At 46.9% G+C, this 56,154-nt stretch carries 65 protein-coding genes, 5 tRNA genes and 3 pseudogenes (2 of these 73 running past the window's edge); 14 read left to right on the top strand and 59 right to left on the bottom strand.

Annotated features, from left to right (window positions below; all coding sequences use genetic code 11):
• From DBY95_RS09925 to DBY95_RS09945, 5 genes are all read right to left on the bottom strand, one after another.
• A protein-coding gene (locus DBY95_RS09925; protein ID WP_107724213.1) for a valine--tRNA ligase crosses the window boundary here: on the bottom strand, positions 1-367 show its 5' end (the start). 2,465 nt of this gene lie to the left of the window's left edge; the window shows 367 of its 2,832 coding nt (coding positions 1-367); its start codon is at positions 365-367; the stop codon falls past the left edge of the window.
• 96 nt (positions 368-463) lie between these two features.
• Positions 464-1,273: a zinc transporter ZupT gene (zupT, locus tag DBY95_RS09930; RefSeq protein ID WP_107724214.1), complete on the bottom strand. Its 810-nt coding sequence runs from the start codon at positions 1,271-1,273 to the stop codon at positions 464-466.
• Positions 1,274-1,453: 180 nt separating this feature from the next.
• Complete coding sequence (locus tag DBY95_RS09935; RefSeq protein ID WP_107724215.1) at positions 1,454-2,710, bottom strand: D-amino acid dehydrogenase; 1,257 nt, start codon at positions 2,708-2,710, stop codon at positions 1,454-1,456.
• Positions 2,711-2,792: 82 nt separating this feature from the next.
• A complete protein-coding gene (locus tag DBY95_RS09940) occupies positions 2,793-4,184 on the bottom strand; it encodes an alanine/glycine:cation symporter family protein (protein ID WP_107724216.1) in 1,392 nt (463 codons plus the stop codon).
• Positions 4,185-4,553: 369 nt separating this feature from the next.
• The gene (locus tag DBY95_RS09945) at positions 4,554-5,411 is read right to left on the bottom strand and encodes an ATP-grasp domain-containing protein (RefSeq protein ID WP_107724217.1); all 858 of its coding nucleotides are present in this window, start codon (positions 5,409-5,411) and stop codon (positions 4,554-4,556) included.
• Positions 5,412-5,536: 125 nt separating this feature from the next.
• Between DBY95_RS09945 and DBY95_RS09950 the strand changes: the two genes are divergently transcribed.
• The 5 genes from DBY95_RS09950 to DBY95_RS09970 all read left to right on the top strand — a co-directional run bounded on the left by DBY95_RS09950 (position 5,537) and on the right by DBY95_RS09970 (position 9,672).
• Complete coding sequence (locus DBY95_RS09950; protein ID WP_234394616.1) at positions 5,537-6,772, top strand: FAD-binding domain-containing protein; 1,236 nt, start codon at positions 5,537-5,539, stop codon at positions 6,770-6,772.
• Positions 6,773-6,919: 147 nt separating this feature from the next.
• A complete protein-coding gene (gene minC, locus DBY95_RS09955; protein WP_004520214.1) occupies positions 6,920-7,639 on the top strand; it encodes a septum site-determining protein MinC in 720 nt (239 codons plus the stop codon).
• Between the two features lie 26 nt (positions 7,640-7,665).
• Positions 7,666-8,481 carry a septum site-determining protein MinD gene (minD, locus tag DBY95_RS09960; protein WP_107724219.1) on the top strand — a complete coding sequence of 272 codons (816 nt, stop codon included), beginning with the start codon at positions 7,666-7,668 and terminating at the stop codon, positions 8,479-8,481.
• A gap of 3 nt (positions 8,482-8,484) precedes the next feature.
• Entirely contained in the window at positions 8,485-8,748 is a 264-nt protein-coding gene (gene minE / locus DBY95_RS09965) for a cell division topological specificity factor MinE (RefSeq protein WP_003680625.1), read from the top strand.
• A 3-nt stretch (positions 8,749-8,751) separates the two neighbouring features.
• Positions 8,752-9,672 (top strand): hydrogen peroxide-inducible genes activator, encoded by a 921-nt coding sequence (locus tag DBY95_RS09970; protein WP_003749313.1) that lies wholly within the window; start codon positions 8,752-8,754, stop codon positions 9,670-9,672.
• 63 nt (positions 9,673-9,735) lie between these two features.
• Here the strand turns inward: DBY95_RS09970 and DBY95_RS09975 are convergent, their stop codons facing one another.
• Complete coding sequence (locus DBY95_RS09975) at positions 9,736-9,948, bottom strand: glycine zipper 2TM domain-containing protein (protein WP_003684747.1); 213 nt, start codon at positions 9,946-9,948, stop codon at positions 9,736-9,738.
• A 254-nt stretch (positions 9,949-10,202) separates the two neighbouring features.
• Here DBY95_RS09975 and DBY95_RS09980 point away from each other — a divergent pair, with 254 nt between their 5' ends.
• A complete protein-coding gene (locus DBY95_RS09980; RefSeq protein WP_070624655.1) occupies positions 10,203-10,652 on the top strand; it encodes a CopD family copper resistance protein in 450 nt (149 codons plus the stop codon).
• Positions 10,653-10,685: 33 nt separating this feature from the next.
• Complete coding sequence (locus tag DBY95_RS09985) at positions 10,686-11,660, top strand: TerC family protein (RefSeq protein ID WP_070645670.1); 975 nt, start codon at positions 10,686-10,688, stop codon at positions 11,658-11,660.
• Between the two features lie 63 nt (positions 11,661-11,723).
• Here the strand turns inward: DBY95_RS09985 and DBY95_RS09990 are convergent, their stop codons facing one another.
• Positions 11,724-12,122, bottom strand: a complete 399-nt coding sequence (locus tag DBY95_RS09990) for an Ag473 family lipoprotein (protein WP_070765189.1) — start codon at positions 12,120-12,122, stop codon at positions 11,724-11,726.
• 182 nt (positions 12,123-12,304) lie between these two features.
• Here DBY95_RS09990 and DBY95_RS09995 point away from each other — a divergent pair.
• The 7 genes and pseudogenes from DBY95_RS09995 to DBY95_RS10025 all read left to right on the top strand — a co-directional run.
• A tRNA-Lys gene (locus DBY95_RS09995) sits at positions 12,305-12,380 on the top strand.
• 301 nt (positions 12,381-12,681) lie between these two features.
• Positions 12,682-14,124, top strand: coding sequence for an aldehyde dehydrogenase (gene aldA, locus DBY95_RS10000; protein WP_107724220.1), 1,443 nt, complete (start codon positions 12,682-12,684; stop codon positions 14,122-14,124).
• 138 nt (positions 14,125-14,262) lie between these two features.
• Complete coding sequence (locus DBY95_RS10005) at positions 14,263-14,838, top strand: hypothetical protein (protein WP_107724221.1); 576 nt, start codon at positions 14,263-14,265, stop codon at positions 14,836-14,838.
• Between the two features lie 72 nt (positions 14,839-14,910).
• On the top strand, positions 14,911-15,042 hold the full coding sequence (locus tag DBY95_RS10765; protein WP_283120566.1) for a hypothetical protein: 132 nt from the start codon (positions 14,911-14,913) through the stop codon (positions 15,040-15,042).
• Between the two features lie 197 nt (positions 15,043-15,239).
• Positions 15,240-16,751, top strand: a complete 1,512-nt coding sequence (gene lysS, locus DBY95_RS10015) for a lysine--tRNA ligase (RefSeq protein ID WP_107724222.1) — start codon at positions 15,240-15,242, stop codon at positions 16,749-16,751.
• A gap of 262 nt (positions 16,752-17,013) precedes the next feature.
• Positions 17,014-18,438 (top strand): alanine/glycine:cation symporter family protein, encoded by a 1,425-nt coding sequence (locus DBY95_RS10020; protein ID WP_101756299.1) that lies wholly within the window; start codon positions 17,014-17,016, stop codon positions 18,436-18,438.
• A 69-nt stretch (positions 18,439-18,507) separates the two neighbouring features.
• A pseudogene (locus DBY95_RS10025) lies at positions 18,508-18,771 on the top strand (type II CRISPR RNA-guided endonuclease Cas9); the annotation flags it as partial.
• Between the two features lie 109 nt (positions 18,772-18,880).
• Here the strand turns inward: DBY95_RS10025 and rplQ are convergent.
• The 52 genes and pseudogenes from rplQ to dprA all read right to left on the bottom strand — a co-directional run.
• A complete protein-coding gene (gene rplQ, locus DBY95_RS10030; RefSeq protein WP_003684792.1) occupies positions 18,881-19,255 on the bottom strand; it encodes a 50S ribosomal protein L17 in 375 nt (124 codons plus the stop codon).
• 24 nt (positions 19,256-19,279) lie between these two features.
• Positions 19,280-20,266 (bottom strand): DNA-directed RNA polymerase subunit alpha, encoded by a 987-nt coding sequence (locus DBY95_RS10035; RefSeq protein WP_003684706.1) that lies wholly within the window; start codon positions 20,264-20,266, stop codon positions 19,280-19,282.
• A 25-nt stretch (positions 20,267-20,291) separates the two neighbouring features.
• Positions 20,292-20,912 carry a 30S ribosomal protein S4 gene (rpsD, locus tag DBY95_RS10040; protein ID WP_039863983.1) on the bottom strand — a complete coding sequence of 207 codons (621 nt, stop codon included), beginning with the start codon at positions 20,910-20,912 and terminating at the stop codon, positions 20,292-20,294.
• Between the two features lie 19 nt (positions 20,913-20,931).
• Entirely contained in the window at positions 20,932-21,327 is a 396-nt protein-coding gene (gene rpsK / locus DBY95_RS10045; protein ID WP_002216249.1) for a 30S ribosomal protein S11, read from the bottom strand.
• 19 nt (positions 21,328-21,346) lie between these two features.
• Positions 21,347-21,709 (bottom strand): 30S ribosomal protein S13, encoded by a 363-nt coding sequence (gene rpsM, locus DBY95_RS10050; protein WP_003749295.1) that lies wholly within the window; start codon positions 21,707-21,709, stop codon positions 21,347-21,349.
• Between the two features lie 67 nt (positions 21,710-21,776).
• Positions 21,777-21,890, bottom strand: coding sequence for a 50S ribosomal protein L36 (gene rpmJ, locus DBY95_RS10055; RefSeq protein WP_003697674.1), 114 nt, complete (start codon positions 21,888-21,890; stop codon positions 21,777-21,779).
• 18 nt (positions 21,891-21,908) lie between these two features.
• The gene (gene infA / locus DBY95_RS10060) at positions 21,909-22,127 is read right to left on the bottom strand and encodes a translation initiation factor IF-1 (RefSeq protein WP_003684714.1); all 219 of its coding nucleotides are present in this window, start codon (positions 22,125-22,127) and stop codon (positions 21,909-21,911) included.
• Between the two features lie 4 nt (positions 22,128-22,131).
• On the bottom strand, positions 22,132-23,445 hold the full coding sequence (secY, locus tag DBY95_RS10065) for a preprotein translocase subunit SecY (RefSeq protein WP_101756298.1): 1,314 nt from the start codon (positions 23,443-23,445) through the stop codon (positions 22,132-22,134).
• 13 nt (positions 23,446-23,458) lie between these two features.
• On the bottom strand, positions 23,459-23,893 hold the full coding sequence (rplO, locus tag DBY95_RS10070) for a 50S ribosomal protein L15 (RefSeq protein WP_004520192.1): 435 nt from the start codon (positions 23,891-23,893) through the stop codon (positions 23,459-23,461).
• A 1-nt stretch (position 23,894) separates the two neighbouring features.
• Positions 23,895-24,080, bottom strand: coding sequence for a 50S ribosomal protein L30 (gene rpmD, locus DBY95_RS10075; protein ID WP_003684808.1), 186 nt, complete (start codon positions 24,078-24,080; stop codon positions 23,895-23,897).
• On the bottom strand, positions 24,073-24,591 hold the full coding sequence (gene rpsE / locus DBY95_RS10080) for a 30S ribosomal protein S5 (protein WP_003684704.1): 519 nt from the start codon (positions 24,589-24,591) through the stop codon (positions 24,073-24,075). Before rpsE ends, rpmD begins: the two co-directional genes overlap by 8 nt.
• Before the next feature lie 17 nt (positions 24,592-24,608).
• Positions 24,609-24,962, bottom strand: a complete 354-nt coding sequence (rplR, locus tag DBY95_RS10085) for a 50S ribosomal protein L18 (RefSeq protein WP_003749287.1) — start codon at positions 24,960-24,962, stop codon at positions 24,609-24,611.
• Positions 24,963-24,975: 13 nt separating this feature from the next.
• Positions 24,976-25,509, bottom strand: coding sequence for a 50S ribosomal protein L6 (gene rplF / locus DBY95_RS10090; protein ID WP_004464590.1), 534 nt, complete (start codon positions 25,507-25,509; stop codon positions 24,976-24,978).
• 13 nt (positions 25,510-25,522) lie between these two features.
• Positions 25,523-25,915, bottom strand: a complete 393-nt coding sequence (gene rpsH, locus DBY95_RS10095) for a 30S ribosomal protein S8 (RefSeq protein ID WP_003684738.1) — start codon at positions 25,913-25,915, stop codon at positions 25,523-25,525.
• Between the two features lie 14 nt (positions 25,916-25,929).
• Positions 25,930-26,235, bottom strand: coding sequence for a 30S ribosomal protein S14 (gene rpsN / locus DBY95_RS10100; RefSeq protein ID WP_003684736.1), 306 nt, complete (start codon positions 26,233-26,235; stop codon positions 25,930-25,932).
• Positions 26,236-26,237: 2 nt separating this feature from the next.
• Positions 26,238-26,777: a 50S ribosomal protein L5 gene (rplE, locus tag DBY95_RS10105; protein ID WP_003684750.1), complete on the bottom strand. Its 540-nt coding sequence runs from the start codon at positions 26,775-26,777 to the stop codon at positions 26,238-26,240.
• Between the two features lie 9 nt (positions 26,778-26,786).
• A complete protein-coding gene (gene rplX / locus DBY95_RS10110; protein ID WP_036493506.1) occupies positions 26,787-27,110 on the bottom strand; it encodes a 50S ribosomal protein L24 in 324 nt (107 codons plus the stop codon).
• Positions 27,111-27,121: 11 nt separating this feature from the next.
• Positions 27,122-27,490: a 50S ribosomal protein L14 gene (gene rplN / locus DBY95_RS10115; protein ID WP_002215434.1), complete on the bottom strand. Its 369-nt coding sequence runs from the start codon at positions 27,488-27,490 to the stop codon at positions 27,122-27,124.
• A 227-nt stretch (positions 27,491-27,717) separates the two neighbouring features.
• Positions 27,718-27,981 carry a 30S ribosomal protein S17 gene (gene rpsQ, locus DBY95_RS10120; RefSeq protein WP_003684766.1) on the bottom strand — a complete coding sequence of 88 codons (264 nt, stop codon included), beginning with the start codon at positions 27,979-27,981 and terminating at the stop codon, positions 27,718-27,720.
• Complete coding sequence (gene rpmC, locus DBY95_RS10125; RefSeq protein ID WP_003684705.1) at positions 27,981-28,172, bottom strand: 50S ribosomal protein L29; 192 nt, start codon at positions 28,170-28,172, stop codon at positions 27,981-27,983. Before rpmC ends, rpsQ begins: the two co-directional genes overlap by 1 nt.
• The gene (gene rplP / locus DBY95_RS10130; RefSeq protein ID WP_003684741.1) at positions 28,172-28,588 is read right to left on the bottom strand and encodes a 50S ribosomal protein L16; all 417 of its coding nucleotides are present in this window, start codon (positions 28,586-28,588) and stop codon (positions 28,172-28,174) included. The genes rpmC and rplP overlap by 1 nt, the downstream gene beginning before the upstream one ends.
• On the bottom strand, positions 28,572-29,264 hold the full coding sequence (rpsC, locus tag DBY95_RS10135) for a 30S ribosomal protein S3 (RefSeq protein ID WP_003684753.1): 693 nt from the start codon (positions 29,262-29,264) through the stop codon (positions 28,572-28,574). The genes rplP and rpsC overlap by 17 nt, the downstream gene beginning before the upstream one ends.
• 9 nt (positions 29,265-29,273) lie before the next feature.
• Positions 29,274-29,603, bottom strand: coding sequence for a 50S ribosomal protein L22 (gene rplV / locus DBY95_RS10140; protein WP_003749277.1), 330 nt, complete (start codon positions 29,601-29,603; stop codon positions 29,274-29,276).
• A gap of 8 nt (positions 29,604-29,611) precedes the next feature.
• On the bottom strand, positions 29,612-29,890 hold the full coding sequence (rpsS, locus tag DBY95_RS10145; RefSeq protein ID WP_002215422.1) for a 30S ribosomal protein S19: 279 nt from the start codon (positions 29,888-29,890) through the stop codon (positions 29,612-29,614).
• A gap of 5 nt (positions 29,891-29,895) precedes the next feature.
• On the bottom strand, positions 29,896-30,729 hold the full coding sequence (gene rplB, locus DBY95_RS10150) for a 50S ribosomal protein L2 (protein WP_003684813.1): 834 nt from the start codon (positions 30,727-30,729) through the stop codon (positions 29,896-29,898).
• Positions 30,730-30,734: 5 nt separating this feature from the next.
• Positions 30,735-31,049: a 50S ribosomal protein L23 gene (rplW, locus tag DBY95_RS10155; RefSeq protein WP_002243944.1), complete on the bottom strand. Its 315-nt coding sequence runs from the start codon at positions 31,047-31,049 to the stop codon at positions 30,735-30,737.
• Positions 31,046-31,666 carry a 50S ribosomal protein L4 gene (gene rplD, locus DBY95_RS10160; protein ID WP_003684798.1) on the bottom strand — a complete coding sequence of 207 codons (621 nt, stop codon included), beginning with the start codon at positions 31,664-31,666 and terminating at the stop codon, positions 31,046-31,048. Before rplD ends, rplW begins: the two co-directional genes overlap by 4 nt.
• Positions 31,666-32,310, bottom strand: coding sequence for a 50S ribosomal protein L3 (gene rplC, locus DBY95_RS10165; protein ID WP_004464584.1), 645 nt, complete (start codon positions 32,308-32,310; stop codon positions 31,666-31,668). The genes rplD and rplC overlap by 1 nt, the downstream gene beginning before the upstream one ends.
• Positions 32,311-32,561: 251 nt before the next feature.
• A complete protein-coding gene (gene rpsJ, locus DBY95_RS10170) occupies positions 32,562-32,873 on the bottom strand; it encodes a 30S ribosomal protein S10 (RefSeq protein ID WP_002642322.1) in 312 nt (103 codons plus the stop codon).
• Between the two features lie 17 nt (positions 32,874-32,890).
• Entirely contained in the window at positions 32,891-34,075 is a 1,185-nt protein-coding gene (gene tuf, locus DBY95_RS10175) for an elongation factor Tu (RefSeq protein WP_004520187.1), read from the bottom strand.
• Positions 34,076-34,163: 88 nt separating this feature from the next.
• Positions 34,164-36,269: an elongation factor G gene (fusA, locus tag DBY95_RS10180; RefSeq protein WP_070825978.1), complete on the bottom strand. Its 2,106-nt coding sequence runs from the start codon at positions 36,267-36,269 to the stop codon at positions 34,164-34,166.
• An 18-nt stretch (positions 36,270-36,287) separates the two neighbouring features.
• On the bottom strand, positions 36,288-36,758 hold the full coding sequence (gene rpsG, locus DBY95_RS10185; protein WP_002240962.1) for a 30S ribosomal protein S7: 471 nt from the start codon (positions 36,756-36,758) through the stop codon (positions 36,288-36,290).
• Between the two features lie 117 nt (positions 36,759-36,875).
• A complete protein-coding gene (gene rpsL / locus DBY95_RS10190; RefSeq protein ID WP_002218431.1) occupies positions 36,876-37,247 on the bottom strand; it encodes a 30S ribosomal protein S12 in 372 nt (123 codons plus the stop codon).
• 330 nt (positions 37,248-37,577) lie between these two features.
• Positions 37,578-41,753 (bottom strand): DNA-directed RNA polymerase subunit beta', encoded by a 4,176-nt coding sequence (gene rpoC / locus DBY95_RS10195; RefSeq protein WP_107724223.1) that lies wholly within the window; start codon positions 41,751-41,753, stop codon positions 37,578-37,580.
• Positions 41,754-41,908: 155 nt separating this feature from the next.
• The gene (rpoB, locus tag DBY95_RS10200; protein ID WP_107724224.1) at positions 41,909-46,087 is read right to left on the bottom strand and encodes a DNA-directed RNA polymerase subunit beta; all 4,179 of its coding nucleotides are present in this window, start codon (positions 46,085-46,087) and stop codon (positions 41,909-41,911) included.
• Between the two features lie 189 nt (positions 46,088-46,276).
• On the bottom strand, positions 46,277-46,648 hold the full coding sequence (gene rplL, locus DBY95_RS10205) for a 50S ribosomal protein L7/L12 (protein WP_003677916.1): 372 nt from the start codon (positions 46,646-46,648) through the stop codon (positions 46,277-46,279).
• Between the two features lie 57 nt (positions 46,649-46,705).
• Positions 46,706-47,206, bottom strand: coding sequence for a 50S ribosomal protein L10 (rplJ, locus tag DBY95_RS10210; protein ID WP_003680699.1), 501 nt, complete (start codon positions 47,204-47,206; stop codon positions 46,706-46,708).
• A 222-nt stretch (positions 47,207-47,428) separates the two neighbouring features.
• Positions 47,429-48,124 carry a 50S ribosomal protein L1 gene (gene rplA, locus DBY95_RS10220; protein ID WP_003677918.1) on the bottom strand — a complete coding sequence of 232 codons (696 nt, stop codon included), beginning with the start codon at positions 48,122-48,124 and terminating at the stop codon, positions 47,429-47,431.
• Positions 48,124-48,558 (bottom strand): 50S ribosomal protein L11, encoded by a 435-nt coding sequence (gene rplK, locus DBY95_RS10225; protein ID WP_002220151.1) that lies wholly within the window; start codon positions 48,556-48,558, stop codon positions 48,124-48,126. The genes rplA and rplK overlap by 1 nt, the downstream gene beginning before the upstream one ends.
• A 104-nt stretch (positions 48,559-48,662) precedes the next feature.
• Positions 48,663-49,196 carry a transcription termination/antitermination protein NusG gene (gene nusG, locus DBY95_RS10230; RefSeq protein WP_003680697.1) on the bottom strand — a complete coding sequence of 178 codons (534 nt, stop codon included), beginning with the start codon at positions 49,194-49,196 and terminating at the stop codon, positions 48,663-48,665.
• A 2-nt stretch (positions 49,197-49,198) separates the two neighbouring features.
• Complete coding sequence (secE, locus tag DBY95_RS10235) at positions 49,199-49,474, bottom strand: preprotein translocase subunit SecE (RefSeq protein ID WP_070461116.1); 276 nt, start codon at positions 49,472-49,474, stop codon at positions 49,199-49,201.
• 131 nt (positions 49,475-49,605) lie between these two features.
• Positions 49,606-49,681: transfer RNA gene (locus tag DBY95_RS10240), tRNA-Trp, on the bottom strand.
• A 6-nt stretch (positions 49,682-49,687) separates the two neighbouring features.
• Positions 49,688-50,872: an elongation factor Tu gene (gene tuf, locus DBY95_RS10245; protein ID WP_004520187.1), complete on the bottom strand. Its 1,185-nt coding sequence runs from the start codon at positions 50,870-50,872 to the stop codon at positions 49,688-49,690.
• Positions 50,873-50,920: 48 nt separating this feature from the next.
• Positions 50,921-50,995: transfer RNA gene (locus DBY95_RS10250), tRNA-Thr, on the bottom strand.
• Positions 50,996-51,004: 9 nt separating this feature from the next.
• A tRNA-Gly gene (locus DBY95_RS10255) sits at positions 51,005-51,078 on the bottom strand.
• A 31-nt stretch (positions 51,079-51,109) separates the two neighbouring features.
• Positions 51,110-51,193: transfer RNA gene (locus tag DBY95_RS10260), tRNA-Tyr, on the bottom strand.
• A gap of 98 nt (positions 51,194-51,291) precedes the next feature.
• Positions 51,292-51,543 carry a YfhL family 4Fe-4S dicluster ferredoxin gene (locus tag DBY95_RS10265; protein ID WP_003679513.1) on the bottom strand — a complete coding sequence of 84 codons (252 nt, stop codon included), beginning with the start codon at positions 51,541-51,543 and terminating at the stop codon, positions 51,292-51,294.
• A gap of 122 nt (positions 51,544-51,665) precedes the next feature.
• Positions 51,666-52,238 carry a 16S rRNA (guanine(966)-N(2))-methyltransferase RsmD gene (gene rsmD / locus DBY95_RS10270; RefSeq protein ID WP_107724225.1) on the bottom strand — a complete coding sequence of 191 codons (573 nt, stop codon included), beginning with the start codon at positions 52,236-52,238 and terminating at the stop codon, positions 51,666-51,668.
• Between the two features lie 147 nt (positions 52,239-52,385).
• Entirely contained in the window at positions 52,386-54,692 is a 2,307-nt protein-coding gene (topA, locus tag DBY95_RS10275) for a type I DNA topoisomerase (RefSeq protein ID WP_107724226.1), read from the bottom strand.
• Positions 54,693-54,766: 74 nt separating this feature from the next.
• Positions 54,767-55,222 (bottom strand): DUF494 family protein, encoded by a 456-nt coding sequence (locus DBY95_RS10280; RefSeq protein ID WP_003749244.1) that lies wholly within the window; start codon positions 55,220-55,222, stop codon positions 54,767-54,769.
• A gap of 24 nt (positions 55,223-55,246) precedes the next feature.
• Positions 55,247-55,402: pseudogene (locus tag DBY95_RS10790) on the bottom strand (DNA-processing protein DprA); the annotation flags it as partial.
• 104 nt (positions 55,403-55,506) lie between these two features.
• Positions 55,507-56,154 (bottom strand): annotated as a pseudogene (gene dprA / locus DBY95_RS10285) (DNA-processing protein DprA) (its annotated part continues 283 nt past the right edge of the window); the annotation flags it as partial.

A 56,154-nucleotide genomic window follows, 5' to 3' on the forward strand; every position in this document is an offset into this window, starting at 1 on the left:
TGCCGCCGGAAACTTCTTTCCATTCCCATACTTTTTCCAAGAATTTTTCGCGGCCCAAGTCATGACGGGACACATTTTGCGCGGCAAGTTGACGCTCGACCACGATTTGCGTGGCGATGCCCGCGTGGTCGGTGCCCGGAATCCAGGCGGTATTGCAGCCTTTCATGCGGTAGTAGCGGGTCAGGCCGTCCATGATGGTTTGGTTGAAGGCATGGCCCATGTGCAGCGTGCCGGTTACATTGGGCGGCGGCAGTTGGATGGAGAAAGACGGTTTGGTCAAATCCATATCAGGCTGGAAATAGCCCTGCTTTTCCCAGTTTTGATAATGTTTGGATTCGATTTCGGCTGGATTGTATTTGTCTAACATGATGGAACTTTGTGAAATTAAGGTTATTTTTGATGTGCGGATTATAACGCAAAAAGGCCGTCTGAATCATTTCAGACGGCCTTTGGCATACGGGTTTTAAAAATGGAACAATACCAGGCTGACGGCAATCACCGCCATGCCCGTTGTCAGGCCGTAAACGGTTTCGTGGCCGTCTGAATAGCGTTTGGCGGCCGGCAGCAGCTCGTCCAACGCCAAAAACACCATCACGCCGGCTATCACGCCAAACACCGAGCCAAAAACGGCAGGCGACAAAAACGGCTGCAAAACCAAATAGCCCAAAGCCGCCCCCAAAGGCTCGGCCAAACCGGATAACAGACACGCCCATACCGTTTTCTTACGGCTTCGGGTGGCAAAATAAACCGGCGCAGCGATGGAAATACCCTCCGGAATATTATGGATGGCAATCGCCAAGGCCAAAGGCATCCCGACCGCCGGATTTTCCAAGGTGGCAAAAAACGTCGCCAAGCCTTCGGGGAAATTGTGCGCCGTAATCGCAAACGCCGCCATCATGCCGACTCGCGCGATATGGCGGCGTTTGCTTTCTTGAAACGACGGGTCTTGCGCGTCCAAGGTTTCATGTGGGTTCGGCACCAGGCGGTCAATCAGCGCGATGCCGCCCATCCCGGCCAAAAATGCCATGGTCGCCGCCGCAAACGCGTGGTCTTTATCATAAATTTCAGCAAACGCCTCGCTGGATTTACTGAAAATCTCCGTCAGGGAAACATACACCATCGCACCGCCGGCAAATGCCAAACCAAACGACAACACGCGTGGATTGGGCGTTTTGGAAAACATCACCAAACCGCTGCCTAATACGGTAAACAAACCGGCAGCCAGCGTGATGGAAAAGGCAGCGGCCAAATTGGACATCGAAAAATCGGGCATGAGAAAACCTGCGCTAAAAGCTGGGACAGGTTCAGACTAACACTTTTTAATGTATATGATAATAGTTATTATTTATTTTATTGATTGGATACCCGGATTTTAAAACAAAAGGCCGTCTGAAAAATATTTTTCAGACGGCCCTTAAGTTTGAAATATCACCAAACCTTATCGCTTTCCAGCTTAAGCCTGATAGCGCGACAGGCTCAAGTCGTCGCTGCGGATTTCGGCGTCTTTGCCGCTCACGATATCGGCGGTCAATTTTGCCGAGCCCAGCGACATGGTCCAACCCAAAGTGCCGTGACCCGTATTCAGGAACAGGTTGTCAAAGCGGGTACGGCCGATTAGCGGCGTGCTGTCGGGTGTCATCGGTCTGAGGCCGCTCCAGAACAATGCCTGATTCAAGTCGCCGCCTTCGGGGAATAAATCGTTGACGACCAAAGCCAAGGTTTCGCGGCGTTTTTCGGGCAGTTTGATTTCGTAGCCGGACAATTCCGCCATACCGCCGACGCGGATTCTGTTGTCGAATCGTGTGATGGCGACTTTGTAGCTTTCGTCCAAAACGGTGGACACCGGCGCGCCGTCGGAATTTGTGACCGGCAGGGTCAAGGAATAGCCTTTGACGGGATAAATGGGCAGATTGAGGTCCAACTGCGCCAAAACCGTCCTGCTGAAGCAGCCGAGCGCGCAGACGAAGGCATCTGCTTCAAACCGTTCTGTTTCAGTTTCCACTGCGCTGATGCGCTGGCCGTTGTGTTCGATGCGGTGGATGGTTCGGTTGAAATGGAACTGTACGCCTTTTTCCAGACACAGTTTGTACAGGTTTTGGGTGAAGAGGTGGCAGTCGCCGGTCGCATCCGCAGGCAGGTGCAGACCGCCGGCAATTTTGGCGGTAACGCGTGCAAGTGCAGGCTCGAATTCTGCGCATTCTTCGGGTTTCAGACGACGGTAGGGTACGCCGTAGCGTTCCAAAACGGCAATGTCTTGTTCTGCCGCTTCGACTTCTTTGGCTTGGCGGAAAATCTGCAACGTCCCTTTTTTGCGCCCTTCGAAATTCATGCCGGTTTGCGCTTCAAAACGGCGGAACATTTCACGGCTGTATTCGGAAATCCTGACCATGCGCTCTTTATTGATTTGATAGCGCGCTGCCGTGCAGTTTTGCAGCATTTGCCACAGCCATTCGATTTGATACAGGCTGCCGTCGGGGCGAAACAGTAAAGGCGGATGGCTTTTAAACAGCCATTTCAGCGCTTTGGTCGGAATGCCGGGTGCAGCCCAGGGCGTGGTATAGCCGTAAGAAAGCTGGCCTGCATTGGCAAAACTGGTTTCTATCGCCACGCCCTCGGCGCGGTCGATGACCGTTACTTCATGTCCTGCCTCTGCCAGATACCACGCGGAAGATACGCCTGCCACGCCGGCACCTAAAACAAGCACTTTCATTTTTCTCCTCCTCTGACTTTTTTCAAAACAAACTGATATCCATCGGGCCGTCTGAATGTTCCGTTTCAGACGGCCTTGGACATCAATGCGGCAATTCGCCGTTTTTGATTTTTTGTTTGAAGTCGCGCGTTTCATTGACGATGACTTTCGCCATCAACAAAAGCGCAATCAGGTTGGGCAATGCCATCAAGCCGTTGAACGTATCCGAAGCCAGCCACACCAAATCAAGGCTCAATACGGTACCCAGCATGACGGAAGAGACGTAACCCACGCGGTACAGTCCGGCAAAGCGTTCGCCGAAAACGTACACCGCGCATTTCTCGCCGTAATAACACCAGCCGAGAATGGTTGAGTAGGCAAAGAAAATCAGGCCGATGGTAACAATCCAGCCACCGATGCCGGGCAGCATTTTTTGGAACGTGACGGTTGTCAGCGCCGCGCCGCTCAATTCAGGTTTGACAAACTCGCCGCCTGCGCCGAGCAGACCCATAACCAACACGATACCGGTAATCGAGCAGACAACGATGGTGTCCAAAAACGTACCGGTCATGGAAACCAATGCCTGACGGACGGGGTGGTCGGTTTTCGCGGCGGCGGCGGCAATCGGCGCAGAACCCATGCCCGCTTCATTGGAGAACACACCACGTGCCACGCCGTAGCGGATGACCGTGCCGATGGCACCGCCGGCCACAGCTTGCGCGCTAAACGCATCGGAGAAAATCAGTTTGACGGCAGGCATCAGTGCGTCAGAATTCACGACAATAATGGAAATACCGCCCACTACATAAAATACGGCCATGGCAGGCACGATAAAGGACGCGGCTTTGGCGATGCCCTTAATGCCGCCCAAAAGCACGATGGCCGTTAATACGGTCAATATCACGCCGGTGTAGGCAGGCTCGACGCCGAAGCTGGTTTGCACTGCCTGCGCAACCGAGTTGGACTGCACCGAGCTGCCGATACCGAAGGAAGCGAATGTGCCGAACAGGGCAAACGCGACGGCCATCCATTTCCAGTTTTTGCCCAAGCCTTTTTCGATGTAATACATCGGGCCGCCGGACATCTCGCCTTTGGAGTTGGTCACGCGGTATTTCACCGCCAACACGCCCTCGCCGTATTTGGTGGCCATGCCGAAAACGGCGGTCATCCACATCCAAAATACCGCGCCCGGGCCGCCGGTTACCACCGCAGTCGCCACGCCGGCGATATTGCCCGTACCGATGGTGGCCGACAGCGCGGTCATCAACGCCGCGAAATGGGAAATATCGCCTTCATGGTCTTCGCCGTTTTCATGCTTCTTTGACGGCACAAACGCCTGTTTCAGCGCATAACCCAACATGGTGAACTGCAAACCTTTCAGCAAAACGGTCAGCAAAATGCCCGTACCGACCAGCAGCATCAACATAATAGGTCCCCAGACCCAGCCGCTAATGGTTTCGAAAAAGGCTTTGAGATTGTCTAAAAACATTTGCATGGCTTTCTCCTTTGTCTGTTTTATTTTTTATGCACTACTTTTTTGTAGTGTCATGTAATTTCAGCACAGAATATTCAATAAGACAATATCTTTCTTTTTAAAAAGATTTTTGAGGTTTTACCCTAAAAAGATATCTATTTAGACCGGCCGGATTGTTTACAATCCGCTAAAAATAAAGGCTGCGTCCGAGATAAAATGCCAAATGAAAGTTAATCAACCATCAATTAAGACTGCAACAATTAAAATGACACAATCGACAAATGGCACATTATTGAAAAATACAAACGCGCAAATCTTGTTTTAAAAAAGCCTCAGGCCGTCTGAAAGATGGTTCAGACGGCCTGAGGCTTGTTAATTATATTGATAAAATCAGGTTGATGAATGTTGCCCAAGCAACTGCGCCAACAGTCGGGCAAAGCGTTCCGTTGCGCCTTCGCTGGTGTGCAAATACAGGGCTGGCTCGATAAGTTCCAATTCATTGAGCAGGAAGGTGTCACCGACCAATGTACCATCCACGCGGGCGTAAACCGGCATTTGCGGCAAGGCGGCCAGTACGTCTTGCGCGGCACTGATGGCAAACTCGGGCGGCTCAATACCGAACACCGACACGCCATAGGCCGAGTTGGCACGCCATTCACCTTGTGGCGGCTGACGGCGCATAGCATGGCTGAATGCGCCGTTGAAAAACACCAGCGAGGTTTCGCCTGCTGTTTCGATTTCGCGGATATAAGGTTGAACAATCATACCTTGCGGATAATCCGCCATATCCACGTCCAATGCGTCCGCACAAACTTTAACCACGCCTTTGCCGCTCTGCCCGAATGCCGGCTTGATGACCGCTTCCGTCCAGCCCTGTTGGTTCAGAATGTCCGCCAATTCGGTTTTTTGCGGCGGAACGAATACGCTGGGAATCACTTGCGCGCCGCGCGCCGCCAAATCGCACAAATAAGTCTTTTCCATATTCCAAGCCATCAATTCGGGCGGATTGATAAAACGCTGCCCCGCCTGCCCGGCATGTTCCAGCCATTGGCGGAAGGCTTCGGGTTCGGCGGCATAATCCCATGCGCATAAAGGCAGTAAAAACGTCGCAGACGGATGGTTTTGCCACGCATCAAATACGGTTTTCACGCCCATGCTTTCCAAGCATGCCGCCAATGTTTTCAGGTTGTCCGATGGTTCGGGATAGGTTTGGCAGGTAATGAGTGCCAAAACGGTTTGCTCGGTCATGGTTGCCGCCTTATTGCTAAAACCAAAATTATATAGCGAAATCAAACCAAAAGATTTTTCAGACGGCCTGATACATGAGGCCGATTCTGATAAAATGGTTTCCCCTTTTTCGTCGGAACATGCTCATGAAATCTGCCCACGTCCTTGTCTGGTTCCGCCGCAACCTCCGCCTGCACGACAATGCCGCGCTTAATGCCGCCGTTGCAAGCGGTTTGCCCATCGCCTGTGTCTGGGTCAGCCAAAGGCCGTCTGAAAACCACAATCCGCGTCAAAGTCTGTTCCATTATCAAGCCGCACAAGAGCTGCATACCCGTCTGGCGGCGCACCATATTCCTTTATATGTCATCGCTTCCGACGAAGACCTCCTCCCCTTGGCTGCTGCGCTCAATGCCCATACCGTCATCACAGACGAAGCCTACACCGAAGCCGAAATCCGCCAAGACAACCACCTCTGGCACAATCTCGACCGAGCAGGCATTGTCCTGCAACACGCCAACGACCGCGGCATTTTGGCCAAAGCCCCCCTCATGGATGCCAACGGCCTGCCCTACATCGATTTTGCTGCCTATAAACAGGCATGGTTGCAGGCTTATTCAGGACAAAGGCCGTCTGAAACCGAATTGCCTGTTCAAACCGGACAAAACGTTCCACTGTTTCCAGCCCATACCGGCGCAGTATTGCCTGCCTATCAACAGGGCGGCGAAACCGCAGCCTTAACGCAATGGCACGTGTTCAAACAGAATTTGGTTCACTATCCGATTACCCAAAACTTTCCGGCACGAAAAAACACCAGCCTCCTCAATGCCTACCTGTCCGCAGGCTGCATTTCACCGCGCCTGCTGGCTGCCGAAGGATTGGCAAATCGACATTTCGAGTGGCTGGACAAACTCATTTTCCGCGACTACTGCTACCAGCTCGCTTACCACCGCCGCCTGCCCGAAACAACCGATGCCGCCCCGATACGCGAATACTGGCGACACGGCCAAACCGGCGTGCCCATCATCGACGCCTCCATCCGCGGCCTCGAAGCCACCGGCCACTTACACCCCGTTCTCCAGCAGCTGTGCGCCCACTATTTCTGCCATGCCCTCAACTTCGACCCCAACCAAGGCATCGCGTGGACAGCCTCCGTCCAAACCGGCACCGACCCTGCGCTCAACCAAGCCAACTGGCACCTCGCCGCACAAGACACGGCCACCGTCCGCTATGCCCATCGTTCACATCAAATCGATCCCGACGGCAGCTACATCCGCAGTTACCTCCCCGAATTGGCGCACCTGCCGTCCACCCTTATCCATACGCCGTGGGCCGCCGCCGATGACATCGACACACACGGCTACCCCTTTCCCAAGGCCGTCTGAAACCTGCGTTCACACCAAAAAACCACACTAGATACAGCTGAAAAACGTTCAAACAAAATATTTTGGTTTCAGACGGCCAAACAGATTGAATAGCCAAGATTTACACGGTAAACTTACGTCATTAAAAAATTTTATTATTTCATTACAATGAAACCCGCATTCGACATAAAAACGTCACGTTTGGACGTCTTATCCATCCATCTGCACACCGCAGATCTAACAGAATTGGAAGAATTCCTACGCCAACTGGCAGGCCAATCCCAAGACGAATTCGTTCCCTTCATTTTAGACGTACAAGATTTCGACCATCCCGAATCCATCGATTTGGGCGGCATGATTTCCCTGTTTGCCCGTTACGGCATGCAAATTTTAGGACTGCACCACACCAGCGACACATGGGCGGCAGCGGCGGCGCGTTACCACTTGGTCTTCAAGCAAGGCAACTCCACCCAGGCAGCCGACACACAGGCGGCACCTACTCCTCGCCAAGCACCGCAGCCGCAAGACGTACAAGCCACCGTTATCAACAATCCGACCGTATTGGTCAGCACGCCCGTGCGTACCGGCCAGCAGGTTTACGCTGAAAACGGCGACCTCATCGTTACCGGCATCGTCAGCCAAGGTGCGGAGCTTATCGCCGACGGCAACATCCATATTTACGCCCCCATGCGCGGCAGAGCGTTGGCCGGTGCAAAAGGCAACACCAACGCGCGCATCTTTATTCATTCCATGCAGGCCGAATTAGTCTCCGTTGCCGGTATCTACCGCAACTTCGAGCAAGACCTGCCCGAGCATCTGCACAAAAAACCCGTACAAGTATCATTGCAAGACAACCGACTGGTTATCAGCGCAATCGACGCCGAATAAACATCAGTACTTAAAAAGGAAATATCGTGTCCAAAATCATCGTAGTAACTTCAGGTAAAGGCGGCGTAGGCAAGACTACTACCAGCGCCAGCATCGCAACCGGCCTAGCCCTGCGCGGCCACAAAACCGCCGTGATCGACTTCGACGTCGGTTTGCGCAACCTCGACCTGATTATGGGTTGCGAACGCCGCGTCGTGTATGACCTCATCAACGTCATCCAAGGCGAAGCCACACTCAACCAAGCCCTGATTAAAGACAAAAACTGCGAAAACCTCTACATCCTGCCCGCCTCGCAAACCCGCGACAAAGACGCGTTGACCCGCGAAGGCGTGGACAACGTGATGAAAGAGTTGTCCAGCGAAAAAATGGGCTTCGAATTCATTATCTGCGATTCCCCTGCCGGTATCGAACAAGGTGCACTGATGGCACTCTACTTTGCCGACGAAGCCATCATTACCACTAACCCGGAAGTATCCAGCGTCCGCGACTCCGACCGTATCTTGGGCATTTTGCAAAGCAAATCCCGCAAAGCAGAACAAGGCAGCACTGTTAAAGAGCACCTGCTGATTACCCGCTACTCCCCTGAGCGCGTGGCTAAAGGCGAAATGCTGTCTGTACAAGACATCTGCGATATCTTGCGTATTCCGTTGATCGGTGTGATTCCTGAATCACAAAACGTCCTGCAAGCTTCCAACGCCGGCGAACCTGTCATCCATCAAGACAATGCTGCAGCAGCAGAAGCCTACAAGGACGTTATCGCCCGCCTCTTGGGTGAAAACCGTGAAATGCGTTTCCTCGAAGCTGAGAAGAAAAGCTTCTTAAAACGACTGTTCGGAGGTTAATACATGTCCCTGCTCGATATGCTGTTCGGCAGAAAGCCGAAAACCGCCACAGTCGCGCGCGACCGCCTGCAAATCATCATCGCGCAAGAGCGTGCACAAGAAGGCCAAGCTCCGGACTATCTGCCGACCCTGCGTAAAGAGTTGTTGGAAGTCCTGTCCAAATACGTCAACGTATCATTGGACGACATCCGCATCTCCCAAGAGAAACAAGACGGCTTAGACGTTCTTGAGCTGAACATCACCCTGCCGGAACAAAAAAAGGCTTAACACATGACCTTGACCGAATTGCGTTACATCGTAGCCGTCGCACAAGAACGTCACTTCGGACGTGCCGCACGACGCTGCTTTGTCAGCCAGCCCACCCTCTCCATCGCCATCAAAAAGCTGGAGGAAGAGCTGTCGGTATCCCTGTTCGACCGTAGCAGCAACGACATCATCACGACCGAAGCGGGCGAGCGCATTGTTGCCCAAGCCCGCCGGGTTCTGGAAGAAGCAGAACTCATCAAGCACCTTGCCAATGAAGAGCAAAACGAATTGGAAGGCGCGTTTAAACTCGGCCTGATTTTCACCGTTGCCCCCTACCTTCTGCCCAAGCTCATTACCGCGCTGCGTGAAACCGCGCCGAAAATGCCGCTGATGCTGGAAGAGAACTATACCCACATCCTGACCGAGTCGCTCAAACGTGGCGATGTCGATGCAATCGTCGTTGCCGAACCGTTCCAAGAGCCGGGCATCGTGACTGAGCCTCTGTATGACGAACCTTTCTTCGTCATTGTTCCCAAAGGTCATCACTTTGAAGAACTCGATGCCGTTACGCCTCAACTTTTGAGCGAAGAACAAGTGTTGCTGCTGTCTGAAGGCAACTGTATGCGCGACCAAGTGTTGGCGAGCTGTTCCGAATTGGCTTCCAAGCAAAAAATCCAGGGCTTGACCAATACCCTGCAAGGCAGCTCCATCAATACCATCCGCCACATGGTTGCCAGCGGCCTGGCCATCAGCGTCATGCCGGCTACCGCATTGACCGAAAACGACCACATGCTTTTCAGCATTATCCCGTTTGAAGGTACTGCACCGCACCGCCGTGTCGTTTTGGCCTATCGTCGCAACTTTGTCCGTCCCAAAGCACTGACTGCTTTGCGTACTGCCATTTTGCAATCGCAACTGACCGGTGTAACCTTCGTCAACGAATAAACCGTAAAACAAAAGGCCGTCTGAATGTTCAGACGGCCTTTTTATTTTTAACCGAATAAAGGATTAGTAGCGAGTATGAACCTGACTGCCGATAACACCACCCAAAGCCGCACCACCCAAGGTAGAGCCAGTATCGCCACCAATCAAGTTACCTGCCACACCACCCAATACCGCACCAGCAGCAGTGTTGCGTTGGGTTTGAGTCATATTGGCACATGCACCCAAAGAAGCGGCCAGCATGATCAAGGTCACAGTTTTTGCAAAAGTTTTCTTCATGGTTTGATTCTCCATCAGGGATTAAGCTTTATATGGAGCAGTATGGCACAACCTTTCATTAATATATTTTCTGATAAGTAAAGACAGATTAAACTAAGATAACGCCCTTGATGAACGGTTAACCTCAAAAACAAACGGCAATTCCAATAGAATATTTATAAAATTTAATATATTTAGCATAAAATTGCGCATGCATCAACCGCATTCGGTAGTGATACAATGACGACTTGTCTGAATTACCGGAAACACCCGTCATGAGTATCTACGCACTGGCACACATCATCCACGTTTATTGCGCGATTGCCTTTGTCGGCGGCGTATTTTTCGAAATGCTGGTCCTCTCCGTTTTACACACCGGCCGCGTTTCACGCGAATCGCGCCGCGAAGTCGAACATGCCATGTCCTATCGTGCCGTCCGCGTAATGCCGCCTGTCGTCATTACCCTGTTCATCAGCGGCATCGTGATGGTGTACAACCGCTACCTGCCGATACTGCACCACCCATTCGACAGCTCTTTCGGCATCATGCTGAGCATCAAAATCCTGTTGGCAATAAGCGTTTTGGTACATTTTGCCATCGCCGTCGTCAAAATGGCACGGCACACCCTCACCGTCGGCTGGTCGAAATACATACACGCCGTTGTATTCAGCCATATGCTGTTTATCGTCTTTTTTGCCAAAGCAATGTTCTACCTGTCTTGGTAAACCTTACCCATACCCCACACACAAGGATTGTTTATGACCCAATACCCGTCCGTCGGCTCGCCGATGTTTTACGGCATCTTCTTTATTGCCGTCTTAATCATGATCGCCATCGATATGGTATCGCTGAAAAAAAACGGCGCCCACAAAGTCAGCATCAAAGAAGCCCTCGCCTGGAGCGGCATTTGGGTGGCCGTATCCTGCACGTTTGCAGGCTGGCTCTATTTTGAACTGGCGGGCAACCCAACTTACGGGGCCGTTGTCGCCAAAGAAAAAGTCCTCGAATTCTTCACCGGCTATGTGCTTGAAAAATCCCTTGCCGTTGATAACATCTTCGTTTTCCTGATGATTTTCGGCTACTTCAAAGTCGAACCCAAATTCCAACATCGCGTCTTGCTCTATGGCGTATTCGGCGCCATCGTCCTGCGCGCCATCATGATCTTCATCGGCGCAGCCTTGGTACAACAATTTGAATGGATTTTGTACCTCTTCGGCGCATTCCTCTTATACACCGGCATTCACATGATGAAGCCCGAAGCCGAAGCTGAAGAAGACCTTTCCCAAAACAAGATCCTGACCCTGCTCAAAAAAGTCATCCCGACCAGCCAACAGTTTGACGGTGAAAAATTCTTTACCATCGAAAACGGCAAACGTATTGCTACGCCGCTTTTGCTGGTATTGATTATGATCGAATTGAGCGACGTCATCTTCGCCGTGGACAGCATCCCCGCTATTTTTGCCGTAACCACCGACCCTTTCATCGTCCTCACTTCCAACATTTTTGCCATCTTGGGCCTGCGTGCCATGTACTTCTTACTGGCAGACTTTGCCGAACGCTTTATTTTCCTCAAATACGGCTTGGCTTTCGTATTGAGCTTTATCGGCATCAAGATGCTGATTATGCACTGGGTGCATATCCCGATTTCCATTTCGCTGTCCGTCGTCTTCGGCGCACTGGGTGCGTCCATCCTGACTTCTTTGGTGTACACGCGTCAGCAAGAGAAAAAATAATCTGCCGATATAAAAAGGCCGTCTGAACATTTCAGACGGCCTTTTCAAATATCAAACACCAGCTTATTTAGCAGCGTCTTTCAATTTGTCGGCAGCTTCTTGAGTCGCATCGGCTGCTTTACCCATAGCGTCTTTAGCTGCGTCTTTGGCAGCATCTTTAGCATCAGAAACTGCATCTTTAGCTTCTTCAACCGCTTTACCGGCAGCATCTTTTGCGTCAGAAACTGCTTTATCTGCAGTTGCTTTAGCATCTGCAGCAGCGTCTTTAACATCAGAAACAGCTTGCTCAGCTGCACCTTTGGCTTCAGAAGCAGCAGCATCAACAGTAGAAGCTGCATTTTCAGCAGCAGTGTTTACATCGGAAGCAACAGCAGAAGCCGCCTCTTGGGTTTCTTTTTTCGCTTCTTGTGTACACGCCGCCAAGCCGGCTACCATCATCGCAGCAATCAATAATTTTTTCATGTTGTATATCCTTTGGTCTAAAAAATATCCATCAGAACTGACAGATTAGATAATCATAACATAATAAATGCTCAAAAAAGGAAGAATTAACGCCAAATGACAGCCGATTTACGTTTTTTGAAAAAAATTTCAAAAAAACAGTTGACGAAAAGAAACAAGCTCCCTATAATGCACAGCTTATCGGGTCGTTAGCTCAGTCGGTAGAGCAGCGGACTTTTAATCCGTTGGTCGAGCGTTCGAATCGCTCACGACCCACCAAATATGAAAACCTGCTTTGAAAAAAGCAGGTTTTTTTTATATTCTCCATCAAGCCTTTCTTCACTTGATACCTCCCTTATTATCAACATCAATAATATTCGAGCTTTGTCACAATGCTGTTATAGATGTAACTGAAAGCATCACAAACCTCTTGAATCAATCAAACCCAACTCCTCACCCAACATCTTTTTCTAAAAACTTCCAAATACCTACCATCAACCCATGCCAAATCCTCTTGTATGCCAGACAATTTAGGCATAGACTAAAACTACATCCAACTACAACAACAGGAGAAGGTTTGATGAAACAACTGTCTATGTATATCAACGGCCGCTTTGAAACCGACTTTAACGATACATGGCGTGATGTATTGAATCCGGCAACCGAAGAAGTCATCGCGCGTGAGCCTAAAGGCGGAAAAGCCGATGTTGACCGTGCCGTTGCCGCGGCCAGAGATGCACAAACTGCATGGGAGCGTTTGCCTGCCGTTGAGCGCGGTGTATACCTGCGCAAAATTGCCCAAGGCATCCGCGAACGTGCCGACGAGCTGACGGATACCATTGTCGCCGAAGGCGGCAAAACCAAAGATTTGGCACGCATAGAAGTTATGTTCACTGCCGATTATCTCGATTATCAAGCCGAATGGGCGCGCCGTTATGAAGGCGAAATCATCCAGAGCGACCGTCCGCGCGAAAACATTTTATTGTTCAAACGTCCTTTGGGCGTAATCGCCGGCATTTTGCCGTGGAACTTCCCATTCTTCCTGATCGCCCGCAAAATGGGCCCGGCTTTGGTAACTGGCAATACCATCGTCGTCAAACCAAGCAGCGTTACCCCGATTAACTGCCACATCTTTGCTGAAATCGTTCATGCTTCAGGCTTACCGGCCGGCGTATTCAACGTCGTCAACGGCCCGGGCGCAGAAATCGGCAATGCCTTGGCATCGCATCCGCAAGTCGATATGGTCAGCCTGACCGGTTCTGTCGATGCCGGCCGCCAAGTGATGGAAGCCGCCTCCGCCAACATTACCAAAGTCTCACTGGAACTGGGCGGCAAAGCCCCTGCCATCGTCCTGAAAGATGCCGACTTGGATTTGGCCGTCAAATCCATCTTGGCTTCACGCGTGGGCAATACCGGCCAAATCTGTAACTGCGCCGAACGCGTATATGTCCACAGCAGCCTGAAAGACGCATTTATCGAAAAAATGACCGCCGCCATGAAAGGTGTACGCTACGGCAACCCGGCCGAAGCCGAAGCCGGCGCACTGGAAATGGGGCCGTTGATTGAAGAACGCGCCGTAAAATCCGTTGCCGAGAAAGTCGAACGCGCAGTTCGACAAGGCGCAACCTTGGTTTGCGGCGGCAAACGTGCCGACGGTAAAGGCTACTTCTTCGAACCTACCCTGCTGACTGATACCGACAACAGCATGGACATTATGAAGGAAGAAACCTTCGGCCCCGTCCTGCCGGTTGCCACTTTCGACACGCTCGATCAAGTCATCGCTTTGGCAAACGACAGCGAATTCGGCCTGACCAGCTCCGTCTATACCACCAATCTGAATGAAGCGTTTTATGTAACCCGTCGCCTGCGCTTCGGAGAAACCTACATCAACCGCGAAAACTTCGAAGCCATGCAGGGCTTCCATGCCGGTTGGAAAAAATCAGGTATCGGCGGCGCCGATGGCAAACATGGTTTGGAAGAATATCTGCAAACCCAAGTTGTTTATTTAGAAACCGATATCTAACCGCCGATACTGCCCTTCATGAAACAAAAGGCCGTCTGAAACTGATTTTTCAGGTTAAACTGCACCCAAAAAGTTGCCACTCCAACTAACAAGGTGCAGTTTTTTTATAACTAATTTTTATTAAATAGGAAAGTAACCATGTTGCACAAAATCGGGATCATGAGCGCGTTGATCTTGGGTCTTGCTATGCCGGCTGCTGCCGAATGTTTGATTCAAAAGGACGGTATCGGAGGAATTAAATTGGGGCAGAACTTGAAGCAGGTAAAACAGAAATTCCCGAAGGCGAAAATGGACAAAACAAGCGATGCCGATGGCGTGTCTTTTGTTGCCATCGCACTATCTAAAGACGTCTTGGTTTTCGCTTCTCAAGATGGGGAAGATGATCCTGATACCCCTATAAAACTGCATAAAAAAATTAATTTTTTGGAAACCGATTCTCCTACCTGTCACACGACTTCAGGTGTACACCCGGGTATAAAGATTAAAGACGCAGAATCCAAGCTGGGCAAAGTCAAAGGAATCCAACTATCAGAAATCGAAGCGCGTGAATACGCAACATTTGCCCGCCAACCAAAACATTTCGGATTTAGAGTAGAACAGGGGACAGGGATTTATCCGGGTAAAGGTGAAACACCGAATCAAACTCGGCGTTACCGTCAAACGGGACGTATTGAGGCAATTTACGTATCTCAATCCAAAGGTTTTGATAATTGAAGAACACGATATTAGGCAGAATGAACTGCACCCAAAAGTTGCTCCCTCCAACTAACAAGGTGCAGTTTTTTTATGTCCCTATATGCATTACACTTCAAATACCAAGACCAATACCACATCTCACGCACCCATCTGCAACGTTGGATAACCGCCTGTCAGGAAAGCGGCATAGGCGCACTCAAACCCTTCAGTCCAAAATCATGACCAACCACCGCAAAAATCCCTTCATCGCCGACAAGCCGATCACAAAAATACAGTTTTTGGGGGCAGTTCAGGTTTCAGACGGCCTTTCTGCCTTTATAGAAAAAAACACCGACATCGCGTAAAATAGAGCCAATTTTTCACTTTATTCAGGCCGTCTGAAAACTCCGGCAGCCTGACTCATTTTTCCGGAAAACACCATGAGCGAACAAAACAATCCTCAAATCGAGCCGCAGTTGGACGAAAACCAAATCATCGCCCTGCGCCGCGAGAAACTGCACAACATCCGCAAAGAACGCAACGCCTACCCTAACGATTTCAAACGCGACAGCTTTGCCGCCGACCTGCACACCCAATACGGTGAAATCAGCAAAGAAGAACTCGACCCGCAAGGCATTACCGTCAAAGTAGCCGGCCGCATGATGCTCAAACGTCAAATGGGCAAAGCCAGCTTCGCCACCATTCAAGACGTTACCGGTCAAATCCAGCTTTATTTGAACAACAAAGGCGTGAGCCAAGAAGTTTTGGACGACTTCAACCACTGGGACCTGGGCGACATCGTTGGCACGGAAGGTACTTTGTTCAAAACCAACCACGGCGAATTGACCGTGCGCGTGTCCAACATCCGCCTGCTGTCCAAATCCCTGCGTCCTCTGCCCGACAAACATAAAGGCTTGAGCGATCAGGAAACCAAATACCGTCAACGCTACGTCGATTTGATTGCCAACGAAGAATCGCGCAATACCTTCATCAAACGCAGCCAAATCATCCAATCCGTGCGCAATTTCATGGTCAACGAGCATTATTTGGAAGTTGAAACCCCAATGATGCACCCGATTCCAGGCGGTGCGACGGCAAAACCGTTCGTTACCCACCACAATGCCTTGGACATTCCACTCTATCTGCGCATTGCGCCCGAGCTGTATCTGAAACGCCTGGTTGTCGGCGGCTTGGAACGCGTGTTTGAAATCAACCGCAGCTTCCGTAACGAAGGCATGTCCGTGCGCCACAACCCCGAATTCACCATGATCGAATTCTATGAAGCCTTCTCCGACTACGAACGCATGATGCAAATGGCGGAAGACATCATCCGCAACGCTTCCCGCGCGGTAAACGGCACGGCAAAAATCAGCTACAACGGCAAAGAAGTCGATTTGGAAAGCCCGTTTGAACGCCTGACCATTCTCGGTGCCATCAAAAAATACAATCCGCACTACACCGATGAGCAGTTGAACGATGAAGAATGGCTGAAAAAAGAAATCGTCAAACACGGCGAAAGCCTGCCTCCTTCTCCGGGCATCGGTAGCCTGCAACTTGCCCTGTTTGAAGGTTGCGCAGAAAGCAAACTGTGGAACCCGACTTTCATCATCGACTACCCTGTCGAAGTGTCGCCATTGGCACGCGCATCCGACAGCAAACCGGGTCTGACCGAACGCTTCGAGCTTTTCGTTGTCGGCCGCGAACTGGCAAACGGCTACTCTGAGTTGAACGATCCGGAAGACCAAGCCGAACGCTTCAAAGCACAAGTGGCGCAAAAAGACGCCGGCGACGACGAAGCCATGCACTACGATGCCGACTACATCCGCGCCATGGAATTCGGCCTGCCACCGACCGGCGGTTGCGGCATCGGCATCGACCGCTTGGTAATGTTGCTGACCGATTCGCAAACCATCCGCGACGTGATTCTGTTCCCGCAAATGCGTCCTGAATAACACATTGAAATAAAATCAAGGCCGTCTGAAAACAAGACTCTGTTTTCAGACGGCCTTTTTGTTCAAATATGTAAAATGGGAAAATTAAAATCAATAAATCCTTTACACCATAATAATAAAATTACATGATAATCAAAAAGATAATATAAAAAAGAATATGTAAACGTTTTTCAATTTGTTGACAGTCTGCTAGAATACATCCAATTACAGGCAGCCCACACACACAGGCCGTCTGAAAATGCAGAAACTCTGAAAGGTTTGTATGGATCAATTTTTCGAACAGCTTCACGGCTGGGTAAACGCCATCAACGACCCAATGTGGTCGGGATTGGTATATATGCTTTTAGGCGCAGGCCTATTTTTTACCATTACCACCGGTTTTGTACAATTCCGCCTCTTCGGCCGCAGTATCAAAGAAATGCTAGGCGGTCGCAAACAAGGTGATGATCCGCACGGAATCACACCGTTCCAAGCATTTGTTACCGGCTTGGCCAGCCGCGTAGGTGTGGGCAACATCGCCGGTGTGGCGATTGCCATCAAACTCGGCGGGCCGGGCGCGGTATTCTGGATGTGGGTAACTGCCTTAATCGGCATGAGTTCGGCGTTTGTCGAATCTTCACTGGCCCAACTCTTTAAAGTCCGGGACTACGACAACCACCACTTCCGCGGCGGTCCTGCCTACTACATAACTCAAGGCCTGGGACAAAAATGGCTGGGCGTTTTGTTCGCCCTGAGCCTGATTTTCTGTTTCGGCTTTGTATTTGAAGCCGTACAGACCAATACCATCGCCGATACCACCAAAGCGGCATGGGGCTGGGATCAACACTATGTCGGTGTCGCCCTGGTCATTCTGACTGCCCCGATTATCTTCGGCGGTATCCGTCGCGTATCTAAAGCCGCGGAAATTATCGTTCCGCTGATGGCGGTTTTATATCTCGTCATAGCACTCTTCATCATTGCTACCAATATTTCCCTAATTCCTGATGTGTTCGGTCAGATTTTCTCCAACGCGTTCAACTTCGATTCGGCTGCAGGCGGTTTCCTCGGCGGTCTGATTTCGACCACCATGATGCAGGGTATCAAACGCGGCCTGTATTCCAATGAGGCGGGTATGGGTTCCGCGCCGAACGCCGCAGCCGCAGCCGAAGTGAAACACCCCGTCTCCCAAGGCATGATTCAAATGCTGGGCGTTTTCGTTGATACCATCATCGTCTGCTCATGCACCGCCTTTATCGTCTTGACCTATCAACAGCCTTACGGCGACCTGAGCGGTGCGGCGCTGACCCAAGCGGCAATCGTCAGCCAGGTAGGCGAATGGGGCGCGGGCTTCCTTGCCGCCATCCTGTTTATGTTTGCCTTTTCAACCGTTATCGGCAACTATGCCTATGCTGAGTCCAACGTCCAATTCATCAAGAGCCATTGGCTGATTACCGCCGTTTTCCGTATGCTGGTTTTGGCATGGGTCTACTTCGGCGCAGTTGCCAACGTACCCTTGGTATGGGATATGGCAGACATGGCCATGGGCATCATGGCATGGATTAACCTCGTTGCCATCCTGCTCCTGTCCCCACTTGCCTTCCTGCTGTTGAAAGACTACACAGCCAAGCTGAAAATGGGTAAAGACCCAGAGTTCAAACTCTCTGAACACCCGGGCTTGAAACGCAAAATCAAATCCGATATCTGGTAAAACCAAAGGCCGTCTGAAATTTCAGACGGCCTTTTTAATCCCTGCCATCTAGATAAAACGATGCCCCGCACCTTTGAACCGACAGAACCGAAAGCCACCAAAGACACCTACACAGCCGAACGTTTTATCTGACTGACCAAGCTGAACAACTTGCGTATTTTAGAGCAAGGTAGCGAGCGGCCATTGACCGATACCGAACGTGCCATACTTATAAATCAGCCGTATAAAAAGAAACTGACTTACGCACAAGCCCGTAAGCTACTGGGTTTAGAAGATACCGCCTTTTTCAAAGGCTTGAGTTACGACAAAATGAGAAAGGGAGCTACAACTATATTCACCCCATTGAATGAAACAATAAAATTGTAGCGTTGTAAAATAAAATAGAGACTTCCTAAATGAAAAAAGCACTACCTAAACAGGTAGTGCTTTCATATCAATTTGCTTATTCAGCAGAATCAGCTGCTTTATCAACCAATTCAACCAATGCCAAAGGAGCATTGTCGCCTTTACGGAAACCGTATTTCAGTACACGAACATAGCCGCCGTTACGAGCAGCAAAGCGTGGACCCAATTCGTCAAACAATTTAACTACAACATCACGATCGCGAGTGCGGTCAAAAGCCAAACGACGGTTTGCCAAAGAAGGTTTTTTACCCAAGGTAATCAAGGGCTCAACTACGCGGCGCAATTCTTTTGCTTTAGGCAAAGTTGTCACGATGGTTTCGTGAGTCAACAAGGAATTCGCCATATTGCGCAGCATCGCAGCACGGTGGCTGCTAGTACGGTTTAATTTGCGGTTGCCATTACGATGACGCATGTCATTATCCTTTAATCTTCAAACTTACGGCTTTTCTAAGCCTACAGGCGGCCAAGCTTCTAATTTGGAACCTAATGTCAAACCTTTAGAGGCCAACACTTCTTTGATCTCATTCAAAGATTTACGACCCAAATTAGGGGTCTTGAGAAGCTCGGTTTCAGTACGTTGAATCAAATCGCCAATATAGTAAATATCTTCAGCTTTCAGACAATTAGCTGAACGTACGGTTAATTCCAAATCATCTACAGGACGCAACAAGATAGGATCGATAGGAGGTGCTTTTTCTTCAACCTCTTCAACCGGAGTACCTTGCAGATCTGCAAAAATAGACATTTGGTCAATTAAGATACGTGCGGCACTACGTACAGCCTCTTCCGGATCAATAGAACCATTGGTTTCAATATCTAAAACCAATTTATCCAAATCCGTACGTTGCTCTACGCGTGCAGGTTCAACTTCAAAGCTAACACGACTGATGGGCGAAAAGCTCGCATCCAACTGAATCGCACCAATCTGTTTGTTCTCATCACGCAATACGCGACGACCTGAAACAGATTGATAACCACGACCTTGCTCTACTTTAATTTCCATGTCGATTTGGCCATTGTCAGCCAAGTGGCAAATAACATGTTCAGGATTGATGATTTCCACATCGTGTGGCAAATCAATATCACCGGCTACAACTGCACCGGCACCTGTTTTCTTCAAAGTCAACTGAACTTGGTTACGACCGTGGAGCTTGAATACGATACCTTTAATGTTCAAGAGAACGTCAACAACATCCTCTTGAACACCATCAATAGTAGAGTATTCGTGCAATACGCCGGAAATAACTACTTCAGTTGGGGCAAAGCCATTCATGGATGACAGTAAGATACGACGCAAAGCATTACCTAAAGTATGACCAAAACCACGTTCAAATGGCTGCATAGACACCTTGGCCCGAGTGGAAGACAAAGTATCTACATCGATTTGACGAGGTTTCAAAAATTCGGTTGTGCTATTTTGCATTTAACTGTCCCTCATTGAGCTAGCATTATTTAGAGTAGAACTCTACCACCAGCTGTTCATTAATATCGCCAGACAATTCTGAGCGATCCGGCATATTTTTGAATACGCCTTCCAATTTGTCGGCATCAACAGATACCCAGCTTGGCAAGCCAATTTGAGTAGCCAGGCTCAATGCTTCTTGGATACGTACTTGTTTCTTAGCTTTTTCACGAACAGCTACAACATCACCTGCTTTAACTTGGAAAGAAGGGATATTAACAACTTGACCGTTTACGACGATAGCTTTGTGAGAAACCAATTGACGTGCTTCGGCGCGAGTAGAGCCGAAACCCATACGGTAAACGACATTGTCCAAACGGGACTCCAGCAATTGCAGCAGCAATTCACCGGTAGAGCCTTTACGACGAGCTGCTTCCGCGAAGTAACGACGGAATTGACGCTCTAATACGCCATAAATACGACGGATTTTTTGTTTTTCACGCAATTGCAAACCGTAGTCTGACAAACGTGGTTTTTTCGCACCGTGTTGACCAGGTGCAGAATCCATTTTACATTTGGAATCCAAAGAGCGACGTGCACTCTTCAAAAACAGATCCGTACCTTCGCGACGTGCTAATTTACATTTAGGGCCAATATAACGTGCCATGTTTTAAATCACTCCAATATTAAATACGACGTTTTTTAGGCGGACGGCAACCGTTATGAGGCAACGGGGTAACGTCAGTAATGCTGGTAATCTTGAAACCAAGAGCGTTTAAAGCACGTACAGAAGATTCGCGACCAGGGCCAGGGCCTTTAATGCGAACTTCTAAATTTTTAACGCCATACTCTTGGGCAACTTTACCAGCTGCTTCTGCTGCAACTTGTGCTGCAAATGGTGTACTTTTACGAGAACCTTTAAAACCAGCGCCGCCAGAGGTAGCCCAAGACAATGCATTGCCTTGACGGTCAGTGATTGTAATGATGGTATTGTTGAAAGATGCATGAACGTGCACAATACCTTCGCTTACGGTTTTACGTACTTTTTTACGTACACGCGAAGCTGTGTTTGCTTTAGCCATTAATCAAATTCCTTAAAATTTATTTCTTACCGGCAATCGCTTTGCGCGGACCTTTACGGGTACGAGCATTTGTGCGAGTGCGTTGACCACGACAAGGCAAGCCACGACGATGACGGAAGCCGCGATAGCAACCCATATCCATCAGTCGTTTAATGCTCATCGTTACTTCACGACGCAAATCGCCTTCAACTTCATATTTAGCAACTTGCTCACGCAAAGCGTCTAATTGAGCCTCGTCCAAATCTTTTGCTTTAGTAGTAGGAGCAATATTTGCTGCCTCACAAATCAATTTAGCACGAGTCGCACCAATACCATAAATAGCCTGAAGGCCAATTACGATATGGGCATTATTAGGGATATTTACCCCTGCAATACGAGCCATATTTTTTCCTTTTTAGGGCAAAGTATGTCACTATACCACAAAATCAATAGTTAAGAAAACTAGCTTCTTAACCTTGACGTTGTTTGTGACGTGGGTCAGTACAAATTACGCGAACTACACGATTACGACGAATAATCTTGCAATTGCGACAAATTTTCTTTACAGAAGGTTGTACACGCATTTTATTTCCTTTTATCGTTTATCTTGCTCGGAAAACAATCCGAGCACGGGTTAAATCATAAGGAGTTAATTCAACTGTTACCTTATCACCTGGAGAAATACGGATATAGTGCATTCGCATTTTTCCAGAGATATGACCAAGTACTACATGATCATTTTCCAGTTTTACTTTAAACGTTGCATTGGGCAAAGTCTCAAGGATTTCACCCTGCATCTGTATGGTATCTTCTTTAGCCATAAGCCTACTTACGTGATAAAGATTTCATATCTGGACGACTCATCAAATCTTCATACTGACTGCTCATTACGTAGGAATTGATTTGCGTCCTAAAATCCATTGTAACGACAACCAAGATAAGCAAAGATGTTCCGCCTAAATAGAAAGGTACATTCAATGCTGTCGTTAAAAATTCAGGTATCAGACAGATTGTAGTGATATACAAAGCACCAAATAATGTTAGTCTCAGTACAACTTTTTCCAAATATCTAGAAGTTTGCTCACCTGGGCGGATCCCAGGTACAAATGCACCACTTTTCTTCAAATTCTCAGCCATTTCTTTAGGGCTAAATACTAAAGCAGTATAGAAATAGCAGAAGAAGATAATAGTTGTTGCAAATAATCCAATATACAAAGGCTGTCCGTGTTGCAGCATTGCAGCAACCTTATGAAGAACAGAATTCGTACTATTTGAACCAAACCAACCTAAAAGTGTAGATGGAAATAAAATAATACTGGAAGCAAAAATAGGAGGAATAACACCTGCCATATTTAGCTTGAACGGCATATGAATGCTTTGTCCCGGCATCATTCCAGAGCCAAACTGTCTTTTAGCATAATGCACAGGAACTTTACGCTGAGCACTCTCAAAATAAACTACAGCATAGATCAACAGCAAAATACCAATCACAATTGATACCGCCATCAACATACTCATAGAGCCTTGTTCAGTCAAAGTTAATAACCGAACAATACCGGATGGGATACCCGATACAATGCCTGCTGTAATAATTAAAGAAATACCATTACCAATACCACGCTCGGTAATTTGCTCCCCTAACCACATCAGAAACATAGTACCTGTAACCAAACAGACCACTGTAGAAATATGAAACTCAAGCGAACTCGTTACAACAACACCTTGTTGATAAACAAATGTTGCAACACCAAAGCTTTGCAATACAGCCAATAATACCGTCCCATACCTAGTATATTTCGTAATTATTTTCCTACCAGCCTCACCTTCCTTCTTTAAAGCTTTTAAAGAAGGAACAATTTCAGAAGCAAGCTGAACAATAATCGACGATGAAATATAAGGCATGATACCAATTGCAAATATACTAAAGCGCTCCAACGAACCACCCGAGAACATATTTAACATTCCGAATATGCCGTTTGCAGCGCCTTCGTATAACTTAGCTAATGCAACAGCATCTACGCCCGGTACCGGTATATGAGCACCAATACGGAAAACGACTAAAGCACCTAAAAGGAACACCAGACGTTTTTTCAGATCACCAAATTTGGATAATCCTGATAAAGATTGTTGATTAGCCACTGTAGTGCAAGCCTTATTCTTCTACTTTACCACCGGCAGCTTCAATAGCAGCTTTAGCACCTTTAGTAGCTTTTACACCTTTCAAGGTAACTGCTTTTGAGATTTCACCAGAAGCAATAACTTTTACATTAGAAGCAGTTGCAGGAATCAGACCAGCTTGTTTAAGAACCAAGACATCAATCTCGTTCACAGCAATCAGATTCAATTCACTCAAACGAACTTCAGCATTAGCGGCTGCAGTCAAAGATTTGAAACCACGTTTCGGCAGACGACGTTGCAAAGGCATTTGACCGCCTTCAAAACCTACCTTGTGGAAGCCACCAGAACGACTTTTTTGACCTTTATGACCACGACCACCTGTCTTACCCAAGCCGCTACCAATACCACGGCCTACACGACGACTAGCGTGAGTAGCACCCTCAGCAGGTTGAATAGTATTCAAAAACATATTAAGACTCCACTTTCAACAAGTAGCTGATTTTATTGATCATGCCACGGTTTTCAGGGGTATCCAAAACCTCTACAGTATGTTCACGACGGCGCAAACCTAAACCGCGAGCACATGCACGATGAGATTCAATTGTACCGATCAGGCTCTTAACCAATGTAACTTTAATCTTTTTTTGCTCAGTCATGGTTAGCTCCCAAAATATCTTCTACTGTCAAGCCACGTTTAGCAGCAATATCAGCAGGGGTATACAATTTAGACAAACCGTCTAATGTAGCGCGTACAATATTGTAAGGATTAGTAGAACCATGTACTTTAGCTGAAATGTTATGAATACCCATAGCATCAAATACTAAACGCATTGGACCACCAGCTTTCACACCGCTACCTTCTTTAGCAGGTTGCATAAATACCTTAGTAGCACCATGACGACCAATAACTTCATGATGAATAGTACCGTTTTTCAAAGGTACTTTAATCATAGAGCGTCGAGCTTGATCCATTGCTTTTTGAACAGCAACTGGTACTTCTTTTGATTTACCTTTGCCCATACCGATGCGACCATCACCATCACCAACAACAGTCAGTGCAGAGAAAGCCATGATACGGCCACCTTTAACTACTTTAGTCACGCGATTAACTGCGACCATCTTTTCAATCAGGCCGTCACCGCGTTCTTCAATTTCATGTTTTGCCATCTGAAAGTCTCCAAATATTAGAAGCTTAAACCATTTTCACGTGCAGCTTCAGCCAAAGCTTTCACACGACCGTGATATTGGAAACCTGAACGGTCAAAAGCAACTTTTTCAACACCCACTGCTTTAGCTTTTTCAGCAATACGCTTACCAACTACAGCTGCTGCTTCAACGTTGCTACCTGATTTCAGGCTACTACGTACTTCAGCTTCCAATGTAGAGGCTTGAGCCAATACTTTATCACCTTCAGCACTAATTACTTGAGCATAAATATGATTATTGCTGCGGAACACACATAATCTTACCATTTTCAAGTCCGCAATACGCGCACGGGTTTTGCGTGCACGACGGAGTCGGGTTGTATGTTTATCCATTAGTGAACCTCAATTATTTTTTCTTGGCTTCTTTCATCACTACTACTTCACCCACATAACGAACACCTTTACCTTTATAAGGCTCAGGAGAACGGAATGCACGAATTTCAGCAGCGACTTGGCCAACCACTTGTTTATCTGCACCAGTCAAAACGATTTCTGTTTGGCTAGGAGTTTGAACAGAAACACCTTCAGGCATTTCGTATACGATTGGATGAGAGAAACCCAAAGACAAGTTCAAAACTTTGCCCTGAGCTTGGGCACGATAACCCACACCAATCAATTGAAGTTTTTTCTCAAAACCTTCAGAAACACCCTTAACCATGTTATTAACCAATGCACGAGCAGTACCAGACATAGCATTAGCCTGTTTACTGTCATTTTTTGCAGCAAAAGTCAATTTACCATCGTTCAGTTCAATAGCAACATCGGAATGCAAAGGAAAAGACAATTCGCCGTTTTTACCTTTGATAACCAATGCATCTGTTCCGAATTTTACTTCTACACCAGCAGGAACAGTCACTGGGTTTTTTGCGACGCGTGACATTTACTTTTCTCCACTAGGCTACGATGCACAACAACTCACCACCAACACCCTCAGAACGGGCTTTGCGATCAGTCATTACACCTTTAGAAGTACTAACAATAGCGACACCCAGGCCATTCATTACGCTAGGGATCTCACTTGATGCTTTGTAAATACGCAAACCTGGACGTGAAACACGTTTAATTTGCTCAATCACAGGACGACCTGCATAGTATTTCAATTGAATTTCCAATACCGGTTTTGCATCAGCAGAAACCGCAAAATCCTCGATATAACCTTCTTCTTTCAGAACTTTTGCAATTGCACATTTCAGTTTAGAAGAAGGCATGGCAACTGCTGCTTTATTAGCACGTTGCGCATTGCGAATACGAGTCAACATATCGGAAATAGGATCATGCATACTCATTATTTATACTCCTATTACCAGCTAGCTTTAACAACACCAGGGATCTCGCCACGCATAGCGATTTCACGGATTTTAATACGGCCCAAACCAAATTTACGGAAAGTGCCACGAGGACGACCTGTTAAAGCACAACGACGACGTTGACGTACAGGTGCTGCATTACGAGGAATGGATTGAAATTTCAAACGTGCCTCAAAACGTTCTTCTTCAGTCGCATTAGCATCATTAATAACAGCGAAAATTGCCTCACGTTTAGCTGCAAACTTTTTCGCCAATGCTTGACGTTTCAGCTCACGATTAATAAGTGCTTTCTTAGCCATGATTATCCTTTAAACGGAAACTTGAACAGTGACAACAAAGCTTTCGCTTCTTCATCAGTTTTTGCAGTAGTTGTAATAGTAATATTCAAACCACGCAAAGCATCGATTTTATCGTATTCAATTTCCGGGAAAATAATTTGCTCACGAACGCCCATATTGTAATTGCCACGACCATCAAATGATTTACCGCTTACACCACGGAAGTCACGTACGCGAGGCAATGCAATAGTAATCAAACGATCTAAAAATTCAAACATTTGATCACGACGCAATGTTACTTTGCAACCAACTGGATAGTTATCACGGATTTTAAAACCTGCGATAGATTTACGAGCAACAGTAACAACTGGTTTTTGACCAGCAATTTTCTCTAAATCAGAAACAGCGTGTTCCATAACTTTTTTATCAGCAACAGCTTCACCTACACCCATATTCAAGGTGATTTTTTCAATACGTGGAACTTCCATTACTGATTTGTAACCAAATTGTTTAACCAATTCAGGAACAACTGTATCTTTATAAAACTCTCTCAAACGAGCCATGTTATCTCCTTATGCTCCAATGATAGAGCCATTTGATTTGAAGAAACGAACGCGTTTAACTTTGCCTTCATTTTCAATCAGCTTAATACCAACACGGTCTGCTTTATTAGTTTCCGGATTCAGGATTGCAACATTAGAAATATCCAAAGGCATTTCTTTAGTAATAATACCACCCTCAATACCGCGCATTGGATTAGGTTTTTGATGGCGTTTTACAACATTAACACCCTCAACAACAACTTTATCACCCAACACTCGAACTACTTGACCTTGCTTACCTTTATCTTTACCGGTAATCACTACAACCTGATCGCCTTTAATGATTTTATTCATCGCGCTATTCCTTATAATACTTCAGGCGCCAATGAAACGATTTTCATAAATCGCTCAGTACGCAATTCACGGGTTACCGGACCAAAAATACGAGTACCCAAAGGTTCAAGTTTATTATTCAATAACACAGCAGCATTGTTATCGAATTTAATTAACGCACCATCAGGACGACGCACACCCTTAGCAGTACGAACAACTACCGCATTGTATACATCACCTTTTTTGACACGACCACGTGGGGCTGCATCTTTAACTGCAACTTTAATAATGTCGCCAACAGAAGCGTAGCGACGCTTAGATCCGCCCAATACTTTGATGCACATTACGCGACGCGCACCAGAGTTATCAGCCACATCTAAGATGGTCTGCATTTGAATCATATTAGTACCTTTAAATTAACCAACTTAATTTACCACTTTCATATAACTCGCACCTTACTTTAAGCTGCTTATTAAATGAAACCATCACGGTTCTAGTAAACCAGTCTTGGATCCCGAAGGGAGAGAAACTTCCATAAGAAGCTGGAAGATAAGAAACGAAGTTTACACGCAAATTAACTTTGCTGCAAGACTTCGTTTCTTATTAAGCTACATTACTGTGTTTTAAATCAAACAGTACGCGCTTTCTCAACCAATTCTTTCACAACCCAAGACTTGGTTTTTGACAAAGGACGAGATTCCTCGATTACCACTACATCACCAATGCCATATTGATTGTTTTCATCATGAGCATGGATTTTAGTTGATAAACGAATAATTTTACCGTACAGAGGGTGTTTAACTTTACGCTCAACCAATACTGTAACAGTTTTGTCCATTTTGTCGCTTACCACTTTGCCTTGCAAAGTACGAACATTTTTAGCTTCGCTCATTACTTAGCACCTTTTTCAGTTAAAATGGTTTTAATACGAGCAATATCGCGACGTACACGTTTCAACTCGCTAGATTTACCCAACTGACCGGTTGCATTTTGCATGCGTAAGCCAAACTGAGCTTTCAACAAGTCCAACAAATCAGAGTTTAATTGCTCAATAGATTTGTCTTTCAATTCATTTGCTTTCATTATTGACCCACCTGTCTTACTACAAAGGTTGTAGGAATAGGCAATTTGGCAGCGGCCAATTCAAATGCTTCACGAGCCAAAGACTCAGGAACACCGTCCATTTCGTACAATACTTTGCCTGGTTTAACTTCAGCAATGTAATATTCCACATTACCTTTACCGCCACCCATACGAACTTGAATAGGTTTCTCAGTAATTGGTTTATCAGGGAATACACGAATCCAAATACGACCGCCACGTTTAATATGACGAGTCATAGTACGACGAGCAGCTTCGATTTGGCGGGCAGTCAAACGACCACGGCCTACGGCTTTCAAACCGAACTCACCGAAACTTACTTTGTTACCGCGAGTAGCAATACCGGTGTTGCGACCTTTTTGTTGCTTGCGATATTTCAGTCTAGTTGGCTGCAGCATTACGTCCACCTGCCTTTCTTTGTTTCTTCTCATGCTCAGGTTTAGAAGATTTAATATTACCTTCTGTATAAACCCAAACTTTCAGACCCAGTACACCATAAGTAGTGTGTGCTTCGCTAGTTGCATAATCCACGTTCGCACGCAAAGTATGCAAAGGTACACGACCTTCACGGTACCATTCGCTACGAGCAATATCAGCACCATTCAGACGGCCTGAAGTCATGATCTTGATGCCTTTAGCACCAGAACGCATTGCATTTTGCATTGCACGTTTCATAGCGCGACGGAATTGAACACGTTTTTCAAGCTGCTGGGCAATACCATCAGCAATGATTTGCGCATCCAATTCAGGACGGCGAATCTCTTCAATATTTACATGAACAGGCACACCCATCAGAGCTTGCAAGTCACGTTTCAAGATTTCGATATCTTCGCCTTTTTTACCAATAACCACACCTGGACGAGCAGAGTGAATGGTAATACGTGCAGATTTAGCAGGACGCTCGATCACTACGCGACCAACTGAAGCATTAGCCAGTTTTTTACGCAAGTAGTTACGAACATCAATATCTTGTTTCAAAACAGTAGAAAAGTCGGTGCTTTTAGCAAACCATTTTGAAGCCCAGTCTTTAGTTACCGCCAGGCGAAAGCCTGTAGGGTTAATCTTTTGTCCCATAGCTTTTCCTTAGTTGCCCACTGTCACGTTAATATGACAAGTTTGTTTCTCGATGCGGTTACCGCGACCTTTGGCACGAGCTTGGAAACGTTTCAAGCTTGGGCCTTTGTCAACAAAGATAGTTACCACTTTCAGTTCGTCAATGTCAGCACCATTGTTGTGCTCGGCATTGGCGATTGCTGATTCCAACACTTTTTTAATCAGCTCAGCACCTTTTTTAGGGCTGAATGCCAAGATATTCAAAGCTTGGGCAACGTCTTTACCACGAATCAAATCAGCTACCAAACGAGCTTTTTGAGCTGAAATACGGGCGTTTTTATGTTGTGCACTTACTCTCATGATTCACCTTATTTCTTTTTAGCCTTTTTATCAGCCAAGTGGCCTTTAAAGGTACGGGTCAATGAGAACTCACCTAATTTATGACCAACCATGTTGTCGCTGATGAACACAGGCACGTGAGTGCGACCGTTGTGAACAGCGATAGTTAGACCGATGAAATCAGGCAAAATGGTAGAACGACGTGACCAAGTTTTAATTGGGCGTTTGTCGTTGCTTGCACGAGCAGCATCTACTTTTTTCAGCAAATGCAGGTCTACATATGGGCCTTTTTTTAATGAACGAGCCATACTAATTAACCTTTATTTGAGTAACGACGACGAACAATCATGTTATCCGTGCGTTTATTATTACGAGTGCGGTAGCCCTTAGCAGGAGTACCCCATGGGCTAACCGGTTCGCGAGCCTCACCAGTACGGCCTTCACCACCACCATGTGGGTGATCAACAGGGTTCATTACAACACCACGAACGGTCGGACGAATACCACGCCAGCGGTTAGCACCAGCTTTACCGATTTTTTTCAGGCTTTGTTCTTCGTTACCAACTTCACCGATAGTTGCACGGCAATTCACGCTAATTTTGCGCACTTCACCAGAACGCAAACGAACTTGTGCGTAAGCGCCTTCTTTTGCAAGCAATACCGCAGAAGCACCAGCAGAACGTGCAATTTGCGCACCTTTACCAGGTTTCATTTCGATACAGTGAATAGTTGTACCAACAGGAATATTGCGGATCGGCAGAGTGTTACCTACTTTGATAGCAGCTTCAGCACCGGAAACCAATACTGCACCGGCTTGAATACCACGAGGAGCAATGATGTAGCGACGCTCACCATCTGCATAGCACAACAATGCGATAAATGCAGTACGGTTAGGGTCATATTCGATACGCTCTACTTTTGCAGGGATACCGTCTTTGTTACGTTTAAAATCTACTACGCGGTAATGATGTTTATGACCACCGCCTTTATGACGGGTAGTGATATGACCATTGTTGTTACGACCGGCAGTAGAATTTTTCTTTTCCAGCAGAGGTGCATAAGGTGCACCTTTGTGCAAACCTTCTGTTACCACGCGAACCATGCCGCGACGGCCTGCAGAGGTCGGCTTCATTTTAACGATTGCCATTTTGTTTATTCCTTATCTGCAGCTGCAGCAGCGGCTTCCAAATCCAACTCTTGACCGGCAGCCAAGCTTACATAAGCCTTTTTAACATCGCTGCGACGACCTAAAGTGCGACCAAAACGTTTAACTTTACCTTTAATGGTAACAGTAGTAACGTCTGCAACTTGAACGCCGAACAGCAGCTCAACAGCCGCTTTAATTTCAGGTTTGGTTGCATTTGCCAAAACTTTAAACGTCATTTGGTTACGTTTTTCAGCCAATACGTTGCTTTTTTCAGAAACGATAGGTGCCAAGATTACTTGAGTCAAACGTTGTTGATTCATACCCATTGCTCCTCTAATTGTGCAACTGCATCTTTAGTGATAACGACTTTTTTGTAACGCAGCAAGCTGTAAGGATCAACTTGTTGAGCTTCCAAAACCAATACGTTAGGCAAGTTGCGTGAAGCCAAGTAAACATTCTCGTCGAGCTGTTTAGTTACAAACAGCACTTGCTCCAAACCCAAGTTTTTCACTTGTTCGGCAAAAACTTTGGTTTTAGGAGTTTCAGCAGTCAATGCTTCGATTGCAAACAAACGTTCGTCACGAGCCAATTGGGACAAAATAGTCGCCATACCGGCACGGTACATTTTACGGTTCACTTTTTGAGTAAAGTTTTCGTCAGGTTTGTTTGGGAATGCACGACCACCTTTACGCCACAGCGGAGAAGAAGTCATACCGGAGCGAGCACGACCGGTACCTTTTTGGCGCCATGGTTTTTTAGTAGAGTGGTTTACTTCGGCACGAGTTTTTTGAGCACGATTACCAGAACGGGCATTTGCCAAGTAAGCAGTAACCAGTTGGTGAACCAGAGCTTCATTGTATTCACGAGCAAACAAAGCATCAGAAACAGCCAAGCTGCCAGATACTTGTCCTTTAGCGTCAATTACTTTCAATTCCATTACGCACCTACTTTCACGCTAGGACGAACCACGACGTCACTGTTAACCGAACCCGGAACAGCACCTTTAACCAACAAGAGTTGGCGTTCAGCATCAACACGCACAACTTCCAATTTTTGAACAGTTGCTTTAGTGTTGCCGTATTGACCTGCCATACGCTTACCAGGGAACACGCGGCCAGGGTCTTGTGCCATACCGATAGAACCAGGAACACGGTGGGAACGGGAGTTACCGTGGGAAGTACGTTGAGCACCGAAGTTATGACGTTTGATCGTACCAGAGAAACCTTTACCTTTAGAGGTACCGGTTACATCTACCAATTGACCAACTTCAAACATAGAAACGGTAATTTCATCACCGGCTTTCAATTCAGCCAGTTTTTCTTCAGTCAAAGCAAACTCAACCAAACCGCGACCAGCTTCAACACCTGCTTTAGCAAAGTGACCGGCTTCAGTTTTGTTGACACGATTAGCTTTTTTCTGACCAAAGGTAACTTGTACAGCAGTGTAGCCGTCAGTATCTTTGGATTTCACTTGTGTAACGCGGTTGGCAGACATATCCAAAACAGTTACCGGAACAGAAACACCCTGTTCGTCGAACACGCGAGTCATACCAACTTTGCGTCCAACCAGACCTAAAGTCATGATTATTTTCCTTTTAAGTAAAGGGGCGGGCTACGATTGGCCTGCCTTTCAGACAAAGTTAAACTTGATACGGATGTACCAAGTCCGCCATTATAATTGACAAATCAAAGAAATATCAACAAAAATTTCAATTTAACTTCTTAAAACCGTCATTTTTTTCGGATGAAGTGTTGCCAAATATCTGAAAATTTTCAGACGGCCTAAGAATTCTATAAAAAACCGAACAGCTAAGCTGTTCGGTTTTTCAGTTCTTATTGAACTTTAATTTCTACATCCACACCCGCTGGAAGATCCAGTTTCATCAGTGCATCAGTAGTTTTGTCAGTCCAGTCCACGATGTCCATCAGACGCAAGTGGGTACGGATTTCCAATTGTTCACGAGAAGTTTTGTTCACGTGAGGAGAACGCAAGATGTTGAAACGTTCGATTTTAGTTGGCAAAGGAATCGGACCTTTAACAACAGCGCCAGTACGTTTGGCAGTTTCAACGATTTCTTGCGCAGAACGGTCAATCAGACTGTAATCATAAGCTTTCAGGCGGATACGGATTTTTTGGTTTGCCATTTATCAATATCCCTCAATTAAGCGATTACAGAAGAAACCACACCCGCACCTACGGTACGACCACCTTCGCGAATCGCAAAGCGCAGACCTTCTTCCATAGCGATAGGCGCAATCAGTTCTACAGTAATGGTTACGTTCTCACCTGGCATTACCATTTCTACGCCTTCTTCCAAAGTAACTGCACCAGTTACGTCAGTAGTACGGAAGTAGAATTGTGGACGGTAGTTAGCAAAGAATGGAGTGTGACGACCACCCTCTTCTTTGCTCAGTACGTATACTTCTGCTTTGAACTTGGTGTGAGGAGTGATCGTACCTGGTTTAGCCAATACTTGACCACGCTCTACGTCTTCACGTTTAGTACCACGCAGCAATACACCTACGTTGTCACCAGCTTGACCTTCGTCCAGCAGTTTGCGGAACATTTCAACACCGGTACAAGTGGTTTTTTGAGTTTCTTTCAGACCTACGATTTCGATCTCGTCACCAACGTGGATGATACCGCGCTCTACACGACCAGTTACTACTGTACCACGGCCAGAGATAGAGAATACGTCTTCGATAGGCAACAAGAAAGGTTTGTCCACAGCACGCTCAGGTGTTGGGATGTAGCTGTCCAAAGCAGCAGCCAATTCGAAGATTTTTTCTTCGTAACCAGCGTCACCTTCCAAAGCTTTCAGTGCAGAACCTTGTACGATTGGGCAGTCATCGCCTGGGAAGTCGTAGCTTGACAACAAGTCACGGATTTCCATTTCAACCAGTTCCAACAACTCGGCATCGTCAACCATGTCGCATTTATTCATGAATACGATGATGTAAGGCACACCTACTTGGCGAGCCAACAGGATGTGTTCGCGAGTTTGTGGCATAGGACCGTCAGCTGCGGAACATACCAAGATCGCGCCGTCCATTTGGGCAGCACCGGTAATCATGTTTTTAACGTAGTCGGCGTGGCCCGGGCAGTCTACGTGTGCGTAGTGACGGGTTTCAGTTTCGTATTCTACGTGTGAGGTATTAATGGTAATACCACGAGCTTTTTCTTCAGGAGCGTTGTCGATTTGGTCGTAAGCTTTTGCAGCGCCACCGAATTTTTTAGCCAAAATAGTAGTCAAAGCAGCAGTCAGAGTGGTTTTACCATGGTCAACGTGACCGATGGTGCCAACGTTTACGTGCGGTTTGCTACGTTCAAATTTTTCCTTAGCCATGAGCTAATTCCTTTACATTAAAGATCGATTAAAGAACAGAGGCCGTCTGAAAAATCATTTCAGCCTTTCAGACGACCTATTTGCCTGATTAGCCTTTACGGGCTTCAGTTACAGCAGCAGCTATGTGTGCAGGAGCTTCAGAATATTTCTTGAACTCCATAGAGTAAGTAGCGCGACCTTGGGTTGCAGAACGCAGGTCGGTAGAATAACCGAACATTTCTGCCAGAGGCACTTCGGCACGGACTTTTTTACCGCCGATACCGTCATCATCCATACCCAATACGACGCCGCGGCGACGGTTCAAGTCGCCCATTACGTCACCCATGTATTCTTCAGGGGTTTCCACTTCAACTGCCATGATTGGTTCCAACAGAGCTGGATTGGCTTTACGCATACCTTCTTTGAAGGCTTGGGAAGCAGCCAATTCGAAGGCCAGTTGAGAGGAGTCGACGTCGTGTGAAGAACCGAAAATCAAACGTACGCGTACGTCAACTACTGGGTAGCCCGCAACGATACCATTAGGCAGGGTATCGCGGATACCTTTATCAACAGACGGAATGAATTCGCGAGGAATCACACCACCTTTAATTTCGTCGATAAATTCGTAACCTGCACCACCCGGTTCCATAGGTTCCATTTTGATCACAACGTGACCGTATTGACCTTTACCACCAGATTGTTTGGCATGTTTGTATTCAGCTTCAACTTCTTTGCGGATGGTTTCACGGTAAGCCACTTGAGGCGCACCAATGTTTGCTTCCACGCCGAATTCGCGTTTCATACGGTCAACAATAATTTCCAAGTGCAACTCACCCATACCGGAAATAATGGTTTGACCGGATTCTTCGTCTGTACGAACGCGGAAAGAAGGGTCTTCTTTCGCCAGACGGTTCAGGGCGATACCCATTTTCTCTTGGTCGGCTTTGGTTTTCGGCTCAACAGCAATATGGATTACCGGCTCAGGGAATTCCATGCGTTCCAAGATGATAGGTGCGCTTTCTGCACACAAGGTCTCACCAGTAGTAACGTCTTTCAGACCGATAGCGGCTGCGATGTCGCCAGCGCGTACTTCTTCAATTTCAGTACGGTCTGCAGCAGTCATTTGCACCAAGCGACCGATACGTTCGCGAGTACCTTTTACTGAGTTCAATACAGTATCACCGGATTTCACCACACCAGAGTAAACGCGGATAAATGTCAATTGACCAACGTATTTATCATTCAACATTTTGAACGCCAATGCAGAGAATTTCTCTTCATCGCTGGCTTCACGGCTGTCGGCTTCTTCAGTGTTAGGGTTAACACCTTGAACTGGAGGAATGTCGGTAGGAGCAGGCAGCAATTCTACAACTGCATCCAACATACGTTGAACACCTTTGTTTTTAAATGCTGAACCGCACAACATTGGTTGAATTTCACCGGCCAAAGTACGTTGACGCAATGCGCCTACGATTTCTTCTTCAGTCAGCTCATCACCGCCCAAGTATTTGTCCATTAATTCTTCGCTGGCTTCTGCTGCAGCTTCAATCATGTTTTGACGCCATTCTTCGGCAGTCTCAACCAATTCAGCAGGAATATCGCCATAGGTAAAGGTTGTACCTTTATCGGCTTCATTCCAAATAATGGATTTCATTTTCAACAGGTCAACAACACCGCTGAAGCTGTCTTCCGCACCAACCGGAATCACGATAGGTACAGGGTTCGCGCGCAAACGGGTTTTCATTTGCTCAACAACGCGGAAGAAGTTGGCACCTTGACGGTCCATTTTGTTTACAAATGCCAAGCGAGGTACTTGGTATTTGTTAGCTTGACGCCATACGGTTTCAGATTGAGGTTGAACACCACCTACTGCACAGTAAACCATTACCGCGCCGTCCAATACACGCATAGAACGCTCTACCTCTACGGTAAAGTCAACGTGTCCCGGGGTGTCAATGATGTTGAAACGATGTTCAGGGAACTGTTTCGCCATACCGGACCAATAAGAAGTCACAGCAGCAGAAGTAATGGTAATACCACGCTCTTGCTCTTGTTCCATGTAGTCGGTAGTAGCTGCGCCGTCATGCACTTCGCCCAATTTGTGAGTCAAACCTGTATAGAACAAAATACGTTCTGTTGTGGTTGTTTTACCCGCGTCAATATGGGCAGAAATACCGATATTGCGATACAGGCTGATAGGGGTCTTACGAGCCATTTTGTTAGCCTTTCGATATTAGAAACGGAAGTGAGAGAATGCTTTGTTTGCTTCAGCCATGCGGTGTACTTCTTCACGTTTTTTCAACGCACCGCCACGACCTTCAGCCGCATCAATCAATTCACCCGCCAAACGCAGGTCCATAGATTTCTCACCACGTTTACGGGCCGCGTCGCGAACCCAGCGCATTGCCAAAGCCAGACGACGTGAAGGACGAACTTCAACAGGAACTTGGTAGTTTGCACCACCTACACGGCGGCTTTTCACTTCCACGATAGGTTTGGCGTTTGCAATGGCTTCGTTAAATACTTCGATTGCTACTTTGCCGGTTTTTTTCTCAATTTGTTCCAGCGCACCGTAAACGATACGTTCTGCAACAGATTTCTTACCGTCAATCATCAATACGTTCATGAATTTAGTCAGCTCAACGCTGCCGAATTTAGGATCTGGCAGTACGTCGCGCTTAGGGACTTCTCTACGTCTTGGCATTTTAATTTCCTTTAATCTATTCAGTTGGGTCAATTCCCATGAATACCCAATTGAGTATTCACTTACTCGGCCGTTATTCAGCTTAGGCGGCCGACGTGCCTATTTGAGTCCCGATAATTATTTAGGACGCTTAGCACCGTATTTAGAACGGGCTTGTTTACGGTCTTTAACACCTGCAGTATCCAAAGAACCGCGTACAGTGTGGTAACGTACACCTGGTAAGTCTTTTACACGACCGCCGCGAATCAATACGACGCTGTGCTCTTGCAAGTTGTGACCTTCACCGCCGATGTATGAAATTACTTCAAAACCGTTGGTCAAGCGAACTTTACATACTTTACGCAATGCAGAGTTAGGTTTTTTAGGGGTAGTTGTGTATACACGGGTGCATACGCCACGTTTTTGCGGGCAAGCTTCCAGTGCAGGCACTTTGTTTACGTACACAGGCTTTTGACGGCCTTTGCGTACCAATTGGTTAATAGTTGGCATATTTTCTCGTCCTGTTGAGTTAAATACTTGCCGACACCATGTCGACAAGATTGGAATTATATTTTTATTGCAAGGGTTTAGTCAAGCAAATGACTGATAAAGTTTGGTGTTTTCCAATTTATGTCTAAATTTTGGAAACAAAGGCCGTCTGAAACATTCAGACGGCCTTTGTCATTTTAAATAAGTCCGCAATTTGGTTCTCTACTTATTTTCTCCATTGCTTTCCTTATTTATTCAGACGGCCTTAATCTCTACCCTCTTTTAAGTCCTCTAAAAAAATAAAACCGCAAGACTGGCTTGCGGTTTTATTTTCACAACAATCCTGAGGGATTATTCATCTAAAGCTTCGGTTTCAGAAGTTTCTTGATCGGCTTGCTGCCATTGTTGATGACGGCTGCGGTGGTAGGTTAAACCTGTACCGGCAGGAATCAATCGACCGACAATCACGTTCTCTTTTAAACCGCGCAGCTCGTCTTGCTTGCCCATGATAGCGGCCTCGGTCAAGACGCGGGTTGTTTCTTGGAACGATGCTGCAGAAATGAAGCTGTCGGTAGACAAGGAAGCTTTGGTAATACCCAACAACACATTTTCATAACGTGCCGGCTCTTTGCCTTCAGCAATGGCTTTCTCATTGGCAAGCATCACATCGCTACGCTCAACTTGTTCGCCGGTAATAAACTCTGTATCACCGGAATCGACAATGTTCACTCGACGCAGCATTTGACGGATGATGACTTCGATGTGTTTATCGGAAATCTTCACACCTTGCAGGCGGTAAACCTCTTGTACCTCTTGAACAATGTAGCGAGCCAATGCTTCGATACCTTGCAGACGCAGAATGTCGTGTGGGTCTACGGCACCGTCTACGATGGTTTCACCGCGGTTTACCACTTGACCATCGTGTACCAAAATCTGTTTCTCTTTAGAAATCAGGGTTTCGTATGCTACACCGTCTACGTCGGTAATAATCAGACGCTGTTTACCTTTGGTTTCTTTACCGAAGGAAACGGTACCGGTAATTTCAGCCAACATACCTGCATCTTTCGGCACGCGTGCTTCAAACAATTCGGCTACACGTGGCAGACCACCGGTAATATCGCGGGTTTTAGAAGACGCTTGTGGAATACGCGCCAACACATCACCCTTACCGACTTCCTGACCTTCCCGGATGGTAATCACCGCACCGACCGGGAATGCCATAGAAACTGGGGTAGTCGTACCAGGAATGCAAATTTCCAGACCATTTTCATCCAACAGTTTGACAGTCGGACGCAACAGTTTAGAAGCACTAGAAGAACGACGTTTGCCGTCAATCACTACCAAAGTAGACAAACCGGTTACATCGTCAGTTTGTTTCGCAACGGTAACACCCTCTTCTACGTTTTCGAATTTCACCAAACCTGCATGTTCGGTAATCATCGGACGGGTATGCGGATCCCAAGTTGCCAAAGTTTGACCGGCTTTAATGGCTTCGCCGTCTTGTACCAACAGGATTGCACCGTAAGGTACTTTGTGACGTTCACGTTCACGGCCGATTTCATCGTGAATCACAACTTCACAAGAGCGGCCAATGACAACCAATTCGCCTTTGTTGTTGGCAACGTAACGCATTTGGCTGCTGAAACGAGCTGTACCATTGGATTTGGCTTCCACTTGGCTGGCAGCAGCCGCACGAGATGCCGCACCACCGATGTGGAACGTACGCATGGTCAGCTGAGTACCTGGCTCACCAATAGATTGTGCAGCAATTACACCTACAGCTTCACCAGCGTTAACCAGTTTACCGCGCGCCAAGTCGCGGCCATAACAGTGTGCACACAAACCATGACGGGTTTTACAAGTAATTGGCGTACGGACTTTAACCTCGTCAACACCAGATTGGTCAATGATATCGACTAATTTCTCAGTCAGCAGTGTACCTGCCTCAACCAATGTTTCGCCTGTTGAAGGATCAACAACATCTGATGCTGTAACACGGCCTAAAATACGATCGCGCAACGCTTCAATTACGTCACCGCCTTGTACTACTGCTTTCATGACAAAGCCGTCTGAAGTACCGCAATCATCTTCAACAACGACCAAGTCTTGAGTTACGTCTACCAGACGACGGGTCAGGTAACCAGAGTTTGCCGTTTTCAACGCGGTATCCGCCAAACCTTTACGCGCACCGTGGGTCGCAATAAAGTATTGCAATACAGTCAAACCTTCGCGGAAGTTAGAGGTAATTGGCGTTTCGATAATAGAGCCGTCAGGTTTGGCCATCAAACCACGCATACCGGACAACTGTTTAATCTGAGCTGCAGAACCACGGGCACCAGAGTCGGCCATCATGTAAATAGAGTTGAAGGACTCTTGATCAACTTCGTTGCCGTCACGGTCGATAACTTTTTGTTTGGACAGATTGTCCATCATCGCTTTAGCGATCTTATCGCCGGCACGACCCCAAATATCGACCACTTTGTTGTAACGTTCGCCGTTGGTCACCAAACCTTGACGGTATTGGTCTTCGATTTCTTTAACTTCGGCATTAGCCTCAGCCAGCAAGGCTGCTTTTTCTTTCGGAATTTCCATATCGTCAACCGCAATGGAAATACCGCCTTTAGCCGCAAAACCGAAACCGGTATACATCAAGTGGTCGGCAAAAATAACTGTGTCACGCAAACCGCACAGACGGAATGATGCGTTAATCAGTTTAGAAATTTCTTTTTTCTTCAGCGCTTTGTTGATGTACTCGAACGGCAGGCCTTTAGGCAAGATTTCGCTCAACAATGCACGGCCGACAGTCGTTTCGTAACGGTTAACGACAGGCTCAAACTCACCTGCTTCGTTTTTTACCCATTCGCGCAGACGTACGGTAATTTTCGTACCCAGTTCAACCTGTTTGGTATGGTATGCACGATGCACTTCTTTCACATCGGCAAACAGGCTGCCTTCGCCTTTGGCATTGATACGGTCGCGGGTCATGTAGTACAGACCCAATACGATATCTTGAGAAGGTACGATGATTGGTTCGCCGTTGGCTGGAGACAATACGTTGTTTGAAGCCAGCATCAGCGTGCGTGCTTCCATTTGTGCTTCCAAGCTCAATGGAACGTGTACAGCCATTTGGTCACCGTCAAAGTCGGCGTTAAATGCGGCACACACCAATGGGTGCAACTGAATCGCTTTACCTTCGATCAGGATAGGTTCGAACGCTTGAATACCCAAACGGTGCAGGGTTGGCGCACGGTTCAGCATAATCGGATGTTCGCGGATCACTTCTTCCAAGATATCCCATACTTCAGGTACTTCTTGTTCTACCAATTTTTTCGCAGCTTTAACAGTAGACGCCAAACCTTGTTTTTCCAATTTGTGGAAAATGAATGGTTTGAACAGTTCCAACGCCATTTTTTTCGGCAGACCACATTGGTGCAGACGCAGGTATGGGCCTACGGTAATCACGGAACGACCGGAGTAGTCCACACGTTTACCCAGCAGGTTTTGACGGAAGCGGCCGCCTTTACCTTTAATCATGTCAGCCAATGATTTCAGCGGACGTTTATTGGCACCGGTCATGGCTTTACCGCGACGGCCGTTATCCAACAGAGAGTCAACTGCTTCTTGCAACATACGTTTTTCATTACGAACGATGATGTCAGGCGCATGCAGTTCCAACAGACGTTTCAGACGGTTGTTACGGTTGATAACGCGGCGGTACAAATCGTTCAAATCGGAAGTGGCAAAACGACCACCATCCAATGGAACCAACGGACGCAAATCAGGTGGCAATACCGGCAGCACGTCCATAATCATCCATTCCAGCTTCATACCGGAACGGTGGAAGGCTTCCAATACTTTCAAGCGTTTGGCAATTTTTTTGATTTTAGTGTCAGAACCGGTAGATTCTAGCTCTTGACGCAGGATTTCGATTTCGCTGACAATATCCAGGGTGCGCAGCAATTCGCGGATACCTTCCGCACCCATTTTGGCATCAAAGTCATCGCCGTATTCGTCCAGCTTGTTGTAGTAATCGTCTTCAGTCAGCAATTGACGGCGTTGCAACGGAGTCATGCCGGGATCGGTCACCACGAATGCTTCAAAGTACAATACACGTTCGATATCACGCAACGTCATGTCCAATACCATACCCAGGCGGGAAGGCAGGGATTTTAAGAACCAAATATGTGCAACAGGTGCAGCCAATTCGATATGGCCCATACGTTCGCGGCGCACTTTGGACAGGGTAACTTCTACGCCACATTTTTCACAGGTTACGCCTTTAAATTTCAAGCGTTTGTACTTACCGCACAAACATTCATAGTCTTTAACCGGGCCAAAGATTTTGGCGCAGAACAAACCGTCGCGCTCAGGTTTGAACGTACGGTAGTTAATGGTTTCAGGTTTTTTAACTTCGCCATAAGACCATGAGCGGATGGTTTCGGGAGAGGCAATACCGATTTTGATGGCATCAAACTCTTCTTCCATGCCGGTGGTTTGCAACGGATTAAATAAGTTCAACAAATTCATTTTTGCTCCTTGAAGGAAGTATTTTTACCGCGTGGCGGATTTTCGATATTGGAAACGGTACTTTTGATTTCAGACGGCCTAAATGCCGATTGCTTCATTCTTATTCTGAAACCGCTTTTTCAGACGACCTTAAAAGGCCGTCTGAAAACTTCTGTTTAGTAGCGTTCCAAATCGATATCCAAGCCCAGTGAGCGAATCTCTTTAACCAATACGTTGAAGGATTCAGGCATACCGGCATCGATTTTGTGTTCGCCTTTGACGATGTTTTCGTACATTTTGGTACGGCCGTTCACGTCGTCAGACTTCACAGTCAGCATCTCTTGCAGCGTGTATGCCGCGCCGTATGCTTCCAATGCCCAAACCTCCATCTCACCGAAACGTTGGCCACCGAACTGAGCTTTACCGCCCAGAGGCTGTTGGGTAACCAGACTGTATGGACCGGTAGAACGGGCGTGCATTTTTTCGTCAACCAAGTGGTGCAGTTTCAGATAGTGCATCACACCGACTGTAACCTTGCGGTCAAATGCTTCGCCTGAACGGCCGTCATACAGCGTGATTTGCGTTTTACTGTCGTTGAAGCCCAGTTTCTCAACCTCAGGATCTTCGCTTGGGTAAGCCAAGTTCAACATTTCGCGGATTTCAGACTCTTTCGCACCGTCGAATACAGGAGAAGCGAAAGATGCACCTTTACGCAGGTTGGAAGCCAATTCGATGATTTCTTCATCTGTCAGGCTGTCCAAATCTTCTTTCTTGCCGCTACCGTTGTAGAGCTTGTTCAAGAATTCACGCAGCTCGCTGGCTTTGCGTTGCTCTTTCAGCATACGGTCGATACGCTCGCCGATACCTTTTGCCGCCCAACCCAAGTGAACTTCCAAAATCTGACCGATGTTCATACGGGAAGGTACACCCAACGGGTTCAGTACGATGTCTACCGGACGGCCGTCAGCCATGTAAGGCATGTCTTCCACCGGCAGAATGCGTGATACCACACCTTTGTTACCGTGGCGACCCGCCATTTTGTCACCGGCTTGCAGACGGCGTTTGATGGCGATAAATACTTTCACCATTTTTTGTACGCCTGGTTGCAGCTCGTCGCCTTGGGTCAGTTTTTTCTTCTTGATCTCATACAACTCATCCGCTTCTTCGCGTTTTTGTTGCAGGCTCAATTTAATCAGTTCCAACTGCTTGGCCAAATCTTCGTCAGCCAGACGGATGTCAAACCAATCATGTTTGCTGGACAGGCTTGCCAAATATTCGGTAGTAATTTCGCTGCCTTTAGCCAGCTTCATCGGACCACCATTGGCTTTTTGACCAACAATCATACGCTCGATACGGTCGAATGCGTCATTATCGAAAATACGCAATTGATCGCCCAAATCTTGACGGTAACGTTTCAATTCAGAATCAATAATGGATTGAGCACGTTTGTCGCGTTGGATACCTTCACGAGTAAAGACTTGAACGTCGATAACGGTACCACTCATGCCGGTAGGCATACGCAATGAAGTATCTTTTACGTCAGATGCTTTTTCACCGAAGATGGCACGCAGCAGTTTTTCTTCAGGAGTCAGTTGGGTTTCGCCTTTAGGTGTTACTTTACCTACCAAGACGTCACCGGCTTCTACTTCTGCACCGATATATACGATACCGGATTCATCCAAACGGTTTTGCATACGTTCGGACAAGTTCGGAATATCGCGGGTAATGTCTTCCGCACCCAGTTTAGTGTCACGTGCAACAACGTTCAGTTCTTCAATGTGAATAGAAGTATAACGATCGTCCGCAGCCACTTTTTCTGAAATCAGAATCGAGTCTTCGTAGTTGTAACCGTTCCATGGCATGAAGGCGATGGTCATGTTTTGACCCAAAGCCAACTCGCCCAAGTCGGTAGATGCACCGTCGGCCACCAAGTCACCACGTTGCAACACATCGCCTGCTTTTACGGCCGGACGTTGGTTGATGTTGGTAGATTGGTTAGAACGGGTGAATTTAACCAAGTTATAAATATCGACACCCACTTCACCGGCAGTCGCTTCATCATCATGAACACGAACTACAACACGGTTGGCATCTACATACTCAACCACACCGCCGCGGCGGGCAACGATTGCAGTTGCAGAGTCAACGGCAACAGAGCGCTCAATACCGGTACCAACCATCGGTTTTTCAGGGCGCAGACACGGTACAGCCTGACGTTGCATGTTGGCACCCATCAATGCACGGTTCGCGTCATCATGTTCCAAGAATGGAATCAGAGATGCTGCAACGGATACCACTTGACCGGTTGCCACGTCCATATATTGAACGCGGTCAGGCGTCGCCATAATGGTTTCGCCTTTTTCACGACAAGTGACCAAGTCGCCAATCAAATTACCGTCTTTGTCCAAATCGGCATTCGCCTGTGCAATCACATAACGGCCTTCTTCGATAGCAGACAAGTAATCGATTTCTTCAGTTACTTTGCCATCGACAACACGGCGGTAAGGGGTTTCCAAGAAACCATAATCATTGGTACGCGCATAAACGGACAATGAGTTGATCAAACCAATGTTTGGACCTTCAGGTGTTTCAATAGGACATACACGGCCATAGTGGGTCGGATGTACGTCTCGCACCTCAAAGCCTGCACGTTCACGAGTCAAACCGCCCGGACCCAATGCAGATACACGGCGTTTATGGGTAACTTCAGACAATGGGTTGGTCTGATCCATAAATTGGCTCAATTGGCTGGAGCCGAAGAATTCTTTAATCGCAGCAGAAACAGGTTTCGCATTGATCAAGTCATGTGGCATCAAGTTCTCAGATTCTGCTTGGTTCAAACGCTCTTTAACTGCACGCTCTACACGAGCCAAACCGCTGCGGAATTGGTTTTCAGTCAACTCACCCACAGAACGAACACGACGATTACCCAAGTGGTCAATATCGTCTACTTCGCCATGACCGTTACGCAATTCAACCAATGTAGCAATAGAAGCAACGATGTCTTCAACGCTCAGAACGTAACCACCTTTTTCAGATGCGCCAGCCAAAGTTTCATTCAGCAAACGGCCATACCAAGAGTTTTGTTGTGCTTCAGACAATTTTTGCTCGTATGTGCGCGTATTAAATTTCATACGGCCTACGCGAGACAAATCATAGCTGTCTTCACTGAAGAACAAGCGGTTGAAGAGCTGCTCAACAGCTTCTTCGGTAGGCGGTTCGCCAGGACGCATCATGCGGTAAATCGCTACGCGTGCAGCTTGCTGATCAGCAGTTTCGTCTGTACGCAGAGTGCTGGAGATGTAACCGCCTTGATCCAATTCATTGATATAAAGGGTCGTAATTTCTTTTACACCATGGATATCAAGTTTGGCCAACAATTCTTCTGTAATTTCATCGTTAGCAGAAGCCAATACTTCGCCGGTTTCCGGATCAATCAGATCCGCAGCCAATGCTTTGCCAATCAGACTTTCTGGCTCCACATCCAAACGAGTCAAGCCTGCATTGGTAATATCACGGATATTTTTCGCAGTAATGCGTTTACCTTTGGCAACCAGTACATTGCCTTCTTTATCCAAGATATCAACTTTGGCAGTTTCACCTTTCAGACGGCCTGCAATCAGATCAGTTTGAACACCGTTTGAAGACAAATAGAAAGTTTCTTTGTCGTAGAAAATATCCAAAATTTGTTCATTGTTGTAGCCCAAAGCTTTCAACAAAATCGTAACCGGCATTTTACGGCGACGGTCGATACGGAAATACAGCAAATCTTTTGGATCAAATTCGAAATCCAACCATGAACCACGGTAAGGAATAATACGAGCAGAGAACAACAGCTTACCGGAAGAATGTGTTTTACCACGGTCATGCTCAAAGAACACACCAGGAGAACGGTGCAGCTGGGAAACAATCACGCGCTCAGTACCATTGATGACAAAAGAGCCGCTTGGCGTCATCAATGGGATTTCGCCCATATACACTTCGTTTTCACGAACTTCTTTTACAGTCGGCTTAGATGCTTCTTTATCCAAAATCACCAAACGGATACGGGCACGCAATGGGGCCGCATAAGTAATGCCGCGCAATTGACATTCAGGAATATCAAACAAAGGCTCGCCCAATGTGTAATGCACAAACTCCAAGCGCGCATAACCGTTATGGCTCACAATCGGGAAAATAGAATTAAATGCTGCTTGCAGACCATCATCAGTGCGTTGGTCAAAAGCATTTTCCAGCTGCAAAAATTTCGCATAAGAATCAATTTGGGTTGCCAGCAGGAAAGGAACATCTAAGACATTCTCTCGCTTTGCAAAACTCTTACGGATACGTTTTTTCTCGGTAAACGAATAGCTCATATACACTCCGAAAAGCAATTTTAAATAATAGGCCGTCTAAAACAACGGCATGCATCAACTTGATATTTACATTTATTTGCAATGATTTTATAAAGACTATGCAAATAAATGTAAACAATGCCTGATGCTTATTTTAAGAAGCAAAATAAGGCTGGCAGAAAACTGCCAGCCTTCATAGGAAGCATCAAATTATTTGATTTCGACTTTAGCGCCGGCTTCTTCCAGTTGTTTTTGGATGTCTTCAGCTTCAGCTTTAGAAACACCTTCTTTCAGAGTTTTAGGTGCACCGTCAACGATGTCTTTAGCTTCTTTCAGACCCAGGCCAGTGATAGCGCGGACAACTTTAATCACGCCAACTTTTTGATCACCGGCAGAAGCCAATACTACATCAAATTCAGTTTTTTCTTCAGCAGCAGCTGCACCAGCACCTGCAGGACCTGCAACTGCAACGGCAGCAGCAGAAACGCCAAATTTCTCTTCAAAAGCTTTAACCAGGTCGTTCAATTCCATTACGGTCAAAGAACCAACGGCTTCCAAAATGTCTTCTTTAGTAATAGCCATGCTATTTTACTCCAAATATTGTATTAAAAAATAATTGATTAAATGAAACAAAATCGATTAAGCGGCTTCTTCGCCAGCTTTTTTCTCTGCCAAAGCAGCCAAACCACGTGCAAAGCCTGATACAGGAGCTTGCATAACGAACAACAGTTTGGACAACAGTTCTTCGCGGCTTGGAATAGAAGCCAACTCAGCAACCTGAGCAGGGTTCATCACTTCGCCATTGTAAGAACCGGCTTTAACGATAATTTTGTCATCTTTTTTCGCGAATTGGTGCAGCACTTTAGCAGCAGCAACAGCATCTTCAGAAGCAGCGTAAACCAATGGACCAACCATTTGATCGGCCAAACCTGCGAATGAAGTACCCTCTACTGCGCGACGAGCCAGAGTATTTTTCAGAACGCGCAAGTAAACGCCTTCTTTACGTGCATTTGCACGAAGCTCAGTCATGCTGGAAACACTGATACCGCGATATTCAGCGACTACGAGAGTTTGAGCGTTAGCAATTGCTGCGCTAATTTCCTCTACGGCCACTTTCTTGGTTTCAATATTGAGACTCAAGGTCTACCTCCCACTGTTTATAAACAGGATACCGAATGATATCCCACCAGCGCGGTAACCTAAAAAGACATCTTACAAGCAATCTTGCAATGTGTTTCAGGACTACCGTCTGCGTAGGGCAATTACGATTAAATCTTACGATCCCTACGGTCTTGGACATCTACTTAATTTTAAGTAGCCCAAATTCAGGCAATCCAAAAAACCGGATCACCTGAAAATTTCTTAGTTGTTCACGCTTGCAGTATCAACGCGAACACCCAAACCCATAGTGCTGGATACAGCAACTTTTTTCAGGTACTGGCCTTTAGCAGCAGCAGGTTTGGCTTTAACGATAGCATCCAGCAACGCATTGAAGTTTTCTTTCAAGTCAGCTTCAGCGAAAGAAGCACGACCGATAGTTGCGTGAACGATACCGGCTTTATCTGTACGGTATTGTACTTGACCTGCTTTTGCATTTTTAACTGCTTCAGCAACGTTAGGAGTAACAGTACCTACTTTAGGGTTTGGCATCAGGCCACGAGGACCCAAGATGGTACCCAATTGACCAACGATACGCATTGCATCAGGAGAAGCAATAACAACGTCAAAGTTCAGGTTACCAGCTTTGATTTCAGCGGCCAGATCTTCAAAACCAACAATATCTGCACCAGCTTCTTTAGCAGCATCTGCATTTGCACCTTGAGTAAACACAGCTACGCGAGTTGTTTTACCGGTACCTTTAGGCAGAACGACTGAACCACGAATAACTTGGTCAGATTTACGAGGATCAACACCCAAGTTGAAAGATACGTCAACAGACTCGTCAAATTTAGCAGTAGCAGCTTTTTTAACCAAAGCAATTGCTTCATCGATTGCGTACAGTTTATTAGCTTCAACAGAAGAGCGAAGAGCTTTCAAGCGTTTAGATACTTTAGCCATTATACAACACCCTCCACATCCAAGCCCATTGAGCGAGCAGAGCCGGCGATAGTACGAACAGCCGCATCCAAGTCAGCAGCAGTCAAATCAGGCTCTTTAGTTTTAGCAATTTCTTCCAACTGAGCGCGGGTCAATTTACCCACTTTGTTAGTCAGAGGATTAGAACTACCTTTTTGCAGACCAGCAGCTTTTTTCAACAAGATAGAAGCTGGTGGGGTTTTCATCACAAATGTGAATGATTTATCTGCAAATGCGGTGATCACGACTGGAATTGGCAAACCAGGTTCCATACCTTGGGTTGCAGCATTAAATGCTTTACAGAATTCCATGATATTTAAACCACGTTGACCCAAAGCAGGACCAACTGGGGGAGATGGATTGGCTTTACCTGCAGGAATTTGCAGTTTGATGTAGCCGATAATTTTCTTTGCCACTTAAGGACTCCTAAAAACGGGTATAACGCGGAACCATTCCGCTTCCCAAACAGAATTTGCGATTATATCCGCTTAAAAAAAAAATTTCAAGCGAATTAAACCACTTAAATCTTTTCAACCTGACCGAACTCTAATTCAACCGGTGTTTCACGACCAAAAATCTGAACTGAAACACGCAGTCTATTACGCTCGTAGTTAACCTCATCAACAATTCCATTGAAATCAGCAAATGGACCTTCATTCACACGAACCTGCTGACCAACCTCAAATTCAACTTTTGGTTTTGGCTTCTCAACACCTGTTTTGGCTTGTTGCAAAATAGCATCTGCATCTTTTTGAGAAATTGGGATTGGACGATTTCCGCTACCACCTACAAAACCATTTACTCGAGGGGTACTCTTAACCAAGTGCCATGAATCATCGGTCATTTCCATTTCAACCAACACATAGCCTGGATAGAATTTACGCTCACTGATGGTTTTTCGGCCATTCTTGATATCTACCACTTCCTCTACAGGAACGAGAATCTGACCGAAATATTCTTCCATGTTTTCACGAGCAATACGCTCTTTCAATGTTTTTTGAACATTTTTCTCGAAACCGGAATAGGCCTGTACCACATACCAACGCTTTGACATCTTTACCCTTTCCTATTTAATAAAACATCAAAAAACAACCATGAAATAATTGTATCTGCCGCATAAATGAAGGCTGCTAAAACTGCAACGAAGATAATCACAAATACAGTCATTTTAACCGCTTCATCACGACTCGGCCAAACTACCTTCTTAAACTCAGTCCAAGAGCTCTTAAAATATGCAAACAGACCTTCTTTCTTTTCAGGAGCCGGCTTATTACTTACCACAACTTCCTTTTTCTGATGGCCTTCTTTGCGTCCAGACGGATGTTCTGTCATCTTTACTCACTTATCAATACCCCACCCGCCTTCATTTTAGATAGCGGTATTGATCCATTAATTAATTCCAAATAATCTTAGAACTTAAGTACAAAAAAATTAACCGGCACAAGGCCGGTTAATTTTTTATTTGGCAGGCCAAGAGGGTCTCGAACCCCCAACCCTCGGTTTTGGAGACCGATACTCTACCAATTGAGCTATTGGCCTCTAAACTTAAGCGATTACAGAAGAAACCACACCCGCACCTACGGTACGACCACCTTCGCGAATCGCAAAGCGCAGACCTTCTTCCATAGCGATAGGCGCAATCAGTTCTACAGTAATGGTTACGTTCTCACCTGGCATTACCATTTCTACGCCTTCTTCCAAAGTAACTGCACCAGTTACGTCAGTAGTACGGAAGTAGAATTGTGGACGGTAGTTAGCAAAGAATGGAGTGTGACGACCACCCTCTTCTTTGCTCAGTACGTATACTTCTGCTTTGAACTTGGTGTGAGGAGTGATCGTACCTGGTTTAGCCAATACTTGACCACGCTCTACGTCTTCACGTTTAGTACCACGCAGCAATACACCTACGTTGTCACCAGCTTGACCTTCGTCCAGCAGTTTGCGGAACATTTCAACACCGGTACAAGTGGTTTTTTGAGTTTCTTTCAGACCTACGATTTCGATCTCGTCACCAACGTGGATGATACCGCGCTCTACACGACCAGTTACTACTGTACCACGGCCAGAGATAGAGAATACGTCTTCGATAGGCAACAAGAAAGGTTTGTCCACAGCACGCTCAGGTGTTGGGATGTAGCTGTCCAAAGCAGCAGCCAATTCGAAGATTTTTTCTTCGTAACCAGCGTCACCTTCCAAAGCTTTCAGTGCAGAACCTTGTACGATTGGGCAGTCATCGCCTGGGAAGTCGTAGCTTGACAACAAGTCACGGATTTCCATTTCAACCAGTTCCAACAACTCGGCATCGTCAACCATGTCGCATTTATTCATGAATACGATGATGTAAGGCACACCTACTTGGCGAGCCAACAGGATGTGTTCGCGAGTTTGTGGCATAGGACCGTCAGCTGCGGAACATACCAAGATCGCGCCGTCCATTTGGGCAGCACCGGTAATCATGTTTTTAACGTAGTCGGCGTGGCCCGGGCAGTCTACGTGTGCGTAGTGACGGGTTTCAGTTTCGTATTCTACGTGTGAGGTATTAATGGTAATACCACGAGCTTTTTCTTCAGGAGCGTTGTCGATTTGGTCGTAAGCTTTTGCAGCGCCACCGAATTTTTTAGCCAAAATAGTAGTCAAAGCAGCAGTCAGAGTGGTTTTACCATGGTCAACGTGACCGATGGTGCCAACGTTTACGTGCGGTTTGCTACGTTCAAATTTTTCCTTAGCCATGGCAATATCCTATAATCTAAGCTTTTAAAAGAAAGGGTAATAATGAGATGGTGCCCATGGGCAGATTTGAACTGCCGACCTCTCCCTTACCAAGGGAGTGCTCTACCCCTGAGCTACATGGGCGAAATTGTTTGGAGCGGGTGAAGGGAATCGAACCCTCACCGTAAGCTTGGAAGGCTTCTGCTCTACCATTGAGCTACACCCGCATACTCACTATTTGCTCCAAGTAAGAATTTTTGGTGGAGGGAGAAGGATTCGAACCTTCGAAGCTCACGCAACAGATTTACAGTCTGCCCCCTTTGACCGCTCGGGAATCCCTCCAAAAGAGAACACTAGTTTATTGGCAACTCAGATTTCCGTCAAGATTTTTTTTCATTTATTTCTTTAAAAATATCCAAGCTTTTGCTTTTAAACACTATTTACTTAAACTGAATGATTTTTTCGTACTTGGCCATCAGTTCTTCGTGCGTTTCAGGATGTTCTTCATCGATCAAGATACAGTCGACAGGACATACCTGTTGGCACTGCGGCTCATCGTAATGGCCCACACATTGCGTACACAAATTTGGATTGATTTCGTAAATTTCTTCACCTTGCGAAATGGCATCATTAGGGCATTCCGGCTCGCACACATCGCAGTTAATGCACTCATCTGTAATAAAGAGCGACATTTCTATTTCCTTTTTTCTTAAATTATCAAAACCGATTGGGCGCGGATTATAGCACAAATGACGTCGGAACAATCCGTTTGAAAGAATGTTTTACACCTTGGGAATGATTCTCAAATTCCATACTATTCAGCAACTTGCAAATAGAGCAACAATTCAAACCTACTCATTCCCGCCTTTCCTTCCCGATAAATTTCCAGCCAATCCGGTTTTTCAGGCAGCTTTCTTGCTTCAATATAGACCATTGCCCCATTTTTCAAGTGGCTTTGCAATCGGATAAACAGATTTTGCCAATCTTCCCATGCAAACGGCGGATCAAGAAATACGACATCAAATTTTTCAGACGGCCTTGCCAGATAAGCCATGCCGTCTGAACACACGATTTCTACTTGTTTCAAACCTAATTCTCGGATATTTTTCTGAAGCGTTTGAACAGTTTGGCGGTGGTTATCGACCATTACCACTTTTGCCGCATTACGAGAAGCAGCCTCCATTCCCAAAGCACCGCTACCGCTGAATAAATCCAATACTGTTTTACCGGTTAAATCCTGACCCAGCCAGTTAAACAATTTTTCACGCACGCTGTCAGGTGTCGGGCGCAGACCATCTGCAGATAAAAATGTTAACTTTCGTCCCCTACATTGTCCGCCAATGATACGTACTTGATTGCTGTGTTTGGAATGTTTGTTGTTTGCCATAATTCTTAAAAAGATGCCGATTTTTCAGACGGCCTCAATTATATAGTGAAACTGCTATCAAACCGTATTCCCCTTTATCTTTTCAATACAAAAAGCCGTCTGAAAATCATTTTTCAAACGGCCTTTTTCTATCCAAGCTTTAACAAATTATTCCTTCGGTGCAGGCGGTTCAATCTGTTCTTTCCAGCCGCATTCTTTTTGCGGGCAGACTTTTTCCACGCCCCAGCGTTTGGTGGTTTTGATGGTCAAAACCGGCCATGCGCATTTTGGACAGGTTTCTGCAATGGGTGGATTCCATGTGGCGTAGTTGCAGTCGGGATAGGTACTGCAACTGTAAAACAGTTTGCCGTAACGGGATTTGCGCTCGACGAGGTTGCCTTTTTTGCATTGCGGGCATTGGACACCGGTATCTTTCGGTTTTTCCAGCGGTTCAACGTGTTTGCATTTCGGATAGTTGGCGCAACCGATGAATTTGCTGCCGGTACGGCTGTATTTGTACACCAGACGACCGCCGCATTTCGGGCATTCGCGTCCGTCAAGTTCGGCTTGTTCTGCTTCCGCTTTGGCGATGCGTTCAGCAGCTTCCTCTGCAGTTTCATTGACATTGCGCGTGTAGCTGCACTCGGGATAACCGGCACACGCGACGAAACGACCCATTTTGCCGAATTTGATTTGCAGTTTGTGTTCGCCGCATTTCGGACAGGTTTCGTCAAGTTCCTGCGTGGTAAATTTGGCGCGTTCGATGCCTTCTTTTTCTTCCACTTGCTTGATGAACGGCTTCCAGAATTTGTCCATCACGGGAATCCATTGGCGTTTGCCGTTGGCAATTTCGTCAAGCTGGTCTTCGAGTTTGGCGGTAAAGTGGTAGTCGACGTATTGGGCGAAGTGTTCGGTCAAGAATTTATTGACGATGTCGCCTGTATCGGTAGGCATGAAGCGTTTTTGCTCAAGGGTAACGTATTCGCGGTCTTTGAGCGTGGAGATGATACTGGCGTAGGTTGAAGGGCGACCAATGCCGTATTCTTCGAGAGCTTTAACCAACGTGGCTTCGTTGTAGCGCGGCGGCGGAGTGGTGAAGTGTTGTTCGCCGTAAAGTTTGTCAACCGGCAATTTATCGCCTTCGCTCATTTCGGGCAGTTTTTTGCTGTCTTCACTCTCTTCGTCGTCACTGCTTTCTTCATACACGCTCAAAAAGCCTGCGAAGGTTTGCACTTGTCCGGTTACGCGGAATACGCCTTTTCCGACGGTAATATCGACGGTGGTTTGGTCGAATTTGGCGGGCGTCATCTGACAGGCAACGGTGCGCTGCCAAATCATTTGGTACAGTTTGAACTGGTCTGCGCTCAAGAAGGGTTTGACGCTTTCGGGCGTGCGGTACACGGAAGTCGGACGGATCGCTTCGTGTGCTTCTTGGGCGTTTTTGGATTTGGTTTTGTACTGCTTGGCGGCACTCGGCAGATATTCTTTGCCGATTTTGTTTTCGATGTAATGGCGGATTTCGGTTAACGCTTCATCAGCCAAATTCACGCTGTCGGTACGCATATAGGTAATCAGACCGATGGCGCCCTGCCCTACGTCTATACCTTCATAAAGCTGTTGGGCGGTACGCATGGTGCGGTCGGTGGTAAAGCCGAGTTTGCGCACAGCATCCTGCTGCATGGTTGATGTCGTAAACGGCGCGGCAGGATTGCGGCTGCGCTTTTTCTTTTCAATGGCGGTAACGACGGCCTCTTTGCCTTCGAGTTCTTTCAACACATCGGCTTGCGCAGCTTCATTCGGCAGGTCGAATTGTTCGAGTTTTGCGCCGTTGTATTGGGCGAGTTTGGCGGTAAACTTACTGCGGCCTTTGTGGCTGTCGAGATGCACCGTCCAATATTCCTGCGCTTCAAACGCGCGGATTTCGTTTTCGCGTTCGCAAATCAGGCGCAAAGCAGGGCTTTGCACACGGCCTGCACTCAAACCGCGGCGGATTTTTTTCCACAATAATGGCGAGAGGTTGAAACCTACAAGATAGTCCAAAGCACGACGGGCTTGTTGCGCATCGACCAAGTCCATTTCGATTTCGCGCGGATGGGCAACCGCATCGAGCACGGCGTTTTTGGTGATTTCGTGAAACACGACACGCTGCGGCTTAATGTTTTTCAAGCCGCGTTTGGATTTGAGGATTTCCAAAAGATGCCAAGAAATGGCTTCGCCTTCCCTATCCGGGTCAGTTGCAAGGTAGATGTTTTCAGCTTCTTTGGCACCGGCAACGATGGCATCAACGTGTTTGCTGTTGCGGCTGATCAATTGGTATTTCATGGCAAAGCCATTGTCGGGATCGACTGCTCCGCTTTTCGGAACCAAATCGCGGACGTGGCCGTAAGACGCCAAGATTTCAAAATCACCGCCCAGATATTTTTTCAGGGTTTTGGCTTTGGACGGGGATTCGACGATTAATAGGTTTTTCGCCATTGTTGTTCTCTTTTGGATGTATTGGATTTATGTTTCAGACGGCCTTTATTATTGAGGCCGTCTGAAAAAAGGTTTTAGTGCATCACGTTTTGTCCGGTCAATGCACTCATCAAGTCGTCGCCTATCAGGACGGGCAACTCGCTCTTGTGCATCCACAACACCAGCAATACCAACACTTTGGCGGTATCGAGGGTAATTTCGTCCGATGGAATATGCATCAGGGCGTGAATGACGATTTCGCGTTGCTCATAAGTAATTGCGTGTTCGGCAACCAGATACTGCATCAAGCCCATGACTTCCTGCGGCAGGTTTTCAGCTTCTTCACGGCAGAATACGCGCAGGGAATCGCTGTTAAACGGCTCGGCATAAAATTCGGACGTATTGAACAAGACTTCCATCATCATCAATGTATTGCCGATTTCCGTAGCGTCAAAACCTGCATCTTCCAGCAGGCGACCCAAATCTTCCGGAGGCGGACAGTTGTCGAAATCTTGGAAGTGTTCGATTAAATAGGCAATGACTTCGGTCATGCTGGTTCCTTAAATATAGATAATTTATGCTTTGATGCGCTGGTAACGGCCGCCCGGCAAAGCGGCGACGATACCGTCAAGTTCGTATTCCAAAAGCTGTGCGTACACGTCTGCCGCTGCCGTATTGGTTTGTTGCGCCAAAATATCGGGATGTATCGGGTCGTAACCCATTGCTTCCAATAAAGCGCTTGTTGATGGGGCGGCAGGTAGGTTTTCAGACGGCCTTTGCGGTTCATCCGCTATTGTTTTTTGTTGCAGATGTTTGGTTTGATCGTTTTTCGGTTTTACCGTCTTATTTATAGAATATGATGGAACAGGCGTATTTTGCAATAGCTGCGGACACTCATGGAGAATATCGTCCAGACATTCCACCAGTTTTGCCCCGTCTTTAATCAGCTTGTGGCAGCCTTTGCTATGCGGATTGTCTATCGACCCGGGCACCGCCATCACTTCGCGCCCCATCTCCGCCGCCAGCTTGGCAGTAATCAATGAGCCGGATTCCAATGCCGCTTCTACCACCAATGTCAGCTGCGATAACGCGGCAATCAGACGGTTGCGACGCGGAAAATTGCCTGCAAACGGACGCGTATCTAAAGGGAACTCGCTGACAATCAATCCCCTTTCAGCAATTTCATAAGCAAGGTTTTTATTGGATGGCGGATAAATGCGGTCTATACCGGTTCCCCAGACGGCAATAGTGCCGCCATCTGCCTGCAATGCGCCCTGATGGGAGGCGGTGTCAATACCCGAAGCCATACCCGATACGACGGGAATGCCTTTTTCACTCAATGCCCTGCCGAAATCTTTGGCAATCCGCATTGCCTGTGGCGTGGCATGGCGGCTGCCGACAATCGCGGCAGAAGGTGTATGCAACAACTCTGCATTGCCGCGTAAAAACAAAACCGGCGGCGCGGTAATTCCTTGTGTCAGCA

This window comes from Neisseria subflava (assembly GCF_003044935.1).
Classification (GTDB): Bacteria; Pseudomonadota; Gammaproteobacteria; order Burkholderiales; family Neisseriaceae; genus Neisseria; species Neisseria subflava_E.

Excerpts from the sequence above, each read along its gene's own strand:
- zupT (WP_107724214.1), bottom strand. The coding sequence starts at position 1,273 with ATGCCCGATTTTTCGATGTCCAATTTGGCCGCTGCCTTTTCCATCACG.
- DBY95_RS09935 (WP_107724215.1), bottom strand. The coding sequence starts at position 2,710 with ATGAAAGTGCTTGTTTTAGGTGCCGGCGTGGCAGGCGTATCTTCCGCG.
- DBY95_RS09940 (WP_107724216.1), bottom strand. The coding sequence starts at position 4,184 with ATGCAAATGTTTTTAGACAATCTCAAAGCCTTTTTCGAAACCATTAGC.
- DBY95_RS09945 (WP_107724217.1), bottom strand. The coding sequence starts at position 5,411 with ATGACCGAGCAAACCGTTTTGGCACTCATTACCTGCCAAACCTATCCC.
- DBY95_RS09950 (WP_234394616.1), top strand. The coding sequence starts at position 5,537 with ATGAAATCTGCCCACGTCCTTGTCTGGTTCCGCCGCAACCTCCGCCTG.
- minC (WP_004520214.1), top strand. The coding sequence starts at position 6,920 with ATGAAACCCGCATTCGACATAAAAACGTCACGTTTGGACGTCTTATCC.
- minE (WP_003680625.1), top strand. The coding sequence starts at position 8,485 with ATGTCCCTGCTCGATATGCTGTTCGGCAGAAAGCCGAAAACCGCCACA.
- DBY95_RS09970 (WP_003749313.1), top strand. The coding sequence starts at position 8,752 with ATGACCTTGACCGAATTGCGTTACATCGTAGCCGTCGCACAAGAACGT.
- DBY95_RS09975 (WP_003684747.1), bottom strand. The coding sequence starts at position 9,948 with ATGAAGAAAACTTTTGCAAAAACTGTGACCTTGATCATGCTGGCCGCT.
- DBY95_RS09980 (WP_070624655.1), top strand. The coding sequence starts at position 10,203 with ATGAGTATCTACGCACTGGCACACATCATCCACGTTTATTGCGCGATT.
- DBY95_RS09985 (WP_070645670.1), top strand. The coding sequence starts at position 10,686 with ATGACCCAATACCCGTCCGTCGGCTCGCCGATGTTTTACGGCATCTTC.
- DBY95_RS09990 (WP_070765189.1), bottom strand. The coding sequence starts at position 12,122 with ATGAAAAAATTATTGATTGCTGCGATGATGGTAGCCGGCTTGGCGGCG.
- aldA (WP_107724220.1), top strand. The coding sequence starts at position 12,682 with ATGAAACAACTGTCTATGTATATCAACGGCCGCTTTGAAACCGACTTT.
- DBY95_RS10005 (WP_107724221.1), top strand. The coding sequence starts at position 14,263 with ATGTTGCACAAAATCGGGATCATGAGCGCGTTGATCTTGGGTCTTGCT.
- DBY95_RS10765 (WP_283120566.1), top strand. The coding sequence starts at position 14,911 with ATGTCCCTATATGCATTACACTTCAAATACCAAGACCAATACCACATC.
- lysS (WP_107724222.1), top strand. The coding sequence starts at position 15,240 with ATGAGCGAACAAAACAATCCTCAAATCGAGCCGCAGTTGGACGAAAAC.
- DBY95_RS10020 (WP_101756299.1), top strand. The coding sequence starts at position 17,014 with ATGGATCAATTTTTCGAACAGCTTCACGGCTGGGTAAACGCCATCAAC.
- rplQ (WP_003684792.1), bottom strand. The coding sequence starts at position 19,255 with ATGCGTCATCGTAATGGCAACCGCAAATTAAACCGTACTAGCAGCCAC.
- DBY95_RS10035 (WP_003684706.1), bottom strand. The coding sequence starts at position 20,266 with ATGCAAAATAGCACAACCGAATTTTTGAAACCTCGTCAAATCGATGTA.
- rpsD (WP_039863983.1), bottom strand. The coding sequence starts at position 20,912 with ATGGCACGTTATATTGGCCCTAAATGTAAATTAGCACGTCGCGAAGGT.
- rpsK (WP_002216249.1), bottom strand. The coding sequence starts at position 21,327 with ATGGCTAAAGCAAACACAGCTTCGCGTGTACGTAAAAAAGTACGTAAA.
- rpsM (WP_003749295.1), bottom strand. The coding sequence starts at position 21,709 with ATGGCTCGTATTGCAGGGGTAAATATCCCTAATAATGCCCATATCGTA.
- rpmJ (WP_003697674.1), bottom strand. The coding sequence starts at position 21,890 with ATGCGTGTACAACCTTCTGTAAAGAAAATTTGTCGCAATTGCAAGATT.
- infA (WP_003684714.1), bottom strand. The coding sequence starts at position 22,127 with ATGGCTAAAGAAGATACCATACAGATGCAGGGTGAAATCCTTGAGACT.
- rplO (WP_004520192.1), bottom strand. The coding sequence starts at position 23,893 with ATGTTTTTGAATACTATTCAACCTGCTGAGGGTGCTACTCACGCTAGT.
- rpmD (WP_003684808.1), bottom strand. The coding sequence starts at position 24,080 with ATGACTGAGCAAAAAAAGATTAAAGTTACATTGGTTAAGAGCCTGATC.
- rpsE (WP_003684704.1), bottom strand. The coding sequence starts at position 24,591 with ATGGCAAAACATGAAATTGAAGAACGCGGTGACGGCCTGATTGAAAAG.
- rplR (WP_003749287.1), bottom strand. The coding sequence starts at position 24,962 with ATGGATAAACATACAACCCGACTCCGTCGTGCACGCAAAACCCGTGCG.
- rplF (WP_004464590.1), bottom strand. The coding sequence starts at position 25,509 with ATGTCACGCGTCGCAAAAAACCCAGTGACTGTTCCTGCTGGTGTAGAA.
- rpsH (WP_003684738.1), bottom strand. The coding sequence starts at position 25,915 with ATGAGTATGCATGATCCTATTTCCGATATGTTGACTCGTATTCGCAAT.
- rpsN (WP_003684736.1), bottom strand. The coding sequence starts at position 26,235 with ATGGCTAAGAAAGCACTTATTAATCGTGAGCTGAAACGTCAAGCATTG.
- rplE (WP_003684750.1), bottom strand. The coding sequence starts at position 26,777 with ATGGCTCGTTTGAGAGAGTTTTATAAAGATACAGTTGTTCCTGAATTG.
- rplX (WP_036493506.1), bottom strand. The coding sequence starts at position 27,110 with ATGAATAAAATCATTAAAGGCGATCAGGTTGTAGTGATTACCGGTAAA.
- rplN (WP_002215434.1), bottom strand. The coding sequence starts at position 27,490 with ATGATTCAAATGCAGACCATCTTAGATGTGGCTGATAACTCTGGTGCG.
- rpsQ (WP_003684766.1), bottom strand. The coding sequence starts at position 27,981 with ATGAGCGAAGCTAAAAATGTTCGTACTTTGCAAGGCAAAGTGGTAAGC.
- rpmC (WP_003684705.1), bottom strand. The coding sequence starts at position 28,172 with ATGAAAGCAAATGAATTGAAAGACAAATCTATTGAGCAATTAAACTCT.
- rplP (WP_003684741.1), bottom strand. The coding sequence starts at position 28,588 with ATGCTGCAGCCAACTAGACTGAAATATCGCAAGCAACAAAAAGGTCGC.
- rpsC (WP_003684753.1), bottom strand. The coding sequence starts at position 29,264 with ATGGGACAAAAGATTAACCCTACAGGCTTTCGCCTGGCGGTAACTAAA.
- rplV (WP_003749277.1), bottom strand. The coding sequence starts at position 29,603 with ATGAGAGTAAGTGCACAACATAAAAACGCCCGTATTTCAGCTCAAAAA.
- rpsS (WP_002215422.1), bottom strand. The coding sequence starts at position 29,890 with ATGGCTCGTTCATTAAAAAAAGGCCCATATGTAGACCTGCATTTGCTG.
- rplB (WP_003684813.1), bottom strand. The coding sequence starts at position 30,729 with ATGGCAATCGTTAAAATGAAGCCGACCTCTGCAGGCCGTCGCGGCATG.
- rplW (WP_002243944.1), bottom strand. The coding sequence starts at position 31,049 with ATGAATCAACAACGTTTGACTCAAGTAATCTTGGCACCTATCGTTTCT.
- rplD (WP_003684798.1), bottom strand. The coding sequence starts at position 31,666 with ATGGAATTGAAAGTAATTGACGCTAAAGGACAAGTATCTGGCAGCTTG.
- rplC (WP_004464584.1), bottom strand. The coding sequence starts at position 32,310 with ATGACTTTAGGTCTGGTTGGACGCAAAGTTGGTATGACTCGCGTGTTC.
- rpsJ (WP_002642322.1), bottom strand. The coding sequence starts at position 32,873 with ATGGCAAACCAAAAAATCCGTATCCGCCTGAAAGCTTATGATTACAGT.
- tuf (WP_004520187.1), bottom strand. The coding sequence starts at position 34,075 with ATGGCTAAGGAAAAATTTGAACGTAGCAAACCGCACGTAAACGTTGGC.
- fusA (WP_070825978.1), bottom strand. The coding sequence starts at position 36,269 with ATGGCTCGTAAGACCCCTATCAGCCTGTATCGCAATATCGGTATTTCT.
- rpsG (WP_002240962.1), bottom strand. The coding sequence starts at position 36,758 with ATGCCAAGACGTAGAGAAGTCCCTAAGCGCGACGTACTGCCAGATCCT.
- rpsL (WP_002218431.1), bottom strand. The coding sequence starts at position 37,247 with ATGCCAACTATTAACCAATTGGTACGCAAAGGCCGTCAAAAGCCTGTG.
- rpoC (WP_107724223.1), bottom strand. The coding sequence starts at position 41,753 with ATGAATTTGTTGAACTTATTTAATCCGTTGCAAACCACCGGCATGGAA.
- rpoB (WP_107724224.1), bottom strand. The coding sequence starts at position 46,087 with ATGAGCTATTCGTTTACCGAGAAAAAACGTATCCGTAAGAGTTTTGCA.
- rplL (WP_003677916.1), bottom strand. The coding sequence starts at position 46,648 with ATGGCTATTACTAAAGAAGACATTTTGGAAGCCGTTGGTTCTTTGACC.
- rplA (WP_003677918.1), bottom strand. The coding sequence starts at position 48,124 with ATGGCTAAAGTATCTAAACGCTTGAAAGCTCTTCGCTCTTCTGTTGAA.
- nusG (WP_003680697.1), bottom strand. The coding sequence starts at position 49,196 with ATGTCAAAGCGTTGGTATGTGGTACAGGCCTATTCCGGTTTCGAGAAA.
- secE (WP_070461116.1), bottom strand. The coding sequence starts at position 49,474 with ATGACAGAACATCCGTCTGGACGCAAAGAAGGCCATCAGAAAAAGGAA.
- tuf (WP_004520187.1), bottom strand. The coding sequence starts at position 50,872 with ATGGCTAAGGAAAAATTTGAACGTAGCAAACCGCACGTAAACGTTGGC.
- DBY95_RS10265 (WP_003679513.1), bottom strand. The coding sequence starts at position 51,543 with ATGTCGCTCTTTATTACAGATGAGTGCATTAACTGCGATGTGTGCGAG.
- rsmD (WP_107724225.1), bottom strand. The coding sequence starts at position 52,238 with ATGGCAAACAACAAACATTCCAAACACAGCAATCAAGTACGTATCATT.
- topA (WP_107724226.1), bottom strand. The coding sequence starts at position 54,692 with ATGGCGAAAAACCTATTAATCGTCGAATCCCCGTCCAAAGCCAAAACC.
- DBY95_RS10280 (WP_003749244.1), bottom strand. The coding sequence starts at position 55,222 with ATGACCGAAGTCATTGCCTATTTAATCGAACACTTCCAAGATTTCGAC.